Origin of the sequence: Priestia veravalensis (genome assembly GCF_001457055.1) — a bacterium.
In the GTDB taxonomy this organism is placed as follows: Bacteria; Bacillota; Bacilli; order Bacillales; family Bacillaceae_H; genus Priestia; species Priestia flexa.
In genome coordinates this window covers 1-56,546 of the sequence record NZ_KQ758639.1, presented here as the reverse complement: position 1 = coordinate 56,546, position 56,546 = coordinate 1, and the positions used below count along the sequence as shown (strand labels likewise).

Here is a 56,546-nt window from a genome sequence, read left to right as displayed (position 1 = left end):
CTTTTGCAAGACGCAGCGCATCTTCAATCGCTGCTTCCTCAGACTCATACGTCCACATTCTCGTTCCACCTAAAGCCGGCCCAATTGTTGTATCATGAATTGCAATAATTGCTTTTAACCCCGATTGCTCATCTTGGCAAAAAACTAATTGTTCGTAATCATACTGTTCCATATAGCTAAAAATTTTCATTGTTGTTTCCTCCTATCAATTATGTGTCGCTACGTTGATTGCTAACGCTAACGAATAAAGTTTACTTTCAGCAGAATCTGCTCTTGACGTAAGTACGATTGGCGCTTTCGCTCCGGCAATAACAGCTCCAACCTTTGCTTGTGCAAAATAAATAAGTGATTTATATAAAATGTTTCCTGATTCAATCGTAGGTACTACTAAAATATCAGCTGCTCCAGCAACTTCACTTTGGATTCCTTTTTGCTCAGCAGCTACGTGACTGATGGCATTATCCAAAGCAAGAGGTCCATCGACAACACAGCCTTTTATTTGACCACGCTTGTTCATCTGTGTTAATAATGCAGCATCTGTGGTAGCTTCCATTGCTGGATTGACCACTTCAACAGCTGCGATTGGCGCTACTTTTGGTGTTGTTATCCCCATTGCTTTTGCAACACCAACCGCATTTTCAATAATTTGAACTTTCTCTTGAATACTTGGTGCAATATTCATTGCTGCATCAGTGACAATAATAGGTCTGTCATACCCCGGAACTTCAAAAGCAGCTACGTGTGATAGGACGTTTCCAGTTCGCAAACCGTTCTCTTTATGTAAAACAGCTTTAAGAATGGTTGAAGTTGAGAGGTGACCTTTCATAACAATATGCGCTTCATTCATTGCTACGGCATGCACTGCTTCTTGCGCAGATTGTTGAGGTGAATTAGTATGCACAATCGTAACTTCGCCCGTTTCCAAGCGTTTTTCAGTCTCTCGCTCTAAAATTGATTTAATTTTAGCTTCGTTTCCATATAAAACAAAACGAGCTAATTGGTGCTCACATGCCTGGTTAACCGCTTCGAGAGTTTCTGCATCCTCAGCAGCAGCAACGGCAACTGTAACCTGTTTATTTGTTACACTTTTACGCATTAACTGTTTAAGTATCATGAAATGCTCGACCTTTCATGTTAGAGTTTGGTAAGAAAGAAGCTAGTAGCTTCACCACTTTTTATATTTGCAAGAACCATGCCAAATGTTGAGAACATTGAAGAATTCCTCGTTTTCTAACAAGTTCCCTTGATTAAGGCTGAAAACAATACGCTTTATTATTTTTTAGGATATACAATCGATTAATGAGCTCATTAAATCACGTGCAACATTTTGCATGTTGTGCATATTATTGCATGCCTATATTTGCAATTCCGTATTTTTCAAGCTTGTAGTAAAGAGCGCGAATTGATATATTTAGACGTTTTGCAGTTTTGGTTTTATTATAATCATGTTCTTTTAAAACGTGCAGTATAACATCTTTTTCATATTGTTCCACTAACATTGAAAGGGTCTCACCGCTTTGTATAGTAAAATCAACAGATGTTGGTTCAGTGTGTTCACTTACATCATTTAGAGTTGGAAGATGTTTTGCAGTAATGATTACCTCACTATAATGCATATAAATAACAGCTCTTCCTAAAATGTTCTCAAGCTCTCTGACGTTTCCTGGCCAGTCATAGTGGACAAGCAATTTTAATGCATCCTCTGATAGACCTTCTACACTTCTGCCATAGTCTTGGTTAATTTTCGTAATTAAGTGTAGCGCCAAGGTCTCGATGTCTTCTTTTCGCTGTCGAAGAGGTGGAATTTGAATTGGAATTTTATTCAATCGATAGTAGAGATCTTGTCTAATTGTTCCGTCGGCAATCCCTTGTTCCAAATTCACATTCGTTGCCGCAATCACTCGCACGTTTACAGGAATAGAGCTGGTCCCCCCCACTCGTACTAGCTCCTTTTCTTGTAGTACTCGTAATAGTTTTGCTTGCATATGTGCTGATAATTCACCGATTTCATCTAAGAAAATACTTCCGTTATTCGCTTCTTCAAACAACCCGCGCTTGCCACCCCGCTTAGCACCTGAAAATGCTCCTTCTTCATAACCAAAGAGCTCGCTTTCTAAAAGAGATTCCGATAACGCAGCGCAGTTTACGCGTACAAATTTGTTATACTTTCGTTCACTTGCATTATGAATAGCATGGGCAAACAGCTCTTTTCCAGTTCCAGACTCTCCGCGCAGCAAAACCGTTGCAGGCGTTTTAGCTGCTAGTTTTGCTTGTTCAATGGCTAACAAAAATTCTTCAGATTCACCAATAATGTCAGCAAATGAATACTTTGCTTCTAGCGTACGAATAATTTGGCGCGCTCTGTTTAATTCCGTCGTAAGCTGCTGTATCTCTGAGATATCGTGAATAACGCCTACGCTCCCTTTTAACTTACCATCCACGATAACCGGAGCAACGTTTACAACAACATCTTTTTTGTTCGGTCCCACTTTCATGCTGACACCGCGCACAGCTCTTCTTGTTTTTAACACCTGCATGTGCATGCTTTCTCCTTCAGAAATGTCTGTGGTTGCCGGCTTCCCAATAATATCTGAGCGCTGAAGTCCCGTGATTTTTGTATAAGCAGGGTTTATTAATAACCCAACACCTTCTTCATCCACAACTGAAATGGCTTCTTCTGATGACTGAATGATTGCTTCAAGCATTGTTTGAATATCCTTTAAATTAGTTACTTCCTCAGCTAAATTCACCACTTCTGTAATATCTTTAAAAACAGAAAACGCTCCAAATAATTCTCCTTTTTCATTAATCATAGGAATGCGTGACGTAATTACTTTATGACTGTTCGTAATGGTAAACTCTTGATTATAATCCGTCCGTTTTGTCAGTAAAGTCGTTGGTAACTCACTCGCTGGAATGGATTCATGAATATGCTTTCCAATGACGTTTTCACTTTTTAAGTTTGTAATTCGTTCAGCACTTTTATTAAAGAGGGTTATTTTTGCCTCTTTATCTACAACAATCATTGCATCATGCGTAGAGTTAAAGATCAGGTTATATTTATCTGATTCATGCGTTAACCGCTCAATTAATTCTTCTTTTTGCTCCATTAAGCTAGCCATCATTTTAGCAACTGATCCTGGAATCAACAGCGTATTACTTTGTTTTTGCTTATGTAATTCCTGAAAGACACGTTCACTTCCAGTCGCATCTACAATCACATCCACACCTTGGTGAAGAAAAGATGACCAGCTTGTGGACACTTTTATCCCTAATTGCTCTGCATACTTCATCGCTGGCGCCTCAGAGTTAACATCTACTACTCCAGCTACCTTTACGCCTTCCGCTTCTTCAATCATCTTTAATACGGCCAACCCACCCGTGTTAGCACCAATAATCAACACAGTTTGCATATTTTTTCACCTTTTTCATTTAAAATGGAAAAATACCCTGCAACTTCTTGCACCACTTTATCATATAAAACTTTAAACAGTCTTGACAATTTTTTTTGCTGTTTTATCATTTAAGTAAGACAAACCAGGAAAGGATTTCCTAACTATGATGAGGATTATTGCATTGCTCATTTTATTAATTCCCGGAGTTTTAGCAGGTTATGGCATTAAATTAATGAGAGATATGGTGTTTGGCATTTTACAGCCGCCTTTTTCATCCTTAATGCTTCAGTTCACTGTAGGGTTGCTATTTTTTGTAATTGGTTTAGGATTTGTAGCAGGTTTTATTCTTCATCGAGATCGAAAGCGTCAAAAGGTTCAACCTCGCTTTCAGCAAAAAAAAGAAGCATCTCTATCAAAAAAATAGAGTTGCTTCTTTTTTTACATACGTTTATTAGCAAATTCATTAACCATCTTCTCAGGATAATCAGTGATGATGGATTCACAGCCATATCCGTATAGCTGTTTCGCTAGCTTCACATCATTCACCGTATATGGACGCACAGGGATACGATAGTCTTTGGAAGCAGCTACGTTTACTTGATTAACCGTACGATAATTTGGATGAAGTGCTCTAGCACCAAGGTGTTGAGCATAAATCCAAGGCTCAAACATTGGGTATGAGTATAAAATAGCGGTTTCAATGGTTGAATCAAAAGATGTTACTCTCGCTAAGCTATTATGATTGAATGAAGATATAATGATACGGTCTTTCATTTTATAATAGTAAATAAGGTCCAGTACTTTCATTTCTAAATAAGGATAGTCAAACAAGTTGTTTTTCAATTCAATATTAACAGAAAACTGTTGATTAGAAGCCCAAGCTAGTACTTCTTTTAACGTAGGTATTTGACACGCGCCGTATTTCTTTTTAAATTTATAGCTCGCATCAAGGCTTCTTAATTCTTTATAATTAAAGTCCCTTATATACCCTTTACCATTTGTTGTACGATCAACTTTTTCATCATGAATAACCATGAGCTCATCGTCTTTGGACATATGAACATCAAGCTCAATTCCATCTGCTCCTACTCTGATTGCTTCTTCAAACGAAATCATTGTATTTTCAGGAAACGTCCCTGCTGCTCCTCTGTGACCCATAATACGCATACTTGCTCAATCCCTTCATTATGACTTATGATTAACAAGGTAGTTGCAATTTATCATAATGCTTACACATATATTTTACAAGAGAATAGGAGTTGATATGTATGAGACCATTATAAATCTCACCTGATACGGCTGTCAAACTAGCTGAAAAACTAAACGTTCCTTTAGAACAACTTATGCACATGCCCCAGCATATCCTATTGCAAAAGCTTGCTCAGCTGGATAAAGAAGACGACAAGAGCTAATGATAGATCACTGGTATTATGGAGCGATCCAAGATAAGAAAGGCCTTTTAAGAAGGTCTTTTTTTTATTTAATTAACTTTTAACAAAAATGATATTTTATTATTGCAAAATGAAAAAGTAAGTGTTATTATCTGATTGTGAAATACTTCACAATATCTAATTCGCCGAAATGATTACAAAAAATTAAAGATGATTTGTTTTTTATTTATCTAACTATGTGAAATTTTTCACATACTATTTGCTTGAGGAGGCATTCTTATGGAAATGACATTAGGAAACAAAGTTGTGTTAGTAGGTACAGGTGCAGTTGGAGCAAGCTATGCCTATTCATTAATGAACCAAGGTATTTGCGATGAGTTAGTGTTAGTTGACTTAAACGAAGAAAAAGCACGCGGTGATGTAATGGATTTAGCTCACGGTATCGTATATGCTCCAAGCTCTATGCGCATTTCTTTTGGAACGTACGATGATTGCAAAGATGCTGCTATTGTCGTAATTTGTGCAGGAGCAGCTCAAAAGCCAGGAGAAACAAGACTTGACCTTGTTCATAAAAATGTCAAAATCTTTGAACACATCGTGAATGGAGTCATGTCCTCTGGATTTAATGGTATTTTTTTAGTAGCGACAAACCCAGTTGATATCCTTACTTATGCCACATGGAAATTTTCAGGACTTCCAAAGGAACGCGTGATTGGTTCAGGCACCATCCTTGACTCAGCTCGTTTCCGTCATCTCCTCAGTGAAGAGCTTGGCGCAGCTCCAACGAGCGTCCACGGTTATATCATTGGAGAACACGGAGATTCTCAGCTTGCCGTTTGGAGTGGTGCTAACATTTCTGGAACACCAATCGCAGATCAGCTATCATCAGAACGAAAAGAAGAAATTGCTGTTCAAGTACGAAATGCGGCTTATGAAATTATCAAATCAAAAGGTGCTACTTATTATGGTATCGCAATGGGATTAGCTAGAATTACGAGAGCCATCTTGAGAAATGAGCAGGTTGTCCTTCCAGTAGGAGCCTATCTAGACGGAGAATATGGTGAACATGATATTTATGTAGGTGTTCCAAGTATCATTCACCGTGGAGGTGTAAAGAAAGTCTTAGAACTTCCGTTAGATAAGTCCGAACATGAAAAATTCTCAAAATCTATTCAAACGTTAAAAGAAATTCAGCAGCCATTTTTCTCTTTACCAAACTAAGCAGGAAGCGAGAAAGTTCGCTTTCTCGCTTTCTAAAGGAGCCATTCATATGCTTGTTGATACGTATAATCCATTTCAAAACCTTACGCTTTCAGCACTTATTGCAGCTATTCCCATTATCTCATTTTTAATATGTTTGACCCTTTTTAAAATGAAAGGAATTTATGCAGCACTGTTAAACTTGGGTATTACGCTCTTTCTTGTTATTTACTTTTTTGACCTTTCACCTACGCATGCATTCGGCAGCGTTATTCAAGGGTTCGTTCAAGGTATCTGGCCTATTGGCTATATTATTATTATGGCTGTGTGGCTTTATAAAATTGCCGTTGAAACTGGAAAATTTGATGTTTTAAGAGGTAGTATTATTAACATTTCCAGTGATCAGCGACTTCAGCTATTGCTCATCGGCTTTTGCTTTAATGCCTTTTTAGAAGGAGCTGCAGGCTTTGGTGTGCCAATTGCAATTTGCGCCGTACTACTTGTTTCACTCGGTTTTAAGCCACTTCAAGCAGCTATGCTTTGCCTAATCGCGAACGGAGCATCTGGTGCATTTGGCGCCATTGGGATTCCAGTAGCGATTGTTGATACTTTTCAGTTAGAGAACGTAAGTGCCATGGATGTATCGGTGCAAACGGCTTTAACTCTCCCTTTCATTAACTTTACGATTCCTTTTTTACTTATCTTTTTAATTGATGGATGGCGAGGAGTTAAAGAAACGCTCCCTGCTATTTTGGTCACATCTTTTGTTTATACTAGTGCACAAGCCGCTATGACCATCCTAATTGGGCCGGAGCTTGCTGATATTATTCCTGCGCTTTTAGCAATGGGGGCACTTGCTCTTTTCTTACGTAAATGGCAGCCAAAGCGTATTTTCTTGCTAAATGGACAAGCCCCTACTGTGAGAAAATATCCAGTAAAAGAAGTTATTCTTTCTTGGTCACCTTTTTATTTGTTAACAGGATTTGTACTAATCTGGAGCCTTCCTGTTTTCAAATCTCTTTTCCAACCAGGAAACCTGTTATCACCTTTTGTTTTCACTTTTAATGCTCCTGGAACACCTATTGTACTTTCAATTGATTTCATTGGAGCAACAGGAACGGCCATCCTTTTTGCTGCTATAACGACTGTTTTAACAACGAAAAACATTAACCGTTCTCGGAGCATAACACTTCTAGGAAAGACAATCAAAGAATTTATCATTCCTATTGGGATGATCTGTGCTGTTATCAGCATCGCTAAACTAATGACATATGGTGGCTTAACAATGGCACTTGGGAATGCCGTAGCCGAAGCAGGTCAAATTTTTCCTTTGTTCTCCCCTGTTCTCGGCTGGATTGGTGTTTTTATGACGGGATCTGTTGTGAATAACAACACGCTGTTTGCTCCAATCCAAACAACGGCCGCAGCTTTAATTGGAACAAACCCTTCTATGCTAGTTGCTAGCAATACAGCTGGAGGAGTCATGGCAAAGCTCGTATCCCCGCAGTCAATTGCTATTGCAACAGCAGCAGTTGGTCAAACAGGAAAAGAAGCTGAGTTAACCAAGATGACGCTTCGCTACAGCCTCGCTTTACTTTTATTTGTTTGTATTTGGACTTTTATCTTATCCCTTCTTCAATAAAAAGAGGCTGGGACATAAGTAATTCAGCCAATGATAAACCTGAACGATTGAGAGTTTCTCACTTTTAATCGTTCAGGTTTTTTGGTTGATTGTGAAAACAATGTTGGAAACAGGGTGGAATGGAGCGTAGGACACTCGACTCCTGCGGGAAAGAGAGGGAAAACTGAGATCCCGCAGCGCAGCGAGGAAGCTCAGGTTCCTCCCCGCGGAAAGCGAGTGGCCGTAGCGCAATGGAACGAACGTGTTCAGACAAACCAAAAAGATTGGAACAGCTATTGTTCGTCTCTTAGAAGCAATCATTTTGTTATGTCCCAAACTCTTTTTACATTTCTTTTCCACTACGATTCAGAGACTCTTCCACAAACTGAATTTTGCTCATTAGTTTATTGATTCCGATTGGAAAGAAATACGAACCAAAAAAAGCACATACAAAAGCTTCAGACCAGATTTTTAACCACGTTGACATAAATGTATCATTGTAACCAAAGTTAATGGATACCAAGGTAAATGAAACAAAACAAGAAATACTTAATGCCATACAAAATGCAAAAATAATACGCTTATATTTCATATGAATCCTCAATTTTAAATGTCACCTTCTTTATTAACAAATAAATTAAAAGTGGGAGTGGATGTTATGTTACTTATTCAATATGTGAAAACCATAACAAGTATGCATAGCAGTTCGTTCCGCTTATTTACAAATCAACACTTTTACAAGTATATATATGGTATCATCTATATTTATTTTAACAAATTAACTATTTTCAAATCTAACCGTACAGATATTTATCATCTTTATTGTACTTAGTGCCTAAAGTTATGAATAGCTTTTGAAAAAACTAGTACAATAAAAAACATCATTCTTTGTAGGATCAACGTCCTCGTAAAGAATGATGTTTTTTCATTTATCTAAATATATCTTACTATTCAAGGACACTAATAAGCATTCGTTTACTTCTTCCCCTCTCAAGAAGCTTTATGTTCAAGGCGTAATTTATCCGCAACCATTGCAATAAACTCCGAATTTGTAGGCTTTGCTTTTGTCATGCTGACAGTATAGCCAAATAAAGACGAAATTGAATCAATGTTTCCTCTGCTCCAGGCTACTTCGATTGCGTGGCGAATGGCACGTTCCACACGACTTGCTGTGGTATTATATTTTTTTGCAATATCAGGATAAAGAACCTTTGTAATCGAACCAAGTAATTCAATATCTTTATAAACCATGGAGATCGCTTCACGTAAATATAAGTAACCTTTAATATGGGCAGGCACACCAATTTCATGAATAATGCTTGTAATGCTCGCATCTAAGTTTGCAGGTTTATTATCACGCTGTAAGCGCATTGCTGATGAGGATGAACGGTTTGTAAAAGATGATGCTTGACCACTTACCTGGCGAATATGATTTACTAAGTTTTCCATATCAAATGGCTTTAATATAAAATAAGCAGCACCTAAATCGACTGCCTTTTTCGTCACATCTTCTTGACCAAAAGCGGTTAACATAATTACATTAGGATAGTTTTCTTTTTTCATTTCTTTTAATTGACTCAATACTGCAAGCCCGTCTAAATGAGGCATGATGATATCTAGTACAAGCACGTCCGGGTCTTTATCTTTTAAAATAGACAAACATTCCTGCCCGTTATACGCAACCCCGATTACTTCCATATCACCTTGTTCAGAAATGTAATCCTCAAGCAGTCCAATTAATTCTCTATTATCATCGACTAAACATACTTTAATTTTTTTCAAAGTATCTTCCTCCTCATTCCCTTAACTTATACGCCAGTCCCGCATGTCTCTACTCTTTATTCTAAAGGACAAATTCGACAATGCAACATTATTTCCTTTATTTTTTTATAAAAAAGTCTTTTTTATCATTATCCCATAAATTCCTTTTGTTTTCTGGTTTTTTCGACGTTTTTCTAACAAAAATACGACAGTCTTTTCATAACAAAAAGAGCGAACTATTTATCATTAGCTCGCTCTTTTTGATTCTTTTTTATAAATATTAATGCCCGCTTCATTTAACATCCATTCGATATGAACACCATATCCTGAAGTTGGGTCATTCACAAACACATGAGTAACGGCTCCAATTACTTTGCCATCTTGAATAATTGGACTTCCGCTCATTCCTTGCACAATACCGCCTGTTTTTTCTAATAACTTTTTGTCTGTAATTTTAATGACCATTCCTTTAGTAGCAGGAAACTTTTGCGGAACACTACTAACAACTTCCACATCAAATTCTTCCACTTTATCGTTTTCGACCACCGTTAAGATTTTAGCTGGTCCTTCTTTTACTTGATGAGATAGTGAAATCGGCATCGGCTTATCTAAAATGCCATTTTCCATCGTTTCAGATAGCTTTCCAAAGATACCAAATGGGCTATTTGTTTTAATATTACCGATAATTTCTTTATTTTCTGAGAAACGCGCTAGCTTCTCGCCTGGAACACCGTTTTCACCTTTTTCAATTGATGTGACGGTAGAGCGTACGATCTGCCCATCTTCTACAACAATTGGCTTTTTGGTATCCATATCGGAAATTACGTGACCTAACGCTCCATATTTTTTTGATTTGGGATCATAGAAAGTCATCGTACCAATGCCCGCAGCAGAATCTCTAATATATAGACCAATTCGATACGCGTAATCTTCTTTGTCTTTTAAGGGATATAACTTTGTTTGTAATTGTTCTTTTTCTCTCATTACTTGTAATTTTAAAGGCTCTCCAGTTTTTCCTGCTTGCTGAATAAATGGCGTAATATCACTCATTTTTTCAATCGTTTTGCCATTGATTTTTGTAATCATGTCGCCTACTTGGATGCCTGCAATTTCACCAGGAGATTTCTTTCCATCTTTCGTATCAACTTGATGGTAACCAACAACCAAAACACCTTTAGAGTTCAACTTGACGCCAATTGATTGACCTCCAGGAATGACTTTAAAATCAGATAATACTTGAACATCTACTCTTTTGACCGGTACTCCTGCAAGATGAAGCATCATTTCTTCTTTGCCTACTTCTTTGCCAGCTATGCTAAGCTTAGCATCTTGTTTCATCGTTTCAATAACATCATTACTATGAGTGCTAACTGCTAACGATGTGGAAAAATTTACTTCATCACTTTTAAACAGTGTCATTTGTTTTGGGATAGTAAGGTATTGCTGCACAACAGGGATAAAGCCTACAAAAATAAACGAAACAAGGAGAATTGCACCAATTATATATCTAAGTCGACTGTTCATCTTTTCACTCTCCTCGCTTCTTCGCCTAAATGGCTACACTTTTACTTTTGCCTTCTTATAGCCCATTTATAACCGAAGTTCAAAGAAAAATAAAAAGAACCGCAGGAAAGATTTTTAACCGATGTTTACTACATAAAAAAAGCGCTTTTGGCACATAACGATCCACCAGAAGCGCTTTTTAAATAATTATTGTTTAATTTTTGCTGCTAGACCTAACAGTTCTTGGGCATGCTGCTGCGTTAAATCGGTTATTTCAGCTCCTGCAATCATGCGAGCAATTTCTTTTGTTTTCTCTTCTTCGTTTAACGGTAAAACAGATGTTGTAGTGCGATCATCTTTGATTTGCTTTGAAATAAACAAATGTGTATCCGCCATAGCAGCGACCTGTGGAAGATGCGAAATACAAAGCACCTGGGAATCTACAGAGATGGCGTGAATTTTTTCACCAATGGATTGTGCGACACGACCGCTCACTCCTGTATCTACTTCATCAAAAATAATGGACGTAACACCTTGATGCTTAGAGAAAATACTTTTTAGTGCAAGCATAATACGAGATAACTCTCCACCAGAAGCTACTTTAGCAAGTGGCTTTAGCGGCTCTCCTGGGTTTGTCGAAATATAAAACTCCACTGAATCAATACCATCCTTAGTAAACTTAACAGAACCACCGCTCAGTTCGCTATCAGCTTGGTTTGGCGGTAGCTTTTCAAATACGATATTAAAGATAGTTTTAGCCATATAAAGCTCCTGTAGCTCTTGATGAATACTATCCGTTAATTCCGCAGCTAACTGCTTTCTAACCTCAGAAACATTTTTCGCTTCAACAAGCAAGTCCTCTGCTACGCTCGACAGTTTTTGTTTAATTTTTTCAACATGAGTATCCCGGTTCTCAATTCGATCAATTTCATCTTCAATTTGAGCTGCATACTCTAGAATTTCATCAACGCTTTGACCATATTTACGCTTTAAATGACTAATTTCATTTAGCCGTGATTCAATAAAATTGAGACGCTTTGGATCATACTCTAATAAATCGAGCTGCTGGCGAATACGATAAGACACATCTTCAATTTGATAAAAGCTTGATGATATGACTTCTGAAATTTCGCCATAGGTGTCTTCTAAATTCGAAATTTCTTCTGCATGGTTCATAGCTACACCTAGCCAATCTAGTCCTCTTTGCTCACCATGAAGAGCGTTATATGCATCCGTTAAGGACGTATAAATCTTTTCAAAGTTAGAAATTTTAAGGCGCTCATCCATCAGTTGCTCATCTTCATTTGGTTGAAGGTCGGCCGCTTTTATTTCATCAAGCTGAAATTGAATTAAATCTAAGCGGTGGGCCATTTGCTGTTCGTTTTCTGTTAATTGTTCTAATTGTTTCTTTAGCGTTGTATATGTAGCAAACACTTCTCGATATTCTGATAGTGCTTCTTCAACCTTCTGACCTCCATACTGGTCAAGAAGAATTAGATGTCGATCTTGGTTCATTAAGTCCTGATGCTCATGCTGACCATGAATATCCATCAGTGTTTGACCCACTTCACGTAAAATGCCAAGCGTGACTAGCTTTCCATTAATACGACAAATACTCTTACCATTCATGGTAATATCTCGTCTGAGTACCACCATGCCATCTTCAACTTCAACTCCCACCTGCTTCGCTTTTTCATAGCAAGGGTGCTCGTCTTCAATTAGAAATAACCCTTCGATTTCCGCTCGATTTGTTCCATGCCTTACAAACTCGGATGAACCGCGTCCACCAACAAGCAGATGAATGGCATCAATAATAATTGACTTACCAGCTCCTGTTTCACCTGTTAAAACTGTTAAGCCTTTTTCAAACGATACTGAAAGCTCATCAATGATGGCAAAGTTTTTGATTGATAGTTCTGCTAACAATCTGTTTCACACACCTTTACAACATTTCTAAGAATCGATTCGAAATCTTTTGGGTGTCTTCAGGCGTTCGACAAATAATCAAACACGTATCATCACCACAAATTGTACCTAAAATTTCTTCCCAATCTAAATGATCAATCAATGCTCCAATGGCGTTGGCATTACCCGGCAAGGTCTTCATTACCAGCATATGTCCAGCTGAATCAATTTTCACAAAAGCATCCATTAATGAACGCTTTAGCTTTTGTAAAGGGTTAAAGCGCTGATCTGCAGGGAGACTGTATTTGTAGCGACCATCCATTAACGGAACTTTTACTAAGTGAAGCTCTTTAATGTCGCGAGAGATGGTTGCTTGCGTTACGTTAAATCCTTGATTTTTTAAAATATCTACTAACTCATCTTGCGTTTCAATATCATTGTTTGTAATAATATCACGAATTTTAATATGTCTTTGCCCTTTGTTCATACTGGCACCTCACACTAATATGTATTATCTTATCTCTTATAGTATAGACGAAATGTTATGATTCTCTTCCACATCATGCTGACATTCAATTTGATTATACACCTTTGCGTATAAAGGTGTATAATCAAATTGCCAATGCTAGAATTACTAGCATTGGCTTTTGATGCTTGAAAAGAGACAAGAGCGTTAAGACTTTTTCTCTTTAAGTACAGAATGCGCTTGTTCAACAACTTCTTGAGCTGTCAGACCAGCAAGGTTCTCTCCTTGTTCTCTTTGCCCTTTCCAATGTAGGTGAAGTAAAAATTCAATGTTTCCATCTCCACCCGTAATTGGTGAGTACGATACGTTTCGTACATCATACCCTTCCTTGAGTGCAAAGTTCATCATGTTTTCAACAACTTCTTCATGAACCTTTGCATCTCGTACAATCCCTTTTTTTCCAACTTGCTCACGACCGGCTTCAAACTGCGGCTTCACAAGTGCTACCACATCACTACCTGATACAAGGAGCTGTTTTAACACGGGTAGAATTAGCTTTAAGGAAATGAATGAAACATCAATTGACGCAAATTCAGGTAATCCTGCTACTAGGTCAGCTGGCGTAACATAACGAAAGTTCGTACGTTCCATTACAACCACTCGCTCATCCTGTCGTAGCTTCCAAGCTAGTTGGTTGTACCCAACATCTAATGCATATGACATTTTTGCTCCGTTTTGCAAAGCACAGTCAGTAAATCCACCCGTTGATGAGCCGATGTCAATCATAATACGATCTTTTACTTGTACATCAAACTCTTTCAGTGCTTTTTCAAGCTTAAAGCCACCTCTACTCACATACGGCATTACTGCTCCCTTTACAGTCAACGGTGTATCTCGGTCAATCTTTTCCCCAGGCTTATCTAACCGCTGTTCGTTCGCGTATACAAGACCAGCCATAACTGTTCGCTTCGCTTTCTCTCTCGTTTCTACCAAGCCTCTTTCGACTAGTAAAACGTCTACTCGTTCTTTTTTCGTCACTTCACTTCAAGCCTCTTTTGTATTGGTCTTACGAGTTTATTTACTCGATTAATTACTTCTTCGGTTGTTAAGTTGATTTCTTCTAATAACTTTGTTACGCTTCCATGCTCAATAAATTTATCTGGAATCCCTATACGATCGATGGCGGAGTAATAGCCATGCTCTGAAGCAAACTCTAGTACTGCACTTCCAAACCCACCTTGCAATACGGCTTCTTCAACTGTTAAAACAGGACGATTTGATTTTAAAATGTTATGCAGCATCTCTTCGTCCATTGGCTTAATAAAACGTGCATTTACAACCTCAACTTGAATACCTTTTTTACTTAACGCTTCCGCCGCTTCCATAGCCATTGGAATGGTTGTACCAAACGTTAAGATCGTTGCATCTGTACCTTCTTTTAGCACTTCCCATGTCCCAATATCAATCGATTTTAGCTCGTCATCTAATGGTATGCCTAAACCATTCCCTCTAGGGTAACGCATAGCAATCGGTCCTGCTTCATATGTTAAGGCTGTATGAACCATGTGCTGACCTTCGTTTTCATCTTTCGGCATCATCAACACCAAGTTTGGTAAATGACGTAAAAACGCAATATCGAATACACCTTGATGTGTTTCACCATCTGCTCCTACTAAACCAGCTCGATCAATTCCGATAAATACATTTAGCTTTTGCCGACAAATATCATGCACAACTTGATCGTAAGCGCGCTGCAAGAACGTTGAATAAATAGCTAAAAATGGCTTCATATTTTGAGTAGCTAAGCCAGCTGCCATCGTTGTCGCATGCTGCTCTGCAATTCCAACATCAAACATACGATCAGGAAATTCTTGTTGAAATGCTTCTAGCTTCGAACCAACCGGCATAGCAGGAGTCACTGCTACAATACGGTCGTCTTTACGAGCCATCTTTAAAACAGTATTACTCACTAATGCGCTCCATCCTACCGGTACATTCTTATCTTTAATAAAGTCACCAGACTCAATTTTATAAGGGCCTGGACCGTGCCACGCACCGCTAGTATCACTTTCCGCTGGCAAGTAACCTTTACCTTTTTTCGTAATAACATGAACGACAACTGGACCTTTTGTTTTCTTGGCATACTGAAGAGTTTCTAAAAGCTCTTCGTAATTATGACCATCCACCGGACCTAGATATGTAAACCCAAGGTCTTCAAAAAACATACCGGACACAACCATATACTTCAGGCCATCTTTAACTCGCTCCGCTGTGGCTGCTAACTTCCCTCCAACGGCTGGCACTTTTTTCAGAAATACTTCTAGCTCATCTTTTACCCAGTTGTATTTCCCTGCTGTACGAAGTCGTCCTAGTACGCTGTGAAGAGCACCTACATTTGGGGCAATTGACATTTCGTTATCGTTTAAAATAACCGTCATATCTGTTTTTTCATGTCCAATATGGTTTAGCGCTTCCAAGGCCATTCCGCCTGTTAATGCTCCGTCACCAATAATTGGGACAACATAAGATTTTGTTTTTTGCAAATCACGCGCAATTGCCATTCCCATTGCAGCAGATAATGACGTAGAGCTGTGTCCTGTTTCCCACACATCATGTTCACTTTCATCCCGCTTAGGAAAGCCACAAAGACCTTTGTACTGGCGAATCGTATCGAATTCGCATGCTCGCCCCGTTAAAATTTTATGAACATAGGACTGATGTCCAACATCCCATAAAAATTTATCCTTTGGGCTGTTAAATACTTTATGAAGCGCAACCGTCAGCTCAACTACTCCTAGGTTTGGCCCAATGTGGCCTCCTGTTGCAGAGAGTTTTGTAATTAAAAAGCGACGAATGTCTTCACTCAATGCTTCTAATTCTGTTATTGACATCTTTTTTAAAAAATCAGGACTTTTTATCGTTGTAAGATCCAATCTGGATCACTCACTTTCGTACTTGTTATAAAGTTACCTTAATACATTTTGTATGGTTTTATACTAATAGTCAATTATTAACACAGTTACTACTTATAATACCTTTGTCAGGTTATAAGTAAACATACCTCTCTTTAAAAGAAAACCGTGAAAAAATAGCCGCTAACACAAATGTGATAACGGCCACCAAAATATTGTATATGTCTTGCAAACCTATGCACTACGTCTTTGACATAGTAGTAAGGCTATTATAGCATAGGCAATATTGGGACTCAATCTTATTTTATCTCATTTATATAAAAAACAGGGCCATTACTTAACGATCACGCTTCGCCACGTATAGACAAATTTCTTCAAGCAACCCCGTATCCAACTTGGTTGTTTTAAGCGCATCTAAGCTGGATTGAATATGATGATGAAGCTTTTGCTTTGCTGCTTCCATCCCAAGTAGAAGAGGATACGTCGTCTTTTCATTCTCCGTATCGCTTCCAACAGGTTTACCAATTGCTTCTTCGGACCCTTCAATATCTAAAATGTCATCTTGAATTTGAAAAGCAAGCCCTAAGTTAAAGCTGAACTTCTCTAGAAGCTCTAATTGTTCCTCAGTCGCTTCACCTAAGATTGCACCTGCTTTCACACAAAAACTTAAAAGCTTTCCTGTTTTATGTATATGAATATCTTCTAGCTGCTGAAGAGTTAAATGTTCATGCTGCTGTTCTCCTTGCATATCAGCAACCTGTCCTTTAATCATACCTTCTGCTCCAGCTGCTTTCACAAGCTCACTTAGAAGCTTCACTTTTACTTCATCTTTTATTTCTGAGGCGTTTATAATTACCTGAAAACTGTTGGTTAATAGCGCATCACCAGCTAAAATCGCCGTCGCTTCGCCATACACCCTATGATTTGTTGGCTTACCTCTTCGTAAATCATCGTCATCCATGCTTGGTAAGTCATCGTGAATGAGTGAATATGTATGAATCATTTCAACTGCGCTTGCAGCTGCGAGCCCTTTTTCTTCATCATGCCCTAATGCTTTTAGCGTCGCAAAGACCAACATTGGTCGCAGACGCTTTCCTCCAGCCGTTAATGAATACAACATCGATTCTTTTAATAGCGAAGGCGCTTGCAGATTCGTTACATATCCATGTAGAAATGTCTCTACTTTACCTTTTGTAAACTGAATGTACTCCTGTAGCTGCTGTTCGCTCACGTCTATTCTTCCTCCTGAACAGTAAAAGGTGCTAACGTGCCGTCTTCTTGCAAAATGCTCTCCATTTGTTTTTCAATTTGCTGAAGGCGATCATGACAGAATTTTGATAAAGACATCCCTTGCTGAAATTTTTCAATCGCTTCTTCTAACGGAATGTCGCCTTCTTCTAACTTATTCACAATTTTCTCTAGCTGGTCCATTGCGTCTTCAAACGTCTGCTCTGTTTTGTTCGCCATTTTTATCGCTCCTTTATATCTGACACTTCACACTGTAATTGTCCATCTGTTAATCGAACTTGAATGGTATCACCTTTTGCCAATTGTTTTGTGGACTTTATTAGCGTCTGATCATCATCGTACACCAGGCTATAACCTCGCTCCATTGTTTTTAACGGGCTCAATGCATGTAGCTTAGAAGCTGTAGTTGCAAATAAAAGGTGTTGCTGTTTCATAATCTGTTGCATTTCTCTTTGCAATACTTTTGCTAGCTGCATGTGCTGTTCACGTGCTTGCTTAACTTTTTGCTGAGGGTGGTTACGCTGCAAGTTCATAGCAAGTTGTTCATACTGATTTTGCTTTCTTTCAAAAAATCTCTTGCTTTCACGATATAATGTATCGATAACGCGGTCAAGTTGTTGCTCTTTTTGTTCGATTAGTTTTTGTGGATAACGAAACGCATACGATTTTTGAGACTTTTCTAATCTTCTTTTACTGTGCTGAATTTTTTCATTCATCGCGCGAAGTAAACGAATATTCCGCTGTGAAATACGCTCTGAAATCTCAGCAATACTTGGTACCGCCAGTTCTGCAGCTCCTGTTGGAGTAGGTGCTCTTAGATCTGCTACAAAATCTGCGATTGTAAAGTCCGTCTCATGGCCAACAGCTGAAATAATAGGCAGCGCGGAATGATAAATCGCGCGTGCAACCACTTCTTCATTAAACGCCCATAGCTCTTCAATTGACCCTCCTCCTCGCCCAACAATTAGCACATCAGCTTCGTCTCGCTTGTTTGCTTCGTTAATTGCTTTTACGATTGAAGGAGCAGCGTTCACACCTTGAACGAGAGCTGGTATAACAATGATTTTAGCGATTGGATAGCGCCTCTTTAGCGTTGTAATAATGTCGCGCACTGCGGCTCCTGTCGGGGATGTAATTACACCGATTGTACTCGGGTATTTAGGGAGATTTTGTTTGTGGGAAGCATGAAATAACCCTTCTTTTTCAAGCTTTTTCTTTAACTGTTCATAAGCTAAGTAGAGATTACCAACGCCATCAGGCTGCATTTCCTTTACATACATTTGGTAGTTTCCACTCGGCTCGTATACAGATATTTCGCTGCGAATTAACACTTTCATTCCTTCTTCAGGCTGAAAGGCTAATTTGCTGTTATGACCAGCAAACATGACCGCTGCAATGCGAGCATTTTCATCTTTTAAAGTAAAATACATATGACCTCTACTATGCTTTTTAAAGTTAGATATTTCACCTTTAATCCAAATATCTTGTAGATGAGGATCGACATCAAATTTCCGCTTAATATAGCGTGTTAATGCTGACACAGTTAAATAACGAACTTCACTCATAATATAACCTCCTTGTTTCTAAAAGGTTCTTCCCCTCTCCTTTTTAGATAAAGGAGAGAAGTACCCTATTAGATTGTACTCGGTTAACGAGATAGAGTAACAGCTACCTTCGATAATACGCCATTAATAAAGCGACTAGATTGATCATCACCAAATACTTTTGCTAACTCAATTGCTTCATTTATTGTAACATTTCCGGGAATTTCTTCTTCGTATTTCATTTCATATACCGCCATACGTAAAATAGTACGGTCTACCGTTGCAACTCGATCTAACGTCCATTTTTCTAAGTGGTCGCGTAGAATGCCATCAATCTCTTTCTGATTGTTTGCCACGCCTAACACTAATTTTTCTAAGAAATCGTCACCTTTTCCCCCTTGCAACACATTTTCCATCGCTTCTAATGGCTCAATTTGCCCAAGATCGTATTGAAATAAGGCCTGTAATGCTTTTTGTCTTGCTGTATGTCTTTTCATTATTTTGACTCCTTTATTTATCTACTTTCACTAGTATACCTAGATAATAGCACAATTTATTGTAAATCAAAGAAGGAATTTCACCCGTCATTACTATCTCATTTTTACGCGGCTTTTAATCATCCAACACTAGAAAGCGTAACATGGCGTCCTTCTTCATTAAGTGCTTTTCCGCCATGTTACACCTTCCAGACCAACTCATAAACACGAAAAAGACCGTCTATGTGACGAGACAGTCTTTTTCACTTTACCATAGCTTGTCTGGAAAAGAAATAACTAAAATTAGGAGTTACTCCTCTTCTTCAACTTCTTGCTTTTGCGTATCAAATTGAACGCCTACAATATGAATATTTACTTCATCTATTTCAATTGCTGTCATATTTTTTAACGCTTGGCGGATATTATCTTGTACCTTTTGCGCCACAACCGGAATAGATACACCAAACTTCATCATGCAGAATACATCAACTTTAATACCATTTTCAGTTAAATCAACTTTAACGCCTTTTCCATGGTTTTTCTTCCCTAACTTTTCAACGACACCTGCTGCAAAATTGCCACGCATAGCCGTAACGCCATCTACTTCTGAAGCCGCAATCCCTGCAATTACTTCAATGACTTCAGGAGCAATTTCAACTTTACCTAAGGAATTTGGATGTTCTTCCATTTCTAATACATGATTTTCGTTCATGTACAGCACCTCCTATTATTTATACTATACTACGAATTCATTACATCATGTAGCTCAAGAAATTTTGTATTGAATTCTCCACCTACAAACTGTTCGTGATTTAATAATTTCAAGTGGAACGGAATCGTTGTTGCAACTCCTTCAATAACAAACTCACTTAAAGCACGCTTCATTCGCTCGATTGCCTCTTCGCGAGTTGGTGCATGAACAATTAGCTTCGCAATCATAGAATCATAATATGGCGGGATTGTATAGCCTGGGTATGCGGCTGAATCAACGCGTACTCCGTAGCCCCCTGGTGGTAAATACATTTCGATTGTTCCAGCAGATGGCATGAAGTTTTTCTCAGGGTTTTCTGCGTTAATACGACATTCAATTGCCCACCCATTAAATGTTACTTCCTCTTGTTTTAAAGGAAGATGTTCGCCATTTGCTACTTTAATTTGTTCCTGAATCAAGTCAACACCTGTTACCATTTCTGTTACAGGATGCTCTACTTGAATCCGCGTATTCATTTCCATAAAATAGAATTTATTTTCGCGATAATCAAAGATAAACTCTACTGTACCAGCCCCTGTATAGCCAACTGCTTGAGCCGCTTTTACAGCTGCGTCTCCCATTTTAGTACGTGTTTCTTCATTTAATGCTGGAGAAGGCGTTTCTTCAATTAATTTTTGAAGTCGGCGCTGAATACTACAGTCGCGCTCTCCTAAATGAATCACGTTACCATGTGTATCTGCTAATACTTGAATTTCAACATGACGGAAGTCCTCGATGTACTTTTCAATATATACACCAGGGTTACCAAATGCCGTAGCAGCTTCTTGTTGCGTAATCGTAATTCCTTTTACGAGCTCTTGCTCCGTTCTCGCAACGCGAATTCCTTTTCCTCCACCGCCGGCTGTTGCTTTAATAATAACAGGGTACCCAATATCTTTAGCAATTGACATGCCATCTTCAACAGACTCTACGATACCCGTTGAGCCTGGAACAATTGGCACACCTGCTTCACGCATTGTTTCTCGCGCAATGTCTTTTGTTCCCATTTTTGTAATAGCTTCAGGAGTAGGTCCCACAAATGTAATATTGCATTCGCGACAAAGCTCTGCAAAATCAGAGTTCTCCGCTAAGAATCCATATCCAGGATGGATCGCATCACAACCTGTCGATGTTGCAACGCTCATGATATTTGTAAAGTTTAAATAACTATCTTTTGATGCCGTAGGTCCGATGCAATAAGCTTCATCTGCAAGCTGTACATGAAGAGCGTTGCGATCGGCTTGGGAATAAACTGCAACTGACTCTACGCCTAATTCTTTGCAGGCACGAATAATACGAACTGCAATTTCTCCTCTATTTGCAACTAAAAGCTTTTTAATCATGTTTTACCGCTCCTTATTCAGGCTTCACTAAGAACAGAGGTTGACCATATTCTACAAGCTGACCATTCTCAGCTAAAATTTCCACAATCTCACCTTTAACCTCTGCTTCAATTTCATTAAATAATTTCATTGCTTCAACGATGCACACAATGGAATCTTTTTGAACTTTGTCACCCACTGCAACATACGCATCGTCGTCTGGAGAAGATGATGCATAAAACGTTCCAACCATTGGAGACGTAATTTTATGTAGATTCTCATCTTTTGCTGGTGCTGCTTCTACTGGCTCAGCTGTTTTTGTTTCACTTACGGCTGCCGCTTGTGGCTGAGCAGCAGGTTGTGGTGCTACTACTTCAGGAGTTGATGAAACAACTTGTACAGGTGCAGCGTTCTTTGAAACAATTGCACCTTTCTTTTTCATTTTTACTTTTGCCCCTTCATGCTCATATACAAATTCTTCAATGGATGATTGATCAACTAATTTAATTAATTCACGGATTTCTTGAATTTTCAACATATTAAACACTCCTACTTCATGAAATAGAAATCTTTCTACTACTTTGCTATGATACGACAAATTGCAACCTTCATTCAAATTGCTTTGTGCGCATGTAAAAGAATAATCTACTCAAAATGGGTTTTAGAACTTACTACTATTTCCAATTATAATTGTATCGATAGAGAAATTACAATTGTAGAAAAACATTATAACCTAGTACTAATATAAGGCTATAACGATAATTATAACCCAATCACCTGGATAAATCCACGTTAAAATTCAGCTATCAGCCTAGTAAGAATCATAAAAAAAGCGATGACAATAGGCTTCATCGCTTTTTGAATTGATTTATTTTGTTGGTTGAAACTCAACTGCTACCTCTTTTTGCCCAAGCTCTTTTTTCACTAATTGAATAATTTCATTTGCTTTTGCTTTAGAATGCTTTTCAGTTTTCACAGTAATGTTAACCTCGCTACCATCAGCTCTTACCAGTGCATCTTCATAACCTTTAGACTTAATTAAAGTTTCAATGACAGCCTCTTTCTCTGCTAGCTCCGATAGCTGGTCGATTTTATCCATTGCTTTACTTACTTCAGTAGCTGATACGTTTTTAGAAGCAGCTACTTCCTGTAACTCTTCTTTCAGCTTGCTTCTCTCATCAATTAGCTCTAAGCGAAGCGCCGTAAATAATTCATCACTTTCTACATTTGATACAGTCGTTTTGCTCTCTGTAGTAGACTTAGCATTTTCCTTTTTTGTATCTTCTTTTGCTGGCTCTTTAGCATCTTCTTTTACAGCTTCTTTGTTCGTATTTTCTTCTTGTTGATCCACAACCGCTACGTTTGACTGAGGGCTTTCTGGCGTTGTCATATAATACACTGATAAAACCACTACTAAACTTAACATTGTTAATAACCAAACTGTTTGCTTTTTTAATAACATTTGGATTTCCCCCTTAACCTTTTTTAGGTAATACAGCAACTCTATGACTAGGCACATCTAAGGAGCGCGTGACTGCTTCAATAATCCATTTTTTCACTTCGATATTATCAGCCCCTTTCGCAACGACGAGGATACCTCGTATTTTCGGCTTTTCTGTTTTCACTACAACAGGCTTTTCCTGGTCACCACTTCTGACGATAACTAACTTTTCATCCGTAGAGATGTCTTCTACTTTTCGTTTTCCACCCTCACGATCTGTTTCGTCTGTCGACTGCTTTTGGGTCACCGTGTTTTTTTCATAAACTTTTGCCTCTGTTGCATCGAGGTTTACGATTACTTCCACCTTGCTTACACCATCAATCTGTTCTAATACGTCTTGTAACTGTTCTTCATATTTTTTTTCATAATCGGTAATCGCTGTGTTTTTTTTTGAACCAAATGCCGGAACATCCTCTTGGTCCTGTACAGTAGAAGAAGCTGGTTTTGCTTCATCTACTGTTGATTGCAACATACCCTTTGAACCGTTCATGAGCATAAACACCATGCCTGCTGCTAATAAAATACCCATGTAGACAAGCTTAGACGGCTTCTTATCATCTGATTTTTTTGTCAAGGAGAAAAGTCTTTTTAAAAATGATGATCCTTCTTTTTTATCATTCATGTCACGTTCACTCCTCCTCCAAGTTTACAATCATTTGTTTTTCATCTATGCCCCATTTAGCTGCTAGATACGTAGTAATATCCGTCGCTTCTTTTGAAGGTTCCTTTTCAATTGGTGTGGAGGTGTCAATGGAGATTTCTTTCACAACTGCCACGGCCTGTTCATCCTCAGGCTCTTCTGCACTCATCACAACTGTAATCGTTTTTATATTGTCGGCTTCGGGATCTGCTTCTTCGTTTTTCGTTTCAATGTGCATCTGATCAATTGCTACACCATACTGTTCCATCAGCTCCTCTTTTACCTCTGTCTCCATTTGGACAGCCATTTGTTCTAAAATATATGCACGTTGTGAAGCTTGTATTTCTTTTTTCTTACTTTCTATTAAATTTTCTACGCCTGCATCGTCACTAGCCGCTGACAATCGAATAGAATTAAACATTTTGTTCACGTCTACTTTTAAAATTTGAAAGACTGGCGTAACAATAATTAACATTAAAAGCAAGCCAATGACGAGCTTCGTATACTTTTGAAAGCCTGAACTAGGAAGCAGTAAATTTATAACGGTTGCTAGTAAAATAAATAGAATAATATTCGTAATCCAACTTGTTAGTGCTTGCATTTCTTTCCCTCCTATCTCACCATCATCGTAACGTTGCTGGCCGTAATGATGACTGTTAAGCACAGGAAAAACATCAGTGAGACAATTGCCAATGCAGCAAAAATGTAAACAACACTTTTACTAATAATGCTTAAACACGAAATAACAGGACCACCGCCAATCGGCTGTAAAAGTGCTGCTGCTAGCTTATAAATAAGTGCTAGGGCTAATACTTTAATAGCTGGAAAAGCAACAATTAGAAGTAAAACCACCACTCCTGCTATTCCAACTGTATTCTTTAAAAGAAGTGAAGCTGTGATAACGGTATCTGCCGCGTCCGTAAACACTCGTCCCACAACTGGAATAAAGTTTCCCGTAACAAATTTAGCGGTCCGAATAGTAATTCCATCCGCCACAGCAGAAGTAGCACCTTGTACTGAAATGACTCCTAAAAAGACTGTTAAAAAGATTCCTAGAATACCAATGCTGACGTTTCGAAGTAGCTGAGCTAACTGTGTAACCTTGTACTGATCTGAAATAGTGCTCACAATGCTTAATAGTGCTGATAAAAATAATAGTGGCATGACTATATACTGGATGAGCATCCCGCTAATGTTCATTAAAAATAAAATGACTGGATGAAAGAAAGCAGCCGATATTACCCCGCCTGATGAAGCCATTAACGCCAATAATAATGGCACTAAGGCTAAAATGAACTTAGACATTGTTTCAATTGCGCCGGTTGCGTATGCAATGGCTACTTGAAAACTATTTAAAGCAATGATAATTAACACCATATAAACAAGTGCATATGCCACTTTACTAACAGCTTGCTGATTGAATGCACTTTGTAACGTTTGTAAAAAGACGCTGAATACGGTTAACATAATGAGCGTTCCCAGCAGTTTTCCATTTGAAATAATTTCATGAAGTAAAAATTTCACCAACCCGTTCAGCCATTCTTGAAGTGAAAACTCTTTGTCACCTTTTAAGAAGTCAACTAAACTACCCTTTTGACTTTCTGGTAAAAAGCCGCCATACTGAGTCAAGATATCATCCCAAAATTGCTTCACTTCGTCGATATCGAGCTGGTCTATTTGTTCATCTACTATTTCTTCTTGAGGCGCAGACTGAGAGGCTTGTACATTATTTGGAAAGAAAAAGAAGAGGAGCAAAAGGAATGCGAGCAATTTTCGTTTACTCATACACCACTTCATCTCGTCACCTCATAAGCTTAATAATTTAGGACGGTAGCATGGAAATAATTGTTTCAATAATTACTGTTAAAATTGGAATAGCCATTGATAAAATTAAAATTTTACCGCCCAGTTCAATTTTAGAAGCAATCGCACCTTGCCCAGCGTCCTTCGTAATCTGAGCACCAAACTCTGCAATGTAAGCAATCCCTATAATCTTTAAGATTGTTTCCACATAAATCATATTCACATGTGCATTCACAGAAAGTTTTTCAATCATTTTAATAATCTCGTATATCTGATCGATTAAAAGTAAAAAGATCACGCAGCCTACAAAAACAACAAGTAAAAAGGCAATGGGCGATTTATGTTCTTTTAAAATGAGTGCTAAAAAGGTAGCCACTAAGCCTAAGCCCACAATTTGTATCATTTCAATGGCTAATCACTCCCTTAGCTTTGAAATAAAAAAACGGCTTTAATTTTTTGAAATAAATCTTCAACAATCGATGCAACCATAAACAAGATATAAATAAACCCTATAAGCGTTACCCAGTTCGCGTAATCTTTCTTCCCCATTTGCTCTAACACCGTAACGAGAAATGCTACAACAATACCGATTCCTGCTATTTGAAAAATTGTATTCATATCAATGTTCATCCCTAATTCCCCCAATCACTACATCAATAAAATGACGAGTAGCAATCCTGATAAAAAGCCCAGACTTTTTATCATTTTTTCATACCGATTTTGCTGTTCAAGTGCGTCCTGTTCTTCCCGATCCAAATGGTTAATAGCTAATAATATATGTTTTTGTTGGGAATACCGATCATGTTGTCCTAACGTTTCACCAAACTGCTTCAACACTTCAAGTTCTCCCTCTTTAAAGGCAAGCGCTTTTTTATGAGTTTGAAGAGCGTACTCCCACGCTTCTTTGGCAGTGGTCATTCCTTGTGTTAAACGCTGTTCAAACTCCTTAAAAAAAAGCGATAACGGATTAGGAAATTGTTTTGAAAGCATGTGTGAAATTTCATGAAGTGGGCGATTACTGTACATAATTTCTGACTCTAACGATCGTAGCGCTGTTTTCAATTGCCGAAGTTGCCTCGGCCTTTCGCTAAGCTGCTTGGCAACTTCAAAACCCGTGAACGTAGAAGCAAGCAAAATAAAAATAGCTCCTAAAATTTTCATTTCTTCGTCACCCTTTTTATTTCAAAGAATAATTCGACTTCAACGAAAGTGGCTTTCTTCCTCGGTCATAGATGGTTTTTACAGTTCCTGGACCATTCTCATTGGTTAATACGATATAGCGTTCGAATACTTCAAGTTCTATTAATTGTTTCAAGGAGGGACGTTTATTTAAATCAAATAGATCATAACCATGCACCGTCATAAACACTTGTACACCCGCATTGACAGCCTCTAACACAGCTTGACAATCTTCTTCACTTCCTACCTCATCCACAATTAATACGTTTGGACTCATCGATCGAATCATCATCATCATTCCTTCAGCTTTCGGACAGCTATCTAAAACATCTATTCGTGTTCCAAAAGTATGTTGTGGAACACCTTTGACACAGCCTGCGATTTCCGAGCGTTCATCTACGATACCCACTTTAACCGCTTCAATCTTTCGTTGCCTATTCCCTGTGCTCATCATTCTTGCTAAGTCTCTTATCATTGTTGTTTTTCCCGTTTGTGGGGGACCAATCAAAATGGTGCTAAGCCATCGGGATTGGTAGAGAAGAGGAATTAGTGGTTCCGCTATGCCAATCTGTTCTTTTGCCACTCGAATGTTGAACGACGTCACATCACGGATTACACGAACATGTCCATTTTCAGTAATAACTTTACCTGCAAGTCCTACTCGATGACCCCCTTCAATCGTGACATACCCTTTTTTCAATTCTTCTTCAATCATATAAATAGAGAAATGACTGAGCTTGTTTAAAATAAATAGCGTATCTTCTGCCGTTACCACATAGGACAAAAAGACTGGCTGACTGTCAATTGTTAGCTCAATTGGCCTTCCAATTCGAATGCGCACTTCCTCTAAAGTATCTATATAGCGCTGTATATATGGCTGTACATTGCGCTTAATGCCTTCTGGAAAAATAGCCACAATTTCATCTAGCATTGAAATCCCCTCACCTTTATACTCATTTCAATGTATGGCAAGCTTTTACTTGTTATGTCAGAAACTTCACTTAAATACCCCAATTAAAATTAAAAGGACGCCTGTACCGATGAGCACAAGCTTGCCAAAAGATAGTTGGTCAGCAACTGATACTAATCCAAGGCTAAATGACGTGATCATCACAATTGGCCCTACCAGCGCCAGCATTCCATTAATCATTAATGCTTTTTTGACATCATTATTCGTAAAAATTAAAATGGCTGCGATGAATTCAATAAAAGATGAGACAAACCGTAAACAAGCCATCGTCAAAACAGTTCCGTTTATGTGATCAAACCAATGCTTCATAACTTCCTCCCACGTATTACATCATTTAGTACAACCTATGCAATCCGTAGACAACTTATCACTTACGAAAAAGAAAAGCATAAAAAAAGAAGAGATGATCATCTCTTCTTTTTTTATGCTTTATTATGCACGTGATACATAGCTGCTATCTGTTGTGTTGATAATTAATACATCGCCTTCATTCACGAAGAATGGAACTTGTACAATTAGGCCTGTTTCAACCGTAGCTGGCTTCGTACCACCTGATGCTGTATCACCTTTAATACCTGGTTCTGTTTCAGTAACTTTTAATTCAACTGTATTTGGAAGCTCAATACCCAGCGTTTCACCTTGATACATCATGATAGCTACTTCCATGTTTTCTTTTAAGAACTTTAGCTCATATTCAATTGCTGATGCTGGAAGTTCTAATTGCTCATATGATTGGTTATCCATAAATACGTGCTGATCACCACTTGCATATAAATACTGCATTTTACGGTTATCAATTTGTGCTTTTGCTACCTTTTCACCTGCACGGAATGTTTTCTCTTGAACAGCTCCAGTACGTAAGTTACGAAGCTTTGAGCGAACAAACGCTGCTCCTTTACCTGGCTTTACGTGTTGAAAGTCCATTACGCGCCAAATACCTCCGTCTACTTCTACTGTTAGACCTGTGCGAAAATCGTTTACTGAAATCATGAAAAAATCCTCCTACATCTTATAAAATAATAAGTTCTTTCGGTGAGTATGTTAATGACTCATTTCCTTCTTCTGTTACCACGGTATCGTCTTCAATACGAACGCCACCAAGGTTTGGTATGTAAATACCTGGTTCAACCGTTACAACCATTCCTGGCTGCAGCGTATCCTGAGACTTCACAGAAAGCGACGGGCCTTCATGAACCTCTAACCCCACACCATGACCTGTAGAATGACCAAAATACTGTCCATATCCTTTTTCTACAATATAGTCTCTTGTTAAGGCATCGGCTTCCTTACCCGTAATACCCGCTTTAATTCCTTTCATGCCTCTTAACTGCGCCTCTAATACTGTATCATAAATTCCCTTTAGTCCTTCACTGACTTTCCCTACCGCAAATGTACGGGTAATGTCAGAACAATAGCCTTTATAATACGCACCAAAATCAAGCGTAACAAATTCTCCTGCTTCAATGACTTTTTCAGAAGCAACGCCGTGCGGTAATGCCGAACGATGACCTGACGCCACAATTGTATCAAACGAGGACGAAATTGCACCTTGCTTTCGCATAAAGAACTCCAGCTCATTAGACACTTGAAGCTCTGTTACACCAGGCTTAACGAAGGTCAAAATATGCTCATATGCTGCATCTGCAATTTTTGCAGCTTCCTTTAATATCTTAATCTCTGAGTCACTCTTTATCAAGCGTAAGTTTTCAACGGCAGTGGAAACTGGAATAAGCTCTGCTTTGACATGCTTTTCAAGCTGTTGAAACTGAGCATATGAAACATGATTCTCTTCAAAGCCAACGCTTTTCATTCCAAGCTTCGTAATAACCTGCCCTACTTCTTCTAAGATTGGGCCTTTATGTTGCACAATTTCAAATCCCTCTGTTTGTTCAGCGGCCTGCTTTACATAACGAAAATCTGTGATAAATACAGCTTTATCGTTAGAGATTACTGCTATACCTGCCGAACCAGTAAAGTTAGTCATATAGCGACGGTTATATTCACTTGTAATAACCATACCGTCAACATTTAACGTATGAAACTGTTTGCGTAATTTCTCTATTTTCATCCTTCATTCCCCTTTCTTTTGCAACAGAGCAAGAATCGCTAACTCATATCCATAAATATCCAAACCTACAATTTGTCCTGCTGTGACAGGCGCCGTCACTGATTCGTGACGAAATGCTTCTCGCTTATGTACGTTTGAAATATGAACTTCAAGCACAGGAACTGAAATGCTTGCAATCGCATCGCGGATTGCGTAGCTATAGTGGGTGAATGCCCCTGGGTTAATGACAATTCCATCAAAGTTCTCGTCTGCTCCATGAATCCAATCAATAATAACTCCTTCATGATTAGACTGAACACATTCAATATGCACACCCTGTTGCTCAGCAAGCTGCTGGAGGTTGCGCTCTAACGTTTTTAAATTCTCTCTCCCATAAACTGCTGGTTCTCGAACACCGAGCCTATTTAAGTTCGGACCATTAATTACCAAAAACTTTCTCATGGACACTCTCCCTTGCTTACACAGCTATTTTTATCATTAAAATAAACCTTACGTTTTCTCTTTTTAGTTTATCATAAATCAAAACATTCACACTACTCATTCACAAGTTCTGGGTTATGTCTAGAACTGCTGTTTAGCTCTGCTGCCTCAAAGGAAATGGAATATCCGACAAATATCCCGTATAAGATGTATAAACAAATGGTTGTAATAATGGTATTAGACGTTAATTCTCCTATCATTTTCATGCTTGGAAACAACGGGTTGAGTAAAAGGAAAACGAGCGCCCAAAGCACTGCCCCATATGCAATACCAAACCATATTGATTTAAACTTTTTTAAGAGCACATAGTAAAGAAGCGCTACACCAATTGATATAATACCAATTATCAAAACGCTAACAATAAGCCCTGGCCAGCGATATTTCCAGCTACCAAAAGCCCACGGCTGTAAAATCATATTGGGATGAATTTCACTAAAGCTAAATAAATACGTAATGTATCCCATTAAGCTCCAAAACACTCCTCCTACAAAACCAATAACTACCACTTTAGCTAAGAATGAGCCTTCCTTTGATTGTATTTGTTGATGTGTCGACTTATTATCTTGTTTAGCTGTCATCTTCATCACCTCTACTGAATAGTATGAGCTGATCTTTACTGTTCTATTATAAAGTTGAACGTTTCTTAATGAAAACAACAGGAAAATTTTATCATTTCATGTGTGATATAGAAAAGTTTTGTCTAAACTAGATAACATACATCGACCTAGAGGTTTATTCGAAATTGCTGTAGAATATAAATTATTAAGGGGCAATTAGTCTGAGTTAGGTTGGTGTCTGAAATGTCTAAATTACAAAAAAACGCATACGGTGGGCAGGCTGTCATTGAAGGAGTCATGTTTGGCGGCAAGAAAATGATGGTCACTGCCATTCGTCGCAAAGATCAATCTATTGAGTATTTTCAATCTTCTCGGAGATCGAATCGTGTACTAACAGCGCTGAAAAAAATTCCGTTTTTAAGAGGAATTGCAGCGATTATTGAAGCAAGTGCAAACGGTACACAACATTTAAATTTTTCATCTGAACGTTACGATGTACATCCTAACGAAGACGATGTAATTAAAGAAGAAAAAAAAGAATCAAAACTATCCTTAATATTGGGTGTTGCAACAATTGGTGTACTTTCTTTTCTATTTGGAAAAGTGCTTTTCACTCTAATCCCAGTGTTTTTAGCAAATTTGACTCGTCCTATTTTCGCTTCCGATTTAGCACAAGTAGTGATTGAAAGCTTCTTTAAGCTTTTATTATTGCTCGGTTATATTTACGCGATTTCACAAACTCCGCTTATTAAACGCGTCTTTCAATATCACGGAGCAGAACATAAAGTCATTAATGCGTATGAAAACAATCAGGAACTTACGGTAGAATCAGTTCAAGCTCAGTCTCGGCTACACTATCGCTGCGGAAGTAGCTTCATTCTATTTACAGTTGTCGTTGGAATGTTTGTCTATCTCCTTGTCCCTACGGACCCGCTTTGGCTTAGAGTCGTAAACCGACTTGCTTTGATTCCCGTCGTGTTGGGTTTATCTTTTGAAGTACTACAATTGACCAATAAAGTTCGCCATGTACCTGTTTTACGATTCTTAGGTTACCCTGGGCTATGGCTACAGCTTCTTACTACAAAGGAACCTAAGGATGACCAAGTCGAAGTTGCAATCGCTTCGTTTCAAGAGCTTTTACGCATTGAAAATGAGGGAAAATCTGTAACCGGTGGCGAACAAGTAAGTTAAGACTGTTTTGCTTTCTTTTATCATTTTAGGAGGTGAACAAAATGAGGCGTCCATTCGTTAAACCACTTGTTAATTCATTAATTGCTTTAGGAATCATTGGGTTTATTTACACACTTGCAACAAATCCAACAAGCCTATTGCGCCAAGCAGGCTATATCTTTTTATTTATCATTTTGTTTTACTTAGTTTATCGGTTTATTATCCGTCCTGCCCAAACCAAAGGACAAGACAAAGGCTATCATCGAGCTGTAAAACAATCAAAAATACGCCAAAAAGAAAAAGAACGCAGCGGTAATAAAGTGGATATGAACGCTTATCGAAACGTCCAAAAACGTCCATCTGCTAAAGTTAACAAACCGTTAAAGAAGAAGAAAAGCAATACACATTTAACAGTCATTGAAGGCAAAAAAGGAAAAAAGAAAAACCGTGCCTTCTTTTAATGAAAAAACTGCGCCTTACAAAGACGCAGTTTTTTCTATTTAATAGCACCATCTTTTTAAGAATAGCTCCGCTTTATTCTTGCCATAGTGAAAAAGCTGATGTTTCTGTTCGTCTGGTAAGGAAAATTCCGTAGCGAACACTTCACTAACTGGTAAAAAGATAATATTTCGCTCGTGACGTTTTGATATATGCCTTGCATCATGAGCGTCTTTCATTGTATCAAATAAAGCTGAAAACATCGCGATTGCATTTTTAATATTTTTTTTATCTTCTTCTTTTTCACGAGGGCTAAGCTTAATACCCAAAACAGGCCTTTGTTTACGCTTTTGATCATCGTCAAATAAAAAAATAGGAAAGTTACTTAATACCCCACCGTCCACAATGAGGCTTACGGGATTTGTCCGCAGCCTAACTGGCTCAAAAAAGTAGGGAATGCTACAGCTCATCCGCACAGCTTTTGCTACGGGAAATTTCTTTGGATCTATTCCATACCTAGGCAAATCATCGGGTAGTATAACGAGCTGACTATTTGTTAAATCAGAAGCAATGATGCGCAGCGATTCCGCTGGCAAATCACCAAATGTAACAATGCCTCTTGCTTTTAATTTACTCGCTATCCATTTTTCTAATTTTTCACCTTTATATAATCCTAAGTTCCAATAGAGAAGAAGCCACTTTGTTAAGGCGGATGGAAGAAAAGAAACGCGTTGATCTAGCAAAGACTTCACATTCATTTCATCCATCATCTCCATCATTTCGTCACTTGTATAACCTGCCACAATAAGAGCGCATACAATTGAGCCAGCACTTGTACCTGCTAGACGCCTGAAAATAAAGTCTCGCTCCTCTAAAGCTTGTAAGGCCCCAATTAATGCAAAGCCTTTAAGGCCACCACCTGAAAAAACGCCATCAATATACAGAAGTTCTCAACTCCTTCAGTCTGCCTCCTATCTACACTTTAGTACCTCTTTTATTAAATTATGCTAAAAATAAAAAGGAGTTTGGGACATAACAAAATGATGGCTTCTAAAAAACGAACACTAGCTGTTCCCATCTCTTTGATTTGTCTCAACATGTTCGTTCCATTGCGCTACGGTCACTCGCTTTCCGCGGGGAGGAACCTGAGCTTCCTCGCTGCGCTGCGGGATCTCCGTTTTCCCTCTCTTTCCCGCAGGAGTCGAGTGTCCTACGCTCCATTCCGCCCTGTTTCCAACATTGTTTTCACAATCAACAAAAAACCTGAACGATTAAAAGTGAGAAACTCTCAATCGTTCAGGTTTATCATTGGCTGAATTACTTATGTCCCAGCCTCTTTCCAATATGCGTTATAGCTGTTGCTCTTCTTCATTTTTCTTTTGGACACTTCGCAAACCTTGCACACGCTCTGGATCTTCCTCAAAATATTGTACTAAATCACCGATTCTGTCAATTGAGTTCCAGCTTAGATGATGCTCAATACCTTCAACATCTTCATAAATATTTTCTTCATCTACACCGATAATACGCAGCAGTTGCTCCAATAGTTCATGGCGATAAACAAGACGCTTACCAATCTTTTGTCCTTTCGGAGTTAAAACAAGACCGCGGTATTTTTCATAGATTAAATATTCATCTTTATCAAGCTTCTGCACCATTTTTGTGACTGATGAGGGATGAACTGTTAAAGCATCAGCGATATCCGAAACCCTAGCATATCCTTTATCTTCAATCAGCATATATATTTGTTCAATATAATCTTCCATACTTGGCGTAGGCATGAAATCTCCCCCAATAAAATAATTATTATGTATAAACTAACGAAACACGCTTCTGTAAACTTTTAGTAATATACTGCTCAAAAAGACGAAAACTAACGATATACCAAAAGACATTCATGTAAAATCATACTATATAGTATAAGCAAATACAAGGAAATGTAGCAGCCATTTATTTCAACAGATAGAGTTTGGGACATAACAAAATGATTGCTTCTAAAACACGAACACTAGCTGTTCCCATCTCTTTGATTTGTCTCAACATGTTCGTTCCATTGCGCTACGGCCACTCGCTTTCCGCGGGGAGGAACCTGAGCTTCCTCGCTGCGCTGCGGGATCTCCGTTTTCCCTCTCTTTTCCGCAGGAGTCGAGTATCCTACGATCCATTCCACCCTGTTTCCAACATTGTTTTCACAATCAACCAAAAAACCTGAACGATTAAAAGTTATGAACTCTCAATCGTTCAGGTATAGTAAGGACTGAACTACTTATGTCTCAGTCTCTATCACTTTCTTATAAACCACACTTTAACTGAGCGCCACAATTTGTACATGTGTTGCAGCCACCCATTTCTTCAACAGTTCCTTGGCGACAAACCGGACACGTATTTCCAATTTCAGAACCAATCGTTACATCGGTTGATCCTACTTCGTTGATTGTATCGACTAATACAACGTGTGGTTTTTCTGCTTTTGTTTCTTTTACTTCTTCATCAAATGTATTTTCTTCTGCTTTTAGCGTTAATACCTGAGCATCACGGCTACCGTCTACATAAACCGTACCGCCTTTTGCACCGCCTTTATATAAACGCTCGTACACTTTTTGAACTTGTTCAACTGTATAGCCACGAGGTGCATTTACCGTTTTACTAATTGAACTATCAATCCAACGTTGAATGACACACTGAACATCAGCATGAGCTTCTGGAGCCAATTCCATTGCTGAGATAAACCATTCAGGAAGGTTGTTTGGATCCGCTTCTGGATGTTGGTCTAAATATTCTTGAACGATATCTGCTTTTACTTCAATAAATTTCCCTAACCGACCGCTTCTGAAGTAAGAGAATGAGAAGTATGGCTCAAGACCTGTTGACACACCAACCATTGTTCCTGTACTACCAGTAGGTGCTACTGTTAGTAAGTGTGAGTTACGAATACCGTGCTCTTTGATGCTTTCGCGAATGTCTTCAGGCATCTTTTTCATAAACCCTGTATTTGTGAAAGCTTCACGTAAACGATCCGTTTCTTCCTTAGTATCACCAATTAAGAATGGGAAGCTTCCTTTTTCTTTCCCAAGCTCTACAGACGCACGATATGCTGTTGTTGCAATTGTTTCAAATACTTGATCAACAAGTTCGTTTCCTTTTTCAGAACCGTACTCTGTTTCACAGTAGATAAGCAAATCATGAAGACCCATTACACCAAGACCTACACGACGCTCACCAAGAGCTTGCTTTTGATTTTCTTCTAAGAAGTAAGGCGTTGCATCAATAACGTTATCCTGCATGCGCACACCCGTTTCAACCGTTTGACGAAGTTTTTCAAAGTCTACTGTTTTCTTTTCTTTATCTGCCATTTGCGCTAAATTTACAGCTGCTAAATTACAAACTGAAAACGGTGCAAGTGGTTGTTCTCCACATGGATTTGTTGCCACAACATGCTGACCGTATGCTTGTGCATTTGTCATGTCGTTTGCATTATCAAAGAAGAAGATACCAGGCTCTGCTGAGTACGTTGCGCAAATATTAACTAAGTTCCAAAGCTCTTTTGCACGAATTTTACGATACGTACGAACCTTATTACCTTGTTTTTCCCACTCGCGAACATCTCCTACCTCATGCCAGTTTTCGTTGTAGTGTGCCATTTCTTCTTTCGAATAGCTTTCTACATCCGGGAAGCGAAGCTCGTATTCACCGTCGTTTTCAACTGCATCCATAAACTCTTTTGTTAAACAAACAGAAATGTTTGCTCCTGTTAAAAATTCAGAATTATGAACGCTGTACGTTCCACCAGTTTGTAGTTTTTCTTCAGCATCTGCAATAATTTTCTCGCTGAATCCACCAAGACCTGGAATTTGCTTATAATTGATAATTCCTTGGTACATGTCCTTTTCAGATTCCGTAAGCGGCGTAAATTTCAGCTTATCTTGGGCATGTTTTTTAATCATTTCATCATTTGTATTTTCAATTAAGAATCGTAAAATGCGTGGATTTTGCATTTTAGAGATAATAAACTCAACAATATCTGGATGCCAATCCGCTAACATAATCATTTGAGCACCGCGACGAGAACCGCCTTGCTCAACAAGGTGCGTAAGTTTCGCAATATCATCTAACCAAGAGACAGATCCTGATGATTTACCGTTTACACCACGCGCTAGTGTGTTGCGTGGACGCAGGGTTGAACCGTTTGTTCCAACTCCTCCGCCTCGGCTCATGATTTCCATGACTTGCTTACGGTGTTCGGAGATTCCTTCGCGAGAATCTTTTACGTACGGCATTACATAGCAGTTAAAGTATGTAACATCCGTTTCAGCTCCCGCTCCGTACAGAACGCGTCCAGCTGGTACAAAGTTCATTTGAACAAGCTCTTGATAGAATTTTTCAAACCATTCGTTTCGCTTCTCTTCCGTTTGTTCAGCGGAAGCTAACCCAGTAGCGTTACGCTTTGCAATTTGCTCATAGAAGATTTCAAGTGGTTTTTCAATTACGTCTAATGAACGAGTAATAAGTCCACTTTCTGCTTCTTCAGGTGCTAACGCTCCACGAAACTCATCTTCAACCTTTACGACTGCCATCTTTTGGTCAAAATTAATGCTTTCCACATAGCCAAGTCCTCGAGCTGGAAACTTAGGGTCTTCCTTTACGGTTAAAACAACAAAGTCTCCTTTTGATAACGTAAGTTTTTCCGTATCTTTAAACGCATAACGGTCTAACATTACGAGTCGAGATACGCCTTTATGAGTAATTTTCATATCTGGTGTAATTGGGTGTACTTGTGGAAAGCGTTCAATATCTTGATTAAGCTTTTCAATATTCATATTTACTTTTTGATTAACTATAACAGTCATTCTGACAACTCCCTTACCAATCGTGCTCTATTTTACCAATCATTTACCTTATTTTGGAAAAAAGCAAAATTTCAACTATCAATAACTTACCACACGGATTGGACAAATTCAACATGTAGTATTCAACCAAAACCCAAGCACCTACATATAGATAGATGTCAAGAAAAATATTTTTTTTACATTAAAAAAAGTATTTGACTTTTACATCAATTACTTTCTTCAGCTAGATAGAATACTTAGGGGCACAGCTTAAATAGTGTGCTCCTAAGCAATCGTTATCTTCTAAAATTCCATTCAACAGAAGCATATTTCTTTTGTGCTAATTCTTCTACGTAACGCTCTTCTTGTTCTGTTAATTCATAAGGTTCTAAGTCAATATCTAAAGCGCTAGCAAAGCCTTTATAAAATGCTTCCTTCGCTTCTTCCATTTGGATTTTACGGCCTGCAATAGCATTGATTGCAACAGCTTTTGAACGAAACGCACGCTGCATTCGCTCTTTCACACGATCATTTGGATAATTAAATACGCTAAATAATTTATCTTCGTCAATCTCTAATAAAATAGAACCGTGCTGTAAAATTACACCTTTTTGACGCGTTTGTGCACTTCCAGCAATTTTACGCCCTTCTACCACAAGCTCATACCATGAAGGTGCATCAAAACAAACAGATGAACGTGGATTTTTCAAACTATTTTTTTCTTCTTCTGTGCGAGGGATTGCAAAATATGCTTCCAGACCCAGCGAACGAAATCCCTCTAATAACCCTTCTGAAATGACACGATACGCCTCTGTCACCGTCTTAGGCATGTTTGGATAGTCTTCCGATACAATGACGCTGTAAGTAAGCTCCTCGTCGTGCAAAACGCCTCGTCCCCCTGTTGGTCGACGCACAAATCCTAATCCTAATTTATCTACCTGTTCAAAATTGATTTCTTTTTCAGCTTTTTGAAAGTAACCAATTGATAATGTTGGAGGATTCCAGCCGTAAAATCGAATCGTTGGTGGTATTTGACCAGTGCTATGCCACTCTAAAAGCGCTTCATCAAGTGCCATATTGTAATATGGCGAACGTTCTTTTGAATCAATGAATCTCCATTTTTGCTTCATTCTTCTCATCCCTAACTAGTATAGTAGACATTTACATATGTAATAAACTTAATCCGTTTTTTAGTCTACCAAAAGATAAGCAGAAGGAAAAGAAAAGTGAAGCAGTAATTTTTTACTTTTCTTTCGTAAAAACTATCGTGACTTCAAGAAGAATCCCTTTACTTCTAATTTCATTCACTTATATAATAAGACTATGTATTTTGTCGAAGAAAGGAAGAAACAACATGTGGGCACTAATCATTGTACTTGCGGCAATTATTATTTATTCTGTCGTAATGTTTTTTTACCAACGTCGCATTATGAAAACGTTAACGGAAGAAGAATTCCGCAGCGGTTATCGTAAAGCACAGCTAGTTGATATTCGCGAACCAAATGAATTTGAAAACGGACATATTTTAGGAGCAAGAAATATTCCTCTTTCACAGTTCCGTATGCGTATAAAGGAGTTCCGTACTGATCAACCCGTTTATATTTACTGCCAAAGTGGCATGCGAACTGGTCGTGCTGCTCAGCTCTTGCGCAAGCATGGTGTGAAAGAGATTCATGACCTAAAAGGCGGATTCAAAGCTTGGAACGGCAAAATTAAAACAAAAAAATAAACCACAAAAACAGCCCCTTCTTAGATGAAGGGGCTGTTTTTTAACTTTCTTTTTGATAGCGGAGTACAGGCTTTCTTGCTGCAAGCGTTTCATCCAATCGCTTCACAACCGTCGTATGAGGTGCTTCTTGAACGATTTCCGGATTTTCTTCCACTTCTTTTGCAATTTGAATCATTGCATCAATAAACGCATCAAGCGTCTCTTTTGATTCCGTTTCAGTTGGTTCAATCATCATGCACTCTTCGACAATAAGAGGGAAGTAAATTGTCGGTGGATGATACCCAAAATCAAGCAGTCGCTTCGCAATATCCAGCGTGCGAACACCGAGTTTCTTTTGCCGCTTCCCTGATAAAACAAATTCATGCTTACAATGACGATCAAACGGTAAATCATAATGCTCTGACAATCGTCTCATCATGTAGTTTGCGTTCAATACCGCATTTTCCGTTACCGCTTTTAAACCATCTGGACCCATAGAGCGGATGTACGTATAAGCACGTACGTTAATACCAAAGTTGCCGTAAAACGGTTTAACTCGGCCAATGGACTGTGGGCGATTGTAGTCGAAAGTAAAGCCGCTTTCCGTTTTGACTAGTACCGGTTTTGGTAAAAATGGAATTAAATCTGCTTTTACACCAACTGGACCAGAACCTGGACCACCACCACCGTGTGGACCTGTGAATGTTTTATGAAGGTTTAAATGTACAACGTCAAAGCCCATATCGCCTGGTCGTGCTTTACTTAATACAGCATTTAAGTTCGCTCCGTCATAATAAAGCTTACCACCAGCTGCATGAACGATTTCTGCCATTTCCAAAATATCTTCTTCAAAAAGACCTAACGTATTTGGGTTTGTTAACATAAGAGCTGCTGTTTCTTCGTTTACTACTTTACGAAGATCATCTAAGTCTACCAAACCATGCTCATTAGATTTTACAGTAACTGTTTCAAATCCAGCTACTGTTGCCGAGGCTGGATTTGTACCATGAGCTGAATCAGGAACGATTACTTTCGTACGCTTCGTATCACCGTTTGCTTCATGATAGGCACGAATCATCATTAACCCCGTCCACTCACCATGAGCACCTGCTGCTGGCTGAAGCGTAACTTCATCCATGCCTGTAATCTCTGTTAAGTGCTCCTGCAAATCATACATGAGCTCAAGAGCACCTTGAACCGTTTCTTCATCCTGAAGTGGATGAATATTAGCGAAGCCTGGAATACGGGCTGTATATTCATTAATTTTTGGATTATATTTCATTGTACAAGAACCAAGCGGATAAAAGCCAGAGTCTACTCCATGGTTACGTTTTGAAAGAGCAGTATAGTGACGCATAATGTCTAGCTCAGACACTTCTGGAAGTTCTGGTGCTTCGGTACGTACATATTCTGCTGGCAACACTTCTGTACTGGTTACTTCCGGCACGTCTAGTTCTGGTAATGAATAGCCAACGCGTCCTTCTTTACTCATTTCAAAAATAAGCGATTGATGTTGATTATGCATAAAGATCCCCCAATTCCTTCACAAGTTGGTCGATTTCTTCTTTTGTACGGAGTTCAGTAAAAGCAAGTAGCATGTGATCCTTAAGCTCATGATAGTCTCGGCCTAAATCATAGCCACCAATGATATGCTTCGCTAATAACTTTTGATTTACTTCCTTACTGGGTTGAGGTAGTTTTACAACCAACTCATTGAAAAATGCCCCATTAAAAACAACATCTACTTCGCTTGCTTTTAATGCGTTATATGCATAATGCGTTTTTGATAAATTTTGCGTAGCCATTTCCTTTACCCCTTGCTTTCCTAAGGCAGTCATCGCTACTGAAGCTGCAAGTGCATTTAACGCTTGATTTGAACAAATGTTTGAAGTTGCTTTATCACGGCGAATATGTTGCTCACGTGCTTGAAGCGTTAAGACAAAGCCGCGCTTACCATTTTCATCAATCGTTTGACCAACTAAGCGTCCCGGAATTTTACGCATTAACTTTGTCGTTGTAGCAAAGTAGCCGCAGTGAGGACCACCGAACTGTGTTGGAATACCAAAAGGTTGTGCATCTCCTACAACAATATCAGCACCAAACTGACCCGGAGGAGTTAACAATCCAAGAGATAGTGGATTGCTTGATACAACAAACATTCCTTTTCCTTGATGAGCAATGGCTTCAATTTCTCTTAAAGGTTCTACTTGACCAAAGAAGTTTGGATACTGAACGATGACAGCCGCTACATCATCATCCATGCGCTCCTTCAGCACCGTCAGATCCGTTACGCCGTCTTTGCTTGGTACTTCTACTACTTCAATGTACTGACCTGCTGCGTACGTTTCTAACACAGCTCGTGATTCAGGGTGAACTGTTTCTGAAACTAACACTTTTTTCTTTCTCGTTTGACCTGCACTTAACATGGCTGCCTCAGCAAGTGCTGTACCACCATCGTACATGGATGAATTGGCAACATCCATTCCTGTTAGCTCACAAATCATCGTTTGAAATTCAAAGATAGCCTGCAGCTCTCCTTGCGAAATTTCAGGCTGATATGGTGTATAAGCTGTGTAAAACTCTGAACGCGAAATAACGTGATCAACAATAATTGGCATATAGTGATCATAAACACCTGCTCCTAAAAATGAAGCGTATTCCTTTACGTTCTTATTTTTAGTAGCTAAGTTTGTTAACTCTTTTACTAGCTCAGATTCTGATGCCGCTTTTTTTATATTGTATTCCCCTTGGAAACGAACGCTTTCTGGGATATCTGAAAACAACTCATCCACTGAAGACACGCCAATTGCCTTTAACATTTGCTGCTGATCTTCTGATGTCATTGGTAAATAACGATGTACCATTCTTTTGTCCCCTCTCTTTAATTACCCAACATTATTTTGAACGCTTATAAAAAGGTGTCTTCACGACTTTTGCTTTTAAACGTCTTTTTCGCACTTGCACATACACTTCTGTACCTAGCTCAGCATGTTTAGCATCGATAAGTGCAAGACCAATGTTTTTATTTAAAGTTGGCGATTGTGTGCCTGTTGTAACAAAGCCAATCTCTTCTTCCTCACTAAACACTTCATATCCATGTCGTGGAATTCCTTTATCAATCATTTCAAGCCCAACAAGCTTGCGGTTTGGTCCTTCTTCACGCTGACGCTTTAATACCTCTTTGCCGATAAAATCTTCTTTATCCGTTTTCACTGCAAATCCGATACGTGCTTCAATTGGCGTAATATCTTTTGAAAGCTCTTGACCATATAAAGCTAAAGTTGCTTCAAAACGAAGCGTGTCTCGTGCTCCTAATCCACACGGAACTACCTCTTCATTTTTTAAAAGCTCAGTCCAAAGCGTTACTACATCTGATGCAGAACAGTACAGTTCAAAACCATCCTCGCCTGTATAACCTGTACGTGAAACAAGCGCTCTCACACCTGCTACTTCTACATCATCTTTAAATGTAAATGGTTTCAAGTCAGATAATGATTCATCTGTTAATTTCTGTAAAACACCTTGTGCAGCTGGACCTTGCAAAGCTAGTAAAGCAAACTCACTTGAACGATTTACAAGCTCAATACCCTCTGGCTTATGCTGCTGTAGCCATTCGAAGTCTTTTTCAATATTTGCTGCGTTTACAACAAGCAGGTAGTCATCTTCTCCTTTTTGATAAACAAGGAGATCATCCACTGTGCCCCCATCTTCATAGCACATCGCGGTATATAGTGCTTTACCTGGACGTAATACTGAAACATCATTCGTCATAACTTTTTGTAAAAATGCCAAGCTAGTTGTCCCTTTTACATCAAACTCTCCCATGTGAGAAACATCGAACAGGCCAGCTTTTGTACGAACCGCATGATGTTCTTCTTTAATAGATGAGAATTGAACTGGAAGAGCCCAACCTCCAAAATCAATAATCTTTCCACCGTACTGTTGATAGACATCGTAAAGTGGTGTTTTGTTTAGCTCAGTCATTTAACATCCTCCTCATATAAGGCCATTTGCTTTGGTTTCGGGGAATCATCGTATCTTTTTTACACATAAAAAAGGACAGAGAACTCCCTGCTGTATAGCAGGAAGTCTCTGTCCTTTTCACCTGAAAGTTTACCCGTTAAATAGGTTTGCCTCGTGGGTGGTCTATTCGAAATAGACGCTCTCCAGAGTTGCGTCCAACAAGAGTCTTTTTGCCTGAGAGATTCACATGTTGTTTGCTCCTTCGGCGCCACTTTAAAGCAGTCTCTCCCCTTGTCATCATTCGCCTCTATAAAGTTTGTAATTTTGGGCATACTACTAAGAAACTATTACTTACACACATCAATAACAAAATAGTTCATTTAGTGACAATCTATTTTCTATTTTAAATTTTCTAAAATATATTTTTATCCTACATGATTCTGTTCAGCAGTTCAATAAAAACTTTCAGAAAGGAGCAAAACTAACGATGAACATCAGTATGAAGAAAGATGAAGCATGGGAATCTACTTTTTTAAATAAACTTGAGCAAGACGGCTCTTGGTCTGATTGGGAAATGTATAAATTAGCATATGAAATCGAGGAGCAAACGTTAATTACTGAATTTGAAGGTCTGCAAGCACCTCGCCATTTAACAGACCTAACCCCGCATCCACACCAGTTAGAAGTAGCTAAAAAAGTGGTAGAAGAAATGAATGGAAAAGCGATTTTAGCTGACGAAGTGGGGCTTGGAAAGACAATTGAAGCAGGACTCATTTTAAAAGAATATATGATTCGTGGTCTTGTGAAAAAAGCCCTTATTCTTGTACCAGCATCACTTGTATCCCAATGGGCAATGGAACTTAACCATAAATTTTTTATTCCTGCTGTTCCACAAAAGAAAACATACGTGTGGGAGCAATGCGACGTAGTAGTATCATCCATTGATACAGCCAAGCGCTCCCCTCATCGCGAAATTGTATTAGAACAAGATTATGACCTTATCATCATCGATGAAGCTCATAAACTAAAAAATAATAAAACAAAAAACTATGAGTTTGTTCAAAGCTTAAAGAAAAAGTTCTGCTTATTATTAACAGCGACACCAATTCAAAATCGAGTAGAAGAGATTTTCAACTTAGTTTCGTTATTAAAACCAGGCCACCTAGGAAACAAAGATTATTTTGCTGATTTATTTTCTGCTAAGAAACGTTCTGTTCAAAATGATGAGTATTTAAAGGAACTCGTTAACAAAGTGATGATTCGAAACCGCAGGCAAGACACAGGTATTGAATGGACAAAACGAATTGTTCAAACCGTTCCTGTTGAGTTTTCATCTGAAGAACGAGAGTTGTATGATCAAATCACTTCATTTAAGCAACATTCAAATTTACCCAGCAGTTCCTTTGCAATTTTAACATTGCAGCGCGAAGCTTGTAGCAGTCGCGAAGCAGTATTTATGACCTTAAAAAGCATGCTTGAACGCCAAGAGGACGAAAACAGTGAAAAAGCTACTCAGATGCTTAAACCACTCCTTGAAAAAGTACAAACCGTTCCTCAAAATGCGAAAGCAGAAAAGGTAATTGAATTAATTCAACAGATTAATGATAAAGTCATCATTTTTACGGAATATCGAGCAACTCAGCTTTATTTACAGTGGTATTTAAAACAACACGGTATTACATCTGTTCCGTTTAGGGGTGGATTTAAGCGTGGAAAAAAAGACTGGATGAAACAGCTTTTTGAAAGCCATGCTCAAGTTTTTATCGCAACGGAAGCTGGAGGTGAAGGAATTAACCTTCAATTCTGTCACCATATCATTAACTACGACCTACCTTGGAACCCAATGAGATTAGAGCAACGAATTGGACGCGTTCATAGACTGGGTCAACAGCATGATGTGCACATTTATAATCTAGCAATTGAGAATACAGTCGAAGAACATATTTTAAAGCTACTTTATGAAAAAATAAATTTATTTGAGCGTGTTGTTGGTGAGCTCGATGAAATTTTAACCAAACTAGAAATTGATAACATTGAAGATCACATTCAAGATATTCTTCTTCATTCACGAAGTGAAGGAGAAATGAAAATTAAGATGAACAATCTTACATCCATTATTGAATATCACGAAGATGAAGAAGGTGAACAGCATGCAGCAAACTGAAATTCATCAATTTCTCAAAAAATATTTCACGGCACATAACTGTGACTTGACAGAAGACGACCCATCTTATTTGAAGGTTCAGCTTACTATTGAAATGGATAAAGAGCTTATGAACCGACCTTTTTATTGGCATTATATTGAAAAAACAGGCGGGAAACCTAATCCTGCTTCACTTACGTTTATCACCGATCCAACTTATGATGATTCATCTGTACAAGGCGAAAAAATTCACTTTGGCTCACCGCGTTTACATCAAATTTTTGGGTCAGCCCAAAAGTTTGGAGGATTCGTTCACTTATATGAAAAAATGCATTCTCACTCACAATCGCAGCGTTCACTTCAGCCTTGGCTTGCTTTAAATATGAAGGTTTCGTATAAGTGTGACCGAAAAAAAGATGAATTACTATCGCTTGGGTTAAATTTAATTACGGGAGCGATTCTTGATAACTTTCAGCTGATGATGTCCAAACAAAACTTCACGTCAAAGATTCCTGATTATTGCTTTACGCTATCGCCAATTATTCGCCCCAAAAGCGGAATTTCAAGATTATCAGCTTATGTGGAAGATCACATTTCAAAGCAGCCGATGGATTGGGCAAAAAAAGCGCAAGAAAGATGGTATGAAGACCTTGCACTTTTAGATCATTTCTATGAGAATATGGAAGAGCTACCCGAAAGCTATACGACAGAAAAACAGGCTTTACAAGATTTATATGAGCCTGTTATTTTAACGAAAATTGTAAACGGCGGATTGTTTTACTTGTCTGAACAAACTGTTAATCATCACCTTTCACGTCATTTCGTATAAAACATTCTATAAATAAAAAAGGTAAAAAGAGCGCAGGCTACTTTTTACCTTTTTTCGTATTTCGATACCAGATTTGAAATGAAAGAGGAATCATTCCAAACCACCTATTAAAAAACGGATCTCGTGTCTTTTTCTTTTCAATTCGTTTGGTTTTACGAATTTCTTTCGGTTGATCCATATATTGAACAAGCTGCTGCGTTACGTACTTCACGTAGTCGTTTGTTTTCACATCATCATCTCCTACGAACTAGTATATCCTCGCTGAAAAGCTATTAATCAAAAGCAAGAAAACTTTGTGATGATGTAACACATTCTTTCCTGACTAATAATATGATACGTTATATTCTTTTGTAAGAAAGAGGTTGAAACAACTATGAGTCATTCTGGATTTGTTCCTGATAATTCGAATATTAAGAAGACGTCTGGTACACCAAACTTATCGTTTAACTACCAAAACAGCGTATTATTTAAACGAAACACCAACAACATTGCGTATCAAGTAACATCTACACAGCTCCCTGCCATGATCGGTTGAGCTTTTGTAGACTTATATTTAACTAAAGGCTATATGAGAGAACCCCATTGGCACCCAAATGCTTGGGAGTTAGATGTGGTGATTTCTGGAGAAGTCGAGGTATCAATTATAGATCCCGATACGAGCACCCTGCATACGTATCGTATTAAAAAAGGAAATGTAGCATTTATCCCAATGGGTTGGTGGCACTGGATTGAACCATTAACAGAAGAAGCTCACCTTCACCTTTTCTTTAATAACGACCAGTTTGAATCAGCAGAAGGTTCAGACATCCTTCGCTTAACACCTCCTGAAGTGTTTCAAAAAGCTTATAATGTCAACGAAAGCCAAATTAAACAAGCATTGGAACCCACTGATGAAACGGTTGTGATTGGGCCTCCTTTCACTAACCATTCAAAGCGTAATGTAGAACATCATCATGTAAAAGTCAAATATTAATGATAAAGATGTTGAATTTGATGATTAACAACAAAAGACCTTGATTTCTTCATAAACTCAAGGTCTTTTGCTCTATCTCTAAACCCAGGCAATTACCTTACCGCTTTCTCGCTGAAAAGTAATTGTATGAATAAGCTGTCTTTCTTCTTTTGTAGCGCAGCGAACTTGAATAGTCACACTATCCTCTGTCTGCCTTAGTATTTGGTACTTAACGGTTCCTGAATCATAAGTTAGTACCCCATTGCTTTCTTGTGAAAAATTATTTGTTTGAACGTCTGCTTGTAAATCTCGGACTCCTTTTTGCAGTAAATAGTCTAATTCATAGCGCTGATTTACTTCGGCATAAAACGTACTTTTCGTTACAAAATACACCAACTGGTGGGATAGTAAAAATAAAAATAGCGCACTAAAGGCTAGTACAAAGGGAAGCGCAAAACCCGCTTGGTACGCTTTCCTATCTTTATTCAACATCCATAAATGTTTTAATCGTTGTTTCATGAATTTCACCGTGTTTATATACCACCTTAACATGAAGCAGATTACTTTCGTATTTGTACTCAATTAACTTCACAAACTGCAAGACAACTTCATGACCACTCTGGTCAACCCTACGCCGAACCTTATCGTTAAAAGGTTCATACGTAACTAAAGGCTCTCCATCTATTCGTAATGATAAAATTCTTTCGTTAACGCTAACATGATGCGCTCTTCGATACTCCTTTGTTAACTGCTGAATAAAGATTTCCCATTCCATTTCTGTTGCTAGGTCATCAGGGGCATATTTTTGGTTAGCCAATGACAAGACAGGCGGAATAAAGGATACTATTACAAAGAAAATCGTTAAACTAAGCAACATTTCTACTAATGTAAAACCTTTTTGGTTCCTCATTTTAACGTAGATTCACATCTTTCTATGATTTTCTGATTAGTTCTTTTCCAAGAAACACACCACTTTGGAACCGGTTCTTCTTTGAATACAAGGAGGTATTCAACCCCGTTATACATCCTCTTTTCAGAGAGTAAGTGCTTTTGATCAGCATCCGTCATGACTTTTTCATACAAAAGCGCATCTCCTACATACATTCGCTTCTTATCTTTTTCAGCTTGTATTGCTTGAATATATAAAGGAACAATCACAGCGGTGAGCATAATCAGCGCACTGAATGCTACTAGCATTTCCAGTAATGTGAAGCCTGTTTGATTATTATATTTTCGTAACATAAAAGCGTCCTCTTCCAATTTGGAACGTGACCTTATATGTTTCTTTGTTACTTGAAATAAACAAGCTTTTTGCCTGCGAAATATTTCCTTGCTCATTGTATTGAATCGAACTTGTACCACTGCTAAACACAACGCGAATATTCGAATGATAACCTCTTTGCATAATGGGCCTTTCAGCTCCAATCTTAAGCAACAAATATCGGGAGTTGGCTGGCTCAAATGTAAGCCTTGCCGGACGCTGAGTAGTGATGGCTATTTGTTGCGTATAAAAGGTATCTGCTTGAAGTTGTCGTAAAAATGAGGTTAACTGATAGTGGGCCATAAGAGGTTTTAAATTGATGACGATGATTAACACCATAACTTGCACAATGGCTAACACGATTAAGGACTCGATTAGCGTAAAGCCTTTTTGATTCATTTTACGAGTTTCCATCACTCGCTGATACGCGTCCATCCGTACCTATTGTAATTTTCGAACCATTTGGACACACCGTTCCTTCTTTTAAGTATCCTCCGCTTTCAAGCTCGTTTAAAGTAGGCTTTGTTCCGTTTTCAAGCTCATACACCTGCACTTGTGCTTCCACTGTTTTCACTAAAGCCGAGCATCCTTTATTGTTAATAACAGCGTTATGCTTTAATACATTTGGCACCATAATAAGCAATAGCACTGTAATAACTAACATAACAATGAGCATCTCAATTAAAGTAAAACCTTTCTCATTTTTTAACATGTTTGAATCCCCTTTATAAACTCGACATAATTTCTAGCATTGGCATCATGACTGACATATACATAAGTAGAATAACGATACCAATAAAGGCGAACGTAATGGGCTGAACATATTTGAGAATGTGAAAAACCCATTCTTCCATTCTCTCAACCATATATAGGCTGTAGTCGTACAATTCTTTTGCTAAATCCCCATTTTTTTGTCCATGAACAACGACCTCTGCTAAATCTTTTTGATAATAAGGACGTGTTTGTAAAATTTGATTAAGAGATTTTCCAGCGGCAAGTTCTGTTGTGAAAAGCTTAGCTTCTTCTCTAAAAAAAGGATAGTGTTGCTGCAGCTGAAAGAGCGAGAGACACTCATAAATTGATAGTCCACCTTTTAATAAATTACTCGTATGAACCGCGAAAAAATAGGAGTTAAACAGCTTAGTGAACTGCTTCATAAAAGGAATTTTCATCAAAATGTTCATTTTCTTTACAGGAGCAAGCTTTTTTGTACTAATAAGATACAGACCTCCTATTAGCAACAAGGTTCCAGAGATTCCAAGAAGTGCGTGTGGAAAGTAAGACATAGTCGACATAAAGATAAGAAGAAATGGTGATTGTTCGTGTCCCATTGTTTTATAAAGAGACTGAAAATGCGGTAACAAAACGGTGCTTAATATAAATAAAATCCCAAGGATGAAACTTAAAAGTAAAAGTGGATATTGTACTAGCTTTTGAAATCGTTTCTTGTTTTTTATCTTCTCACTTAGCATATGACTACTTTCTTTTAGCGCAAAATGAAGATCTCCATGCTGTTCAGCAAAATAAAGGTAGCTTAATACGTCTCGGTGAAACTTCAGTTTTAGAAGACAGCTGTGCAAAGACTCGCCTTGACGCATTGCCATTAAACAAGCATCCACATCGCTACGCTGCTTCGCTGATAGCTGGAATGCTATAAACGATAAAGCTTGAGATAGCGTATATCCTTTTTCAACAAGCTTCGATAACTGACTTAAAACTTTAGCTTGTTTGGAAAGTCCCCAATGTTTGTTTGATGTCTTTCGTTTAATAAGACCCCCACCCATCTAGCGCATGTGAATACAAATACCCAAGCGCAATACCTTTTCGAATTGCATCTCTTAGTCGTGCATAATCATATTGAAATTCCTTTCCTTTCACTTCATTAATTACTTCGTTTACTTCCCTTCCATATAGAAGCTCATACACGCTAGCCTGTCTATTTAAACGCTCTTTCTTACATAGCGGATGACAGCTTCCTTCACAAAAATTACATTTTATTTCGACTAATCGCTGTGCAGCTACGGCTACCAACGTTTGTTCAATTTCTTGAATACTAACACCAAACTCAAGCAATCGATAAATAGAGCCTTTTGTATCTTTCGTATGCATAGTTGTCAGTACTAGATGACCGGTTAAAGCTGCGCGAACCGCAATTTGAGCTGTTTCAGCGTCGCGGATTTCCCCGACCATAATAATATCAGGGTCATGACGTAAAATTGCTTTTAAACCTGTTGCATACGTGATGCCAGCTCGTTCATTCACTTGTACCTGCAGTACTTTTTCACTCTGCTGTTCAATTGGATCTTCAAGCGTAATGACATTTCGATTTAATAAATGGTTGACCTCATGAAGTAACGTATACAAAGTTGTTGTTTTACCGGATCCTGTTGGCCCAGTAAACACAATTAATCCATGTGAATGCTTAAGCAGTGAAATAAGTTTTTTGGTATGATTTTGAAAAAGTGATAAATATTTAAGAGAAGTTGTTTGCGTTTGGGGTAATACACGAATAACGAGACTTTCATCCTGCAATGTAGGTAAAGTGGATAAACGTAGATTAACTTTAATATGATCGATTGTTGTAGACAGTGCACCATTTTGAGGCTTTCGTCTTTCACCAATATCCATGCTCCCTAAAAATTTAAAGTGGGAAATGAGTCGTTCAGATACCTCTTTTGGGAGCGTTTGATGAGCAACCAAATCTTGATCAACTCTTAGCTGAATTATGGCATCTCTAGCTCGAGGGATAATGTGAATATCCGAGCTCTTCATCTCACATGCTTCACGAATCATGCGTGTGGCTAATTGTTCAATTTCATTCAATGAGCATCTCTCCTTATTCTGTCATATTTAAGCATATTTCTTGGTAGTGTTAGTTGAAATTCGACTTATTTAGTGAAATTCCTTCTTTTTTTAAAATTTTTTCTTTCTTTTTAAACGATTGGCTCGGAACTAATTTTTTCATAAAGCATAAAAAAACGATAACGATTTATTTACCTTCAATCGTTATCGCTTATCCATCTACCATAACAACTCTCATCATCCCACCATTGATGAAACCTTTTTTTGCTTTTTTACGAGGTTTTTTAACGCGGATTCATTGTATCCTACTACAAGCTTTTTACCATCTGTTAAAATGGGTCTTCTAAGAAGTCTTGGTTGCTCCATTAACAAATGAACGACTTCCGAAATCGTCATGCTTTCTACATCGACATCTAAATTTTTATATTCTTGACTCCGCTTAGCTAAAATTTCATCAATACCTTCAGTTGTCATTGATAATAATTCAAGCATCTCTTCATAAGTAGGAGTTTCGCGAAAGAGGTGGCGCTGATTGAAATTAACTTCTTGCTTTACAAGCCATTTTTTCGTCTTACGACAAGATGTACAACTTGGATACGTATAAAACATAACTGATTCCATTTTATATCCTCCTGTAAGGTCGTTTAATCAATTTATACACATCGTACATGTTTTGTATAACTATTGTACACTATTTTGTTTTATTTTTATGCTTTTTTTCAAAAAGATTCGCTGAACAAAAAAGATAACGTTTTCATCAAACAATAAATGTACTATAATGGAAAAGAATTACTTATCTTTCTACACAATTTCAACAAGCATGCTTAGATTATATTTACAATTGGATAAATTGTACTTTATAATTAATAATTGACAAGTGGGATAAAGGAGGCAACAAACATGGAACGTATGTACCGTGTAATGGGGTTTTGGACAGGGATCTTTGCAGTCATGTTTTACCTTGGACATATGCCACAAACATCCTTGCTCTTTTTAGCTCAAACAGGTTTTTTTGTCTTACTAAGCTATTTAAAACTATCAGAACGTATGTACATCTATGTGTTTGGTGCTTATTTAACAGTATTCTTTGTAGGGTTTACTTACTGGAGTACATTTATGATGACGCCAGGCGGACAATAATGATAAAAAAGAAGCAGCGATGGATTCATCGCTGCTTCTTTTTTAAAATCCATTTAAAAACGGATTGTGATCCATTTCCTGACCAATTGTTGTTTCTCCACCATGCCCAGATAAAACTAACGTTTCTTCAGGCAGTACCAAAAGCTTTGTATGAATGCTCTTCAGCAACTGTTCATGATTTCCATCATGTAAATCGGTACGCCCAACACTTCCTTCAAACAGTGCATCTCCTGAAATAACTAACTCTGCTTCTTTAAAGTAAAGAGATACGCTCCCTGGCGAGTGACCTGGCGTTTCATATAATTCAAACGAAAATGACCCAATTGTTGTGCTGCCCTCTCCGGCAAACAGCGTCACATCAGATTGAACAGTTACTTCTCCTAGACCAAAAAAAGTGGAACCATTTACTGCTGGGTCTTTTAACCAAGATTTTTCTTTTTTATGAACATATATAGGGATAGAGAAATGTGATGCTACTTCATCCACTCCACCAATATGATCAAAGTGCGCATGAGTTAATACCACTGCTTGTGGTTTATATTGTTGCTTATGTATGAGTTGATTAAGTTTTTTTCCTTCGCCGCCTGGGTCAACAATTAAGCATTCTTTGTCATCATTCACAAGTAAATAACAGTTTGTTTGTATAGGTCCTAATGGTACGCGATGATATTTCATCAGCAGCGCCTCCTTATCTTTCTCAGTTCATTGTCTCTATGCTTTATCATACACATAAATCTAGGGAAATGAAAACCCTAGAACATTGTTTTGCTAATTTTCCACCTCGACAAATCGTTAGAAAAGTTTTACAATAAAGAAGTTAGAAGTATGTTAGCGCTTTACTTTCAATCCTTACAAATAAGGAGGTTGTTTCATGGGACTAATGATTATATTAGGCTTAACAACATTATTAGGTATTTTTGCCGCTATTTCATCTTTGCGCAATAAAAACTTCCTTGGAGTAGGCTTTGCTGTGGCAACGTTTGCTGTATTTGGTTGGTTTACGGTTATGACTATTTTACATCATGGATATCCAGCAGCTCATTAACGAATGAGTATAAAGAAAAGCGCCTCTTTGATAGGCGCTTTTATTACGATTATATTTTATTTACATGCAAGGATATTCATTGCATTAGCAAGAATTGATTCTGTTTTTGGATATAAAATGTGAAACTGCGATAAAGGAATTGGGTTAATTCCTTTACCAAGTTCAAGCGTGAAGCCTAACTTTCCAGTTTCAAGAATGAACCAATCCTTATACCCCGCGTGACTATCAATTGTTCTCACTGCTCGGTATCCGCTCACTTTCTCAAAATACTCCGCCATCTCTTTCGCTTCCATTGGCTCTTTGTTCATATATCCCCAGTAAAACTCTTCACCTTGGGTATGCAGCGCAATTACACAGTCAAATTGATATCGTTTTGCAACCTGAACCATCGCTTTAGCCTCAGGCTCAGATAAAGGAGCATAGCCAGGGAAATCTCGAAAGTGTGGTGACTTTGGAATTTTACGTTCTCTTTCAATCTCCCAATATGCAGGGAATTGATTATTTAAATCCACCCCTCTAATGTTTGCTTTCCACCCCTGAAAATCATTAACCTCCCTTCCTATATAAGGAATAAACGCTGAGTACGCCTCATGTGCATTAATTCCATCTATAACTAAGTTAACACCGTCTGGATTTACAATTGGTACAATAGACAAAGTAATATTTTCATATAAAAGCTGAGCATCAATTCCAGCAACGCGTTCTCCTCGATAAATGGCTCGTAAATACGTTTCTAGAAATTTCATTAGTGCGTTTGTTGTAATCCACTCGTTCGCATGAAATGAAGCATTTATATGTACAACATGGCTTCCATGACCAATGAGTAGATGTGGAATCTGTTTTCCAAGTACGCTTCTTCCAATACTTTCAATCCTTCCATAAGGGTACTTAGAAATTAATCGATAGAGGTCAGTTATCGTTCGCTCATAGTTATAAGGAATACATTCATTCACAATGGTCATCATATCACGCTCCTCTTTATTATCTATATGTTAAAACTATGATGGAGAATGAACAAAAAAAGAGTTTGGGACATAACAAAATGATTACTTCTAAAAGACGAACAATAGATGTTCCCATCTCTTTGGTTTGTCTCAACACGTTCGTTCCATTGCGCTACGGCCACTCGCTTTCCGCGGGGAGGAACCTGAGCTTCCTCGCTGCGCTGCGGGATCTCCTTTTTCCCTCTCTTTCCCGCAGGAGTCGAGTGTCCTACGCTCCATTCCACCCTGTTTCCAACATTGTTTTCACAATCAACCAAAAAAACCTGAACGATTAAAAGTTATGAACTCTCAATCGTTCAGGTATAGTAAGGACTGAACTACTTATGTCTCAGTCTCTTTTTTCTTATTTCTTATCAGTTTCTTCTTGCTTTTTATCTGGACGATAAGTTGTTCCATCATAGAAACGTAGAAGATCTCCATATACAATCTGGTCGGAGTAATCTAACTCTTGTTTTGCTTTTTCCATATAAGGTTCACAGTTACTTCTATCTGTTTCCTGCTCAGTAGACTTATCGTAACATTTATCACTAGTATACACGTACTTATCTGTAATAAAACTTCCGTCACGAAGGACAGTAAAGTCTAACTTATCCTCGGAAAACATATCTGTTCCAAATTGAACGTGATTATCCGTAGTTATACCTAATAAGTGTAAAATAGTTGGTTTTAAATCAACTTGGCCTGAAACTTTTGAGATTGTTTTATTATCAGTTTCTCCAGGAATATGAATCGCCATAGGCACTCGCTGTAGCTGTGTCCATACATAAGGCGTTACTTCTTTTCCTAGATATTTTTCCATTGCTGCGTTATGGTTTTGTGAAATACCATAGTGGTCACCATATACAACGATAATTGAATCCTCATACAATCCTTCGTCTTTTAACTTTTGAATAAATTGTTTAAACGCTTCATCTTGATAACGTAATGTTGGGAAGTAGCGATTTAACGTGCGACTGTTTGAATCATACTCATCAACCATTCGATCTTCTTCATCTAGCTCAAATGGGAAGTGGTTTGTTAACGTAATGAATTTTGAATAAAAAGGCTGTGGTAATGTTTTCATGTGTTCCACAGATTGTTCAAAGAATTCTTTGTCCTTTAAGCCCCATCCTACAGAATTTTCATCTGTTACGTTGTAATCATTAATATTAAAGAATCGATCGTAACCAAAGTTAGGGTATACAATATCTCGGTTCCAGAAGCTACTGTTATTTGCGTGGAAAACAGCAGAGTAGTAACCTTCTTCTTTTAATATTTCAGGCGTTGCATTAAATTCATTAGTTCCATGCGTAAAGAATACCGATCCACGCCCTAGTGGGTACAGTGAATTGTCTAATAAGAACTCACTATCAGCAGTCTTTCCTTGTCCTGTTTGGTGATAGAAATTATCAAAGTAATAGCTCTCTTCAATAAAGTCATTCAAAAACGGCGTAACTTCTTCACCGTTTATCGTATTATTTACAACAAAACTTTGAGTAGACTCTAGTGAAACAACAATTACGTTTTTCCCTTTTGCTTTTCCAAACATATCAGGGTTTGGCTCTTTTTGATTTGCTTTTAAATAATTTTCTGTTTCAACAAATTCGCTACTATCAGCAAATGCTCGTTGGGCTTTTGTCTTTGACTGCAGTACAATATCGTAAATATGATAGTTGTACGTACCGATATTTTTCACCAGCATTTCACGATCAAATGCACGAGTTAATAGTTCTGGACGTTCTGTTTCAGCTAAAGCCAAGTTTGAAATAAATACGGCCACCACTGCAATATAAAAAGCAAACCTTGTTTTACGAGTAGTCGGCTCGTCTACTTTATTGTTTGCTTTAAATAAAGAAGCAAGGACTGCTAGGAAAATTACGTCTACGAACATTAAAACATCCGTCAACTTAAACAACTCAAACGCACTATTTCCTAAGTCTCCCATGTTACTTGTTTGAAAAAGAACGGGTAACGTTAAGAAATCATTAAAGAAACGATAGAACATTACGTTTGCAAATAAAATAAAGGAAACTATGAAACTAGTAGTTAAAACGTAAGCCTTAGCTCCTTTACGTGTTTTAAAGAATAAACCTGCCCCTAGAATAAGCAATAAAAAGCTCAGTGGGTTTATAAACAATAGAAACTCTTGTGTCGAATTCTCAATTGTAATATCAAACTGTGTTTTATAAACAATATATGTTTTTATCCAAAGCAAAACGACAGCAGTAAGAATAAACGACAACTTTGACAATGAAATTTTGTCTTTCATCAAGGACCTCCTTATCCACTGTTTTCAGACACCGTAAATGTCATATAACGACCCTAATCTTAATGTTTTTTTTACAAAAAAGCAAATAATTTATAACATATTACCTTTATAATTGAAATGTTATAATCAGATTAGATACTTCTCTTTTTCTACGTTTTTTCTTCTAAAAAGTTTCAAAAAACATAATTAAGATAATTTACCAAAGAGATAAGATAATCCTTCTTTTATTTTACATAAAAAAGGAGTTTGGGACATAACAAAATGATTGCTTCTAAGAGACGAACAATAGCTGTTCCAATCTTTTTGGTTTGTCTGAACACGTTC

The 56,546-nt window shown here is 38.1% G+C and carries 65 protein-coding genes, 1 pseudogene and 2 riboswitches (1 of these 68 running past the window's edge); of the genes and pseudogenes, 13 read left to right on the top strand and 53 right to left on the bottom strand.

The window, feature by feature from the left end; all coding sequences use genetic code 11:
- The 3 genes from bcd to AS180_RS07840 form a co-directional block, all read right to left on the bottom strand.
- A protein-coding gene (bcd, locus tag AS180_RS07850; protein WP_061784657.1) for a branched-chain amino acid dehydrogenase crosses the window boundary here: on the bottom strand, positions 1–190 show its beginning. Its footprint begins 911 nt before the window's first position; 190 of the gene's 1,101 nt are visible here — the first part of the coding sequence; it begins with the start codon at positions 188–190; its stop codon lies beyond the left edge, outside the window.
- A 15-nt stretch (positions 191–205) separates the two neighbouring features.
- Positions 206–1,114: a phosphate butyryltransferase gene (yqiS, locus tag AS180_RS07845; RefSeq protein WP_061784658.1), complete on the bottom strand. Its 909-nt coding sequence runs from the start codon at positions 1,112–1,114 to the stop codon at positions 206–208.
- Between the two features lie 229 nt (positions 1,115–1,343).
- Complete coding sequence (locus AS180_RS07840) at positions 1,344–3,413, bottom strand: sigma 54-interacting transcriptional regulator (protein WP_025909231.1); 2,070 nt, start codon at positions 3,411–3,413, stop codon at positions 1,344–1,346.
- Positions 3,414–3,558: 145 nt separating this feature from the next.
- On the opposite strand from AS180_RS07840, the gene AS180_RS07835 reads away from it, so the two are divergent.
- Entirely contained in the window at positions 3,559–3,819 is a 261-nt protein-coding gene (locus AS180_RS07835) for a DUF2627 domain-containing protein (protein ID WP_061784659.1), read from the top strand.
- A gap of 14 nt (positions 3,820–3,833) precedes the next feature.
- Here the strand turns inward: AS180_RS07835 and AS180_RS07830 are convergent, their stop codons facing one another.
- Entirely contained in the window at positions 3,834–4,562 is a 729-nt protein-coding gene (locus AS180_RS07830; protein ID WP_025909233.1) for a glycerophosphodiester phosphodiesterase, read from the bottom strand.
- A 116-nt stretch (positions 4,563–4,678) separates the two neighbouring features.
- On the opposite strand from AS180_RS07830, the gene AS180_RS21585 reads away from it, so the two are divergent.
- The 4 genes from AS180_RS21585 (at position 4,679) to AS180_RS22400 (ending at position 8,018) form a co-directional block, all read left to right on the top strand.
- The gene (locus tag AS180_RS21585; protein WP_226372943.1) at positions 4,679–4,807 is read left to right on the top strand and encodes a YycC family protein; all 129 of its coding nucleotides are present in this window, start codon (positions 4,679–4,681) and stop codon (positions 4,805–4,807) included.
- Positions 4,808–5,065: 258 nt separating this feature from the next.
- A complete protein-coding gene (locus AS180_RS07825; protein WP_025909234.1) occupies positions 5,066–6,007 on the top strand; it encodes an L-lactate dehydrogenase in 942 nt (313 codons plus the stop codon).
- Between the two features lie 49 nt (positions 6,008–6,056).
- Positions 6,057–7,628, top strand: a complete 1,572-nt coding sequence (locus tag AS180_RS07820) for an L-lactate permease (protein ID WP_062686630.1) — start codon at positions 6,057–6,059, stop codon at positions 7,626–7,628.
- A 114-nt stretch (positions 7,629–7,742) separates the two neighbouring features.
- Positions 7,743–8,018, top strand: a complete 276-nt coding sequence (locus AS180_RS22400; RefSeq protein WP_139109174.1) for a hypothetical protein — start codon at positions 7,743–7,745, stop codon at positions 8,016–8,018.
- On the opposite strand, the gene AS180_RS07815 is transcribed toward AS180_RS22400, so the two are convergent.
- From AS180_RS07815 to AS180_RS07685, 27 genes are all read right to left on the bottom strand, one after another.
- Positions 7,951–8,166, bottom strand: a complete 216-nt coding sequence (locus tag AS180_RS07815) for a DUF2798 domain-containing protein (RefSeq protein WP_226372942.1) — start codon at positions 8,164–8,166, stop codon at positions 7,951–7,953. The genes AS180_RS22400 and AS180_RS07815 overlap by 68 nt on opposite strands.
- 431 nt (positions 8,167–8,597) lie before the next feature.
- Positions 8,598–9,389: a sporulation transcription factor Spo0A gene (gene spo0A / locus AS180_RS07810; protein ID WP_025911485.1), complete on the bottom strand. Its 792-nt coding sequence runs from the start codon at positions 9,387–9,389 to the stop codon at positions 8,598–8,600.
- Between the two features lie 225 nt (positions 9,390–9,614).
- Positions 9,615–10,892, bottom strand: a complete 1,278-nt coding sequence (gene spoIVB, locus AS180_RS07805) for a SpoIVB peptidase (protein WP_062686629.1) — start codon at positions 10,890–10,892, stop codon at positions 9,615–9,617.
- A gap of 186 nt (positions 10,893–11,078) precedes the next feature.
- Positions 11,079–12,797 carry a DNA repair protein RecN gene (recN, locus tag AS180_RS07800; protein ID WP_025911489.1) on the bottom strand — a complete coding sequence of 573 codons (1,719 nt, stop codon included), beginning with the start codon at positions 12,795–12,797 and terminating at the stop codon, positions 11,079–11,081.
- A gap of 16 nt (positions 12,798–12,813) precedes the next feature.
- Positions 12,814–13,263 carry a transcriptional regulator AhrC/ArgR gene (ahrC, locus tag AS180_RS07795; RefSeq protein WP_062686628.1) on the bottom strand — a complete coding sequence of 150 codons (450 nt, stop codon included), beginning with the start codon at positions 13,261–13,263 and terminating at the stop codon, positions 12,814–12,816.
- Positions 13,264–13,449: 186 nt separating this feature from the next.
- The gene (locus AS180_RS07790) at positions 13,450–14,280 is read right to left on the bottom strand and encodes a TlyA family RNA methyltransferase (RefSeq protein WP_062686627.1); all 831 of its coding nucleotides are present in this window, start codon (positions 14,278–14,280) and stop codon (positions 13,450–13,452) included.
- Positions 14,277–16,175, bottom strand: a complete 1,899-nt coding sequence (gene dxs, locus AS180_RS07785; RefSeq protein ID WP_062686626.1) for a 1-deoxy-D-xylulose-5-phosphate synthase — start codon at positions 16,173–16,175, stop codon at positions 14,277–14,279. Before dxs ends, AS180_RS07790 begins: the two co-directional genes overlap by 4 nt.
- Before the next feature lie 316 nt (positions 16,176–16,491).
- On the bottom strand, positions 16,492–17,385 hold the full coding sequence (locus tag AS180_RS07780) for a polyprenyl synthetase family protein (RefSeq protein ID WP_025911497.1): 894 nt from the start codon (positions 17,383–17,385) through the stop codon (positions 16,492–16,494).
- A gap of 2 nt (positions 17,386–17,387) precedes the next feature.
- A complete protein-coding gene (locus tag AS180_RS07775; protein ID WP_025911499.1) occupies positions 17,388–17,621 on the bottom strand; it encodes an exodeoxyribonuclease VII small subunit in 234 nt (77 codons plus the stop codon).
- Positions 17,622–17,623: 2 nt separating this feature from the next.
- Entirely contained in the window at positions 17,624–18,967 is a 1,344-nt protein-coding gene (gene xseA / locus AS180_RS07770; RefSeq protein WP_025911501.1) for an exodeoxyribonuclease VII large subunit, read from the bottom strand.
- Positions 18,968–19,050: 83 nt separating this feature from the next.
- Positions 19,051–19,443 carry a transcription antitermination factor NusB gene (gene nusB / locus AS180_RS07765; RefSeq protein ID WP_025911503.1) on the bottom strand — a complete coding sequence of 131 codons (393 nt, stop codon included), beginning with the start codon at positions 19,441–19,443 and terminating at the stop codon, positions 19,051–19,053.
- Between the two features lie 289 nt (positions 19,444–19,732).
- Entirely contained in the window at positions 19,733–20,134 is a 402-nt protein-coding gene (locus AS180_RS07760) for an Asp23/Gls24 family envelope stress response protein (protein WP_025911505.1), read from the bottom strand.
- A 29-nt stretch (positions 20,135–20,163) separates the two neighbouring features.
- Entirely contained in the window at positions 20,164–21,516 is a 1,353-nt protein-coding gene (gene accC, locus AS180_RS07755; RefSeq protein WP_025911507.1) for an acetyl-CoA carboxylase biotin carboxylase subunit, read from the bottom strand.
- Positions 21,517–21,529: 13 nt separating this feature from the next.
- Positions 21,530–22,033, bottom strand: coding sequence for an acetyl-CoA carboxylase biotin carboxyl carrier protein (gene accB / locus AS180_RS07750; RefSeq protein WP_025911508.1), 504 nt, complete (start codon positions 22,031–22,033; stop codon positions 21,530–21,532).
- 330 nt (positions 22,034–22,363) lie between these two features.
- Complete coding sequence (locus AS180_RS07745; protein WP_025911509.1) at positions 22,364–22,957, bottom strand: SpoIIIAH-like family protein; 594 nt, start codon at positions 22,955–22,957, stop codon at positions 22,364–22,366.
- A 13-nt stretch (positions 22,958–22,970) separates the two neighbouring features.
- Positions 22,971–23,618, bottom strand: coding sequence for a stage III sporulation protein AG (gene spoIIIAG, locus AS180_RS07740; RefSeq protein ID WP_025911511.1), 648 nt, complete (start codon positions 23,616–23,618; stop codon positions 22,971–22,973).
- 7 nt (positions 23,619–23,625) lie between these two features.
- Positions 23,626–24,237, bottom strand: a complete 612-nt coding sequence (gene spoIIIAF, locus AS180_RS07735; RefSeq protein WP_025911513.1) for a stage III sporulation protein AF — start codon at positions 24,235–24,237, stop codon at positions 23,626–23,628.
- An 11-nt stretch (positions 24,238–24,248) separates the two neighbouring features.
- Complete coding sequence (gene spoIIIAE / locus AS180_RS07730) at positions 24,249–25,421, bottom strand: stage III sporulation protein AE (RefSeq protein WP_090752760.1); 1,173 nt, start codon at positions 25,419–25,421, stop codon at positions 24,249–24,251.
- Between the two features lie 37 nt (positions 25,422–25,458).
- The gene (gene spoIIIAD, locus AS180_RS07725) at positions 25,459–25,842 is read right to left on the bottom strand and encodes a stage III sporulation protein AD (protein ID WP_035321354.1); all 384 of its coding nucleotides are present in this window, start codon (positions 25,840–25,842) and stop codon (positions 25,459–25,461) included.
- Between the two features lie 20 nt (positions 25,843–25,862).
- A complete protein-coding gene (gene spoIIIAC / locus AS180_RS07720) occupies positions 25,863–26,069 on the bottom strand; it encodes a stage III sporulation protein AC (RefSeq protein WP_025911519.1) in 207 nt (68 codons plus the stop codon).
- Positions 26,070–26,087: 18 nt separating this feature from the next.
- Positions 26,088–26,600 (bottom strand): stage III sporulation protein SpoIIIAB, encoded by a 513-nt coding sequence (gene spoIIIAB, locus AS180_RS07715; protein ID WP_025911521.1) that lies wholly within the window; start codon positions 26,598–26,600, stop codon positions 26,088–26,090.
- A gap of 16 nt (positions 26,601–26,616) precedes the next feature.
- Entirely contained in the window at positions 26,617–27,549 is a 933-nt protein-coding gene (gene spoIIIAA / locus AS180_RS07710) for a stage III sporulation protein AA (protein ID WP_025911522.1), read from the bottom strand.
- Positions 27,550–27,615: 66 nt separating this feature from the next.
- Positions 27,616–27,897 (bottom strand): YqhV family protein, encoded by a 282-nt coding sequence (locus AS180_RS07705; protein WP_025911524.1) that lies wholly within the window; start codon positions 27,895–27,897, stop codon positions 27,616–27,618.
- Positions 27,898–28,020: 123 nt separating this feature from the next.
- On the bottom strand, positions 28,021–28,578 hold the full coding sequence (gene efp / locus AS180_RS07700; RefSeq protein ID WP_025911526.1) for an elongation factor P: 558 nt from the start codon (positions 28,576–28,578) through the stop codon (positions 28,021–28,023).
- A 19-nt stretch (positions 28,579–28,597) separates the two neighbouring features.
- On the bottom strand, positions 28,598–29,656 hold the full coding sequence (locus AS180_RS07695) for a M24 family metallopeptidase (protein WP_025911528.1): 1,059 nt from the start codon (positions 29,654–29,656) through the stop codon (positions 28,598–28,600).
- 3 nt (positions 29,657–29,659) lie between these two features.
- Entirely contained in the window at positions 29,660–30,097 is a 438-nt protein-coding gene (aroQ, locus tag AS180_RS07690; RefSeq protein WP_025911529.1) for a type II 3-dehydroquinate dehydratase, read from the bottom strand.
- Positions 30,098–30,189: 92 nt separating this feature from the next.
- Positions 30,190–30,714: a YqhR family membrane protein gene (locus tag AS180_RS07685; protein WP_025911530.1), complete on the bottom strand. Its 525-nt coding sequence runs from the start codon at positions 30,712–30,714 to the stop codon at positions 30,190–30,192.
- A 222-nt stretch (positions 30,715–30,936) separates the two neighbouring features.
- On the opposite strand from AS180_RS07685, the gene AS180_RS07680 reads away from it, so the two are divergent.
- Both AS180_RS07680 and AS180_RS07675 read left to right on the top strand, forming a co-directional pair.
- Positions 30,937–31,884, top strand: a complete 948-nt coding sequence (locus AS180_RS07680; RefSeq protein WP_025911531.1) for a DUF1385 domain-containing protein — start codon at positions 30,937–30,939, stop codon at positions 31,882–31,884.
- Positions 31,885–31,925: 41 nt separating this feature from the next.
- Positions 31,926–32,324: an SA1362 family protein gene (locus tag AS180_RS07675; RefSeq protein ID WP_025911533.1), complete on the top strand. Its 399-nt coding sequence runs from the start codon at positions 31,926–31,928 to the stop codon at positions 32,322–32,324.
- 39 nt (positions 32,325–32,363) lie between these two features.
- On the opposite strand, the gene AS180_RS07670 is transcribed toward AS180_RS07675, so the two are convergent.
- The 6 genes from AS180_RS07670 to AS180_RS07655 all read right to left on the bottom strand — a co-directional run bounded on the left by AS180_RS07670 (position 32,364) and on the right by AS180_RS07655 (position 38,257).
- Positions 32,364–33,245: a patatin-like phospholipase family protein gene (locus AS180_RS07670; RefSeq protein WP_025911535.1), complete on the bottom strand. Its 882-nt coding sequence runs from the start codon at positions 33,243–33,245 to the stop codon at positions 32,364–32,366.
- Positions 33,246–33,393: 148 nt separating this feature from the next.
- Positions 33,394–33,522 carry a hypothetical protein gene (locus AS180_RS23825; RefSeq protein WP_258954113.1) on the bottom strand — a complete coding sequence of 43 codons (129 nt, stop codon included), beginning with the start codon at positions 33,520–33,522 and terminating at the stop codon, positions 33,394–33,396.
- Between the two features lie 128 nt (positions 33,523–33,650).
- Positions 33,651–34,082 carry a transcriptional regulator MntR gene (mntR, locus tag AS180_RS07665; RefSeq protein WP_025911536.1) on the bottom strand — a complete coding sequence of 144 codons (432 nt, stop codon included), beginning with the start codon at positions 34,080–34,082 and terminating at the stop codon, positions 33,651–33,653.
- Positions 34,083–34,309: 227 nt separating this feature from the next.
- Complete coding sequence (locus tag AS180_RS22395) at positions 34,310–34,471, bottom strand: hypothetical protein (RefSeq protein ID WP_156413460.1); 162 nt, start codon at positions 34,469–34,471, stop codon at positions 34,310–34,312.
- 121 nt (positions 34,472–34,592) lie between these two features.
- Positions 34,593–37,148 carry a vitamin B12-dependent ribonucleotide reductase gene (locus AS180_RS07660; protein WP_025911537.1) on the bottom strand — a complete coding sequence of 852 codons (2,556 nt, stop codon included), beginning with the start codon at positions 37,146–37,148 and terminating at the stop codon, positions 34,593–34,595.
- 275 nt (positions 37,149–37,423) lie between these two features.
- The gene (locus tag AS180_RS07655; protein ID WP_025911538.1) at positions 37,424–38,257 is read right to left on the bottom strand and encodes a lipoate--protein ligase family protein; all 834 of its coding nucleotides are present in this window, start codon (positions 38,255–38,257) and stop codon (positions 37,424–37,426) included.
- A gap of 224 nt (positions 38,258–38,481) precedes the next feature.
- Here AS180_RS07655 and AS180_RS07650 point away from each other — a divergent pair, with 224 nt between their 5' ends.
- Positions 38,482–38,856, top strand: coding sequence for a rhodanese-like domain-containing protein (locus AS180_RS07650; protein WP_025911539.1), 375 nt, complete (start codon positions 38,482–38,484; stop codon positions 38,854–38,856).
- A 40-nt stretch (positions 38,857–38,896) separates the two neighbouring features.
- On the opposite strand, the gene gcvPB is transcribed toward AS180_RS07650, so the two are convergent.
- From gcvPB to gcvT, 3 genes are read right to left on the bottom strand one after another with little or no spacing between them, the layout of a single operon-like run.
- Entirely contained in the window at positions 38,897–40,360 is a 1,464-nt protein-coding gene (gene gcvPB, locus AS180_RS07645; RefSeq protein WP_025911541.1) for an aminomethyl-transferring glycine dehydrogenase subunit GcvPB, read from the bottom strand.
- A complete protein-coding gene (gene gcvPA / locus AS180_RS07640; RefSeq protein ID WP_061784680.1) occupies positions 40,353–41,699 on the bottom strand; it encodes an aminomethyl-transferring glycine dehydrogenase subunit GcvPA in 1,347 nt (448 codons plus the stop codon). The genes gcvPB and gcvPA overlap by 8 nt, the downstream gene beginning before the upstream one ends.
- A 31-nt stretch (positions 41,700–41,730) precedes the next feature.
- Entirely contained in the window at positions 41,731–42,819 is a 1,089-nt protein-coding gene (gcvT, locus tag AS180_RS07635) for a glycine cleavage system aminomethyltransferase GcvT (protein ID WP_025911545.1), read from the bottom strand.
- A 106-nt stretch (positions 42,820–42,925) separates the two neighbouring features.
- A riboswitch (glycine riboswitch) is annotated at positions 42,926–43,007 on the bottom strand.
- A gap of 3 nt (positions 43,008–43,010) precedes the next feature.
- Positions 43,011–43,099: riboswitch (glycine riboswitch) on the bottom strand.
- A gap of 186 nt (positions 43,100–43,285) precedes the next feature.
- Here gcvT and AS180_RS07630 point away from each other — a divergent pair.
- Together AS180_RS07630 and AS180_RS07625 are read left to right on the top strand one after the other, a co-directional pair.
- A complete protein-coding gene (locus AS180_RS07630; RefSeq protein ID WP_025911546.1) occupies positions 43,286–44,962 on the top strand; it encodes a DEAD/DEAH box helicase in 1,677 nt (558 codons plus the stop codon).
- On the top strand, positions 44,949–45,770 hold the full coding sequence (locus AS180_RS07625; protein WP_025911547.1) for a YqhG family protein: 822 nt from the start codon (positions 44,949–44,951) through the stop codon (positions 45,768–45,770). Before AS180_RS07630 ends, AS180_RS07625 begins: the two co-directional genes overlap by 14 nt.
- Positions 45,771–45,807: 37 nt before the next feature.
- Here the strand turns inward: AS180_RS07625 and AS180_RS07620 are convergent, their stop codons facing one another.
- Positions 45,808–45,999 carry a YqzE family protein gene (locus AS180_RS07620; protein WP_025911548.1) on the bottom strand — a complete coding sequence of 64 codons (192 nt, stop codon included), beginning with the start codon at positions 45,997–45,999 and terminating at the stop codon, positions 45,808–45,810.
- A 144-nt stretch (positions 46,000–46,143) separates the two neighbouring features.
- Here AS180_RS07620 and AS180_RS07615 point away from each other — a divergent pair.
- Positions 46,144–46,743 (top strand): annotated as a pseudogene (locus AS180_RS07615) (cupin domain-containing protein).
- A 78-nt stretch (positions 46,744–46,821) separates the two neighbouring features.
- On the opposite strand, the gene comGG reads toward AS180_RS07615, so the two are convergent.
- The 8 genes from comGG to AS180_RS07575 form a co-directional block, all read right to left on the bottom strand.
- The gene (gene comGG / locus AS180_RS07610) at positions 46,822–47,241 is read right to left on the bottom strand and encodes a competence type IV pilus minor pilin ComGG (protein WP_025911549.1); all 420 of its coding nucleotides are present in this window, start codon (positions 47,239–47,241) and stop codon (positions 46,822–46,824) included.
- A complete protein-coding gene (gene comGF / locus AS180_RS07605; protein ID WP_025911552.1) occupies positions 47,204–47,632 on the bottom strand; it encodes a competence type IV pilus minor pilin ComGF in 429 nt (142 codons plus the stop codon). The genes comGG and comGF overlap by 38 nt, the downstream gene beginning before the upstream one ends.
- A complete protein-coding gene (locus AS180_RS07600) occupies positions 47,629–47,964 on the bottom strand; it encodes a type II secretion system protein (protein WP_025911553.1) in 336 nt (111 codons plus the stop codon). The genes comGF and AS180_RS07600 overlap by 4 nt, the downstream gene beginning before the upstream one ends.
- Positions 47,948–48,418, bottom strand: coding sequence for a competence type IV pilus minor pilin ComGD (gene comGD, locus AS180_RS07595; protein WP_226372940.1), 471 nt, complete (start codon positions 48,416–48,418; stop codon positions 47,948–47,950). The genes AS180_RS07600 and comGD overlap by 17 nt, the downstream gene beginning before the upstream one ends.
- Positions 48,384–48,695 carry a competence type IV pilus major pilin ComGC gene (gene comGC / locus AS180_RS07590; RefSeq protein WP_025911556.1) on the bottom strand — a complete coding sequence of 104 codons (312 nt, stop codon included), beginning with the start codon at positions 48,693–48,695 and terminating at the stop codon, positions 48,384–48,386. Before comGC ends, comGD begins: the two co-directional genes overlap by 35 nt.
- Before the next feature lie 13 nt (positions 48,696–48,708).
- The gene (gene comGB / locus AS180_RS07585) at positions 48,709–49,767 is read right to left on the bottom strand and encodes a competence type IV pilus assembly protein ComGB (RefSeq protein ID WP_025911558.1); all 1,059 of its coding nucleotides are present in this window, start codon (positions 49,765–49,767) and stop codon (positions 48,709–48,711) included.
- A complete protein-coding gene (gene comGA, locus AS180_RS07580; RefSeq protein WP_062686624.1) occupies positions 49,748–50,806 on the bottom strand; it encodes a competence type IV pilus ATPase ComGA in 1,059 nt (352 codons plus the stop codon). Before comGA ends, comGB begins: the two co-directional genes overlap by 20 nt.
- Positions 50,807–51,022: 216 nt before the next feature.
- Positions 51,023–51,406 (bottom strand): Spx/MgsR family RNA polymerase-binding regulatory protein, encoded by a 384-nt coding sequence (locus tag AS180_RS07575; RefSeq protein ID WP_061784685.1) that lies wholly within the window; start codon positions 51,404–51,406, stop codon positions 51,023–51,025.
- 279 nt (positions 51,407–51,685) lie between these two features.
- Here AS180_RS07575 and AS180_RS07570 point away from each other — a divergent pair, with 279 nt between their 5' ends.
- The gene (locus tag AS180_RS07570; RefSeq protein WP_025911561.1) at positions 51,686–51,925 is read left to right on the top strand and encodes a DUF2626 domain-containing protein; all 240 of its coding nucleotides are present in this window, start codon (positions 51,686–51,688) and stop codon (positions 51,923–51,925) included.
- A 42-nt stretch (positions 51,926–51,967) separates the two neighbouring features.
- Here AS180_RS07570 and AS180_RS07565 read toward each other — a convergent pair whose 3' ends face one another.
- On the bottom strand, positions 51,968–52,600 hold the full coding sequence (locus tag AS180_RS07565; RefSeq protein WP_025911563.1) for an MBL fold metallo-hydrolase: 633 nt from the start codon (positions 52,598–52,600) through the stop codon (positions 51,968–51,970).
- Positions 52,601–52,796: 196 nt separating this feature from the next.
- Between AS180_RS07565 and AS180_RS21580 the strand changes: the two genes are divergently transcribed.
- Positions 52,797–52,970, top strand: coding sequence for a DUF2759 domain-containing protein (locus AS180_RS21580; protein WP_025911564.1), 174 nt, complete (start codon positions 52,797–52,799; stop codon positions 52,968–52,970).
- 56 nt (positions 52,971–53,026) lie between these two features.
- Here the strand turns inward: AS180_RS21580 and AS180_RS07560 are convergent, their stop codons facing one another.
- The 3 genes from AS180_RS07560 to AS180_RS07555 form a co-directional block, all read right to left on the bottom strand.
- Positions 53,027–53,932, bottom strand: a complete 906-nt coding sequence (locus AS180_RS07560; RefSeq protein WP_025911565.1) for a M14 family metallopeptidase — start codon at positions 53,930–53,932, stop codon at positions 53,027–53,029.
- A 23-nt stretch (positions 53,933–53,955) separates the two neighbouring features.
- A complete protein-coding gene (locus AS180_RS22390; RefSeq protein WP_139109173.1) occupies positions 53,956–54,198 on the bottom strand; it encodes a hypothetical protein in 243 nt (80 codons plus the stop codon).
- Between the two features lie 119 nt (positions 54,199–54,317).
- Positions 54,318–56,222 carry an LTA synthase family protein gene (locus tag AS180_RS07555; RefSeq protein WP_025911566.1) on the bottom strand — a complete coding sequence of 635 codons (1,905 nt, stop codon included), beginning with the start codon at positions 56,220–56,222 and terminating at the stop codon, positions 54,318–54,320.
- Between the last annotated feature and the right edge of the window lie 324 nt (positions 56,223–56,546).

What these genes read in the sequence shown, in the direction of transcription:
- yqiS (WP_061784658.1), bottom strand. Translation starts at nt 1,114, where the DNA reads ATGATACTTAAACAGTTAATGCGTAAAAGTGTAACAAATAAACAGGTT.
- AS180_RS07840 (WP_025909231.1), bottom strand. Translation starts at nt 3,413, where the DNA reads ATGCAAACTGTGTTGATTATTGGTGCTAACACGGGTGGGTTGGCCGTA.
- AS180_RS07835 (WP_061784659.1), top strand. Translation starts at nt 3,559, where the DNA reads ATGATGAGGATTATTGCATTGCTCATTTTATTAATTCCCGGAGTTTTA.
- AS180_RS07830 (WP_025909233.1), bottom strand. Translation starts at nt 4,562, where the DNA reads ATGCGTATTATGGGTCACAGAGGAGCAGCAGGGACGTTTCCTGAAAAT.
- AS180_RS07825 (WP_025909234.1), top strand. Translation starts at nt 5,066, where the DNA reads ATGGAAATGACATTAGGAAACAAAGTTGTGTTAGTAGGTACAGGTGCA.
- AS180_RS07820 (WP_062686630.1), top strand. Translation starts at nt 6,057, where the DNA reads ATGCTTGTTGATACGTATAATCCATTTCAAAACCTTACGCTTTCAGCA.
- AS180_RS07815 (WP_226372942.1), bottom strand. Translation starts at nt 8,166, where the DNA reads ATGGCATTAAGTATTTCTTGTTTTGTTTCATTTACCTTGGTATCCATT.
- spoIVB (WP_062686629.1), bottom strand. Translation starts at nt 10,892, where the DNA reads ATGAACAGTCGACTTAGATATATAATTGGTGCAATTCTCCTTGTTTCG.
- ahrC (WP_062686628.1), bottom strand. Translation starts at nt 13,263, where the DNA reads ATGAACAAAGGGCAAAGACATATTAAAATTCGTGATATTATTACAAAC.
- AS180_RS07775 (WP_025911499.1), bottom strand. Translation starts at nt 17,621, where the DNA reads ATGGCGAACAAAACAGAGCAGACGTTTGAAGACGCAATGGACCAGCTA.
- xseA (WP_025911501.1), bottom strand. Translation starts at nt 18,967, where the DNA reads ATGAGTGAAGTTCGTTATTTAACTGTGTCAGCATTAACACGCTATATT.
- nusB (WP_025911503.1), bottom strand. Translation starts at nt 19,443, where the DNA reads ATGAAAAGACATACAGCAAGACAAAAAGCATTACAGGCCTTATTTCAA.
- AS180_RS07760 (WP_025911505.1), bottom strand. Translation starts at nt 20,134, where the DNA reads ATGAACGAAAATCATGTATTAGAAATGGAAGAACATCCAAATTCCTTA.
- accC (WP_025911507.1), bottom strand. Translation starts at nt 21,516, where the DNA reads ATGATTAAAAAGCTTTTAGTTGCAAATAGAGGAGAAATTGCAGTTCGT.
- accB (WP_025911508.1), bottom strand. Translation starts at nt 22,033, where the DNA reads ATGTTGAAAATTCAAGAAATCCGTGAATTAATTAAATTAGTTGATCAA.
- AS180_RS07745 (WP_025911509.1), bottom strand. Translation starts at nt 22,957, where the DNA reads ATGTTATTAAAAAAGCAAACAGTTTGGTTATTAACAATGTTAAGTTTA.
- spoIIIAG (WP_025911511.1), bottom strand. Translation starts at nt 23,618, where the DNA reads ATGAATGATAAAAAAGAAGGATCATCATTTTTAAAAAGACTTTTCTCC.
- spoIIIAF (WP_025911513.1), bottom strand. Translation starts at nt 24,237, where the DNA reads ATGCAAGCACTAACAAGTTGGATTACGAATATTATTCTATTTATTTTA.
- spoIIIAE (WP_090752760.1), bottom strand. Translation starts at nt 25,421, where the DNA reads ATGAGTAAACGAAAATTGCTCGCATTCCTTTTGCTCCTCTTCTTTTTC.
- spoIIIAD (WP_035321354.1), bottom strand. Translation starts at nt 25,842, where the DNA reads ATGATACAAATTGTGGGCTTAGGCTTAGTGGCTACCTTTTTAGCACTC.
- spoIIIAC (WP_025911519.1), bottom strand. Translation starts at nt 26,069, where the DNA reads ATGAACATTGATATGAATACAATTTTTCAAATAGCAGGAATCGGTATT.
- spoIIIAB (WP_025911521.1), bottom strand. Translation starts at nt 26,600, where the DNA reads ATGAAAATTTTAGGAGCTATTTTTATTTTGCTTGCTTCTACGTTCACG.
- spoIIIAA (WP_025911522.1), bottom strand. Translation starts at nt 27,549, where the DNA reads ATGCTAGATGAAATTGTGGCTATTTTTCCAGAAGGCATTAAGCGCAAT.
- AS180_RS07705 (WP_025911524.1), bottom strand. Translation starts at nt 27,897, where the DNA reads ATGAAGCATTGGTTTGATCACATAAACGGAACTGTTTTGACGATGGCT.
- efp (WP_025911526.1), bottom strand. Translation starts at nt 28,578, where the DNA reads ATGATTTCAGTAAACGATTTTCGCACAGGTCTAACAGTAGAAGTAGAC.
- AS180_RS07695 (WP_025911528.1), bottom strand. Translation starts at nt 29,656, where the DNA reads ATGAAAATAGAGAAATTACGCAAACAGTTTCATACGTTAAATGTTGAC.
- aroQ (WP_025911529.1), bottom strand. Translation starts at nt 30,097, where the DNA reads ATGAGAAAGTTTTTGGTAATTAATGGTCCGAACTTAAATAGGCTCGGT.
- AS180_RS07685 (WP_025911530.1), bottom strand. Translation starts at nt 30,714, where the DNA reads ATGACAGCTAAACAAGATAATAAGTCGACACATCAACAAATACAATCA.
- AS180_RS07680 (WP_025911531.1), top strand. Translation starts at nt 30,937, where the DNA reads ATGTCTAAATTACAAAAAAACGCATACGGTGGGCAGGCTGTCATTGAA.
- AS180_RS07675 (WP_025911533.1), top strand. Translation starts at nt 31,926, where the DNA reads ATGAGGCGTCCATTCGTTAAACCACTTGTTAATTCATTAATTGCTTTA.
- AS180_RS23825 (WP_258954113.1), bottom strand. Translation starts at nt 33,522, where the DNA reads ATGGAGCGTAGGACACTCGACTCCTGCGGGAAAGAGAGGGAAAACGGA.
- mntR (WP_025911536.1), bottom strand. Translation starts at nt 34,082, where the DNA reads ATGCCTACGCCAAGTATGGAAGATTATATTGAACAAATATATATGCTG.
- AS180_RS07660 (WP_025911537.1), bottom strand. Translation starts at nt 37,148, where the DNA reads ATGACTGTTATAGTTAATCAAAAAGTAAATATGAATATTGAAAAGCTT.
- AS180_RS07655 (WP_025911538.1), bottom strand. Translation starts at nt 38,257, where the DNA reads ATGAAGCAAAAATGGAGATTCATTGATTCAAAAGAACGTTCGCCATAT.
- AS180_RS07650 (WP_025911539.1), top strand. Translation starts at nt 38,482, where the DNA reads ATGTGGGCACTAATCATTGTACTTGCGGCAATTATTATTTATTCTGTC.
- gcvPB (WP_025911541.1), bottom strand. Translation starts at nt 40,360, where the DNA reads ATGCATAATCAACATCAATCGCTTATTTTTGAAATGAGTAAAGAAGGA.
- gcvPA (WP_061784680.1), bottom strand. Translation starts at nt 41,699, where the DNA reads ATGGTACATCGTTATTTACCAATGACATCAGAAGATCAGCAGCAAATG.
- gcvT (WP_025911545.1), bottom strand. Translation starts at nt 42,819, where the DNA reads ATGACTGAGCTAAACAAAACACCACTTTACGATGTCTATCAACAGTAC.
- AS180_RS07630 (WP_025911546.1), top strand. Translation starts at nt 43,286, where the DNA reads ATGAACATCAGTATGAAGAAAGATGAAGCATGGGAATCTACTTTTTTA.
- AS180_RS07625 (WP_025911547.1), top strand. Translation starts at nt 44,949, where the DNA reads ATGCAGCAAACTGAAATTCATCAATTTCTCAAAAAATATTTCACGGCA.
- comGG (WP_025911549.1), bottom strand. Translation starts at nt 47,241, where the DNA reads ATGAAACAACGATTAAAACATTTATGGATGTTGAATAAAGATAGGAAA.
- comGF (WP_025911552.1), bottom strand. Translation starts at nt 47,632, where the DNA reads ATGAGGAACCAAAAAGGTTTTACATTAGTAGAAATGTTGCTTAGTTTA.
- AS180_RS07600 (WP_025911553.1), bottom strand. Translation starts at nt 47,964, where the DNA reads ATGTTACGAAAATATAATAATCAAACAGGCTTCACATTACTGGAAATG.
- comGD (WP_226372940.1), bottom strand. Translation starts at nt 48,418, where the DNA reads ATGGACGCGTATCAGCGAGTGATGGAAACTCGTAAAATGAATCAAAAA.
- comGC (WP_025911556.1), bottom strand. Translation starts at nt 48,695, where the DNA reads ATGTTAAAAAATGAGAAAGGTTTTACTTTAATTGAGATGCTCATTGTT.
- comGB (WP_025911558.1), bottom strand. Translation starts at nt 49,767, where the DNA reads ATGGGTGGGGGTCTTATTAAACGAAAGACATCAAACAAACATTGGGGA.
- AS180_RS07575 (WP_061784685.1), bottom strand. Translation starts at nt 51,406, where the DNA reads ATGGAATCAGTTATGTTTTATACGTATCCAAGTTGTACATCTTGTCGT.
- AS180_RS07570 (WP_025911561.1), top strand. Translation starts at nt 51,686, where the DNA reads ATGGAACGTATGTACCGTGTAATGGGGTTTTGGACAGGGATCTTTGCA.
- AS180_RS07565 (WP_025911563.1), bottom strand. Translation starts at nt 52,600, where the DNA reads ATGAAATATCATCGCGTACCATTAGGACCTATACAAACAAACTGTTAT.
- AS180_RS21580 (WP_025911564.1), top strand. Translation starts at nt 52,797, where the DNA reads ATGGGACTAATGATTATATTAGGCTTAACAACATTATTAGGTATTTTT.
- AS180_RS07560 (WP_025911565.1), bottom strand. Translation starts at nt 53,932, where the DNA reads ATGACCATTGTGAATGAATGTATTCCTTATAACTATGAGCGAACGATA.
- AS180_RS07555 (WP_025911566.1), bottom strand. Translation starts at nt 56,222, where the DNA reads ATGAAAGACAAAATTTCATTGTCAAAGTTGTCGTTTATTCTTACTGCT.